General features: G+C 69.8%; 52 protein-coding genes and 1 pseudogene (2 of these 53 only partly in view). 23 read left to right on the forward strand and 30 right to left on the reverse strand.

Going from position 1 to position 54482, the window contains the following annotated elements; translation table 11 throughout:
* Positions 1 to 1353, reverse strand: the 5' portion of a protein-coding gene (locus HHL10_RS02655) for a phosphoenolpyruvate carboxykinase (GTP) (protein ID WP_169158759.1). It extends 516 nt beyond the left edge of the window; 1353 of the gene's 1869 nt are visible here — the first part of the coding sequence; it begins with the start codon at positions 1351 to 1353; its stop codon lies beyond the left edge, outside the window.
* 319 nt (positions 1354 to 1672) lie between these two features.
* Between HHL10_RS02655 and HHL10_RS02660 the strand changes: the two genes are divergently transcribed.
* Positions 1673 to 2206 (forward strand): MOSC domain-containing protein, encoded by a 534-nt coding sequence (locus tag HHL10_RS02660; RefSeq protein WP_169158760.1) that lies wholly within the window; start codon positions 1673 to 1675, stop codon positions 2204 to 2206.
* A gap of 6 nt (positions 2207 to 2212) precedes the next feature.
* On the opposite strand, the gene HHL10_RS02665 is transcribed toward HHL10_RS02660, so the two are convergent.
* Positions 2213 to 3319, reverse strand: a complete 1107-nt coding sequence (locus HHL10_RS02665; RefSeq protein ID WP_375138928.1) for an AbrB family protein — start codon at positions 3317 to 3319, stop codon at positions 2213 to 2215.
* Between the two features lie 151 nt (positions 3320 to 3470).
* Between HHL10_RS02665 and HHL10_RS02670 the strand changes: the two genes are divergently transcribed.
* The 3 genes from HHL10_RS02670 (at position 3471) to HHL10_RS02680 (ending at position 7219) form a co-directional block, all read left to right on the forward strand.
* Positions 3471 to 4322: a 23S rRNA (adenine(2030)-N(6))-methyltransferase RlmJ gene (locus tag HHL10_RS02670; protein ID WP_169158761.1), complete on the forward strand. Its 852-nt coding sequence runs from the start codon at positions 3471 to 3473 to the stop codon at positions 4320 to 4322.
* 67 nt (positions 4323 to 4389) lie between these two features.
* A complete protein-coding gene (locus HHL10_RS02675; protein ID WP_169158762.1) occupies positions 4390 to 6303 on the forward strand; it encodes a PhoX family protein in 1914 nt (637 codons plus the stop codon).
* A 238-nt stretch (positions 6304 to 6541) separates the two neighbouring features.
* A complete protein-coding gene (locus tag HHL10_RS02680; protein WP_235970990.1) occupies positions 6542 to 7219 on the forward strand; it encodes a CAAX prenyl protease-related protein in 678 nt (225 codons plus the stop codon).
* A gap of 122 nt (positions 7220 to 7341) precedes the next feature.
* On the opposite strand, the gene tgt is transcribed toward HHL10_RS02680, so the two are convergent.
* The 3 genes from tgt to queA all read right to left on the reverse strand — a co-directional run bounded on the left by tgt (position 7342) and on the right by queA (position 10251).
* Positions 7342 to 8469 (reverse strand): tRNA guanosine(34) transglycosylase Tgt, encoded by a 1128-nt coding sequence (tgt, locus tag HHL10_RS02685; protein ID WP_169158763.1) that lies wholly within the window; start codon positions 8467 to 8469, stop codon positions 7342 to 7344.
* Between the two features lie 142 nt (positions 8470 to 8611).
* Complete coding sequence (locus tag HHL10_RS02690; RefSeq protein WP_169158764.1) at positions 8612 to 8998, reverse strand: c-type cytochrome; 387 nt, start codon at positions 8996 to 8998, stop codon at positions 8612 to 8614.
* Between the two features lie 206 nt (positions 8999 to 9204).
* Entirely contained in the window at positions 9205 to 10251 is a 1047-nt protein-coding gene (gene queA, locus HHL10_RS02695) for a tRNA preQ1(34) S-adenosylmethionine ribosyltransferase-isomerase QueA (protein ID WP_169158765.1), read from the reverse strand.
* A gap of 57 nt (positions 10252 to 10308) precedes the next feature.
* Between queA and recG the strand changes: the two genes are divergently transcribed.
* Entirely contained in the window at positions 10309 to 12387 is a 2079-nt protein-coding gene (gene recG / locus HHL10_RS02700; RefSeq protein WP_169158766.1) for an ATP-dependent DNA helicase RecG, read from the forward strand.
* A 35-nt stretch (positions 12388 to 12422) separates the two neighbouring features.
* Here the strand turns inward: recG and panC are convergent, their stop codons facing one another.
* A complete protein-coding gene (gene panC / locus HHL10_RS02705; RefSeq protein ID WP_169158767.1) occupies positions 12423 to 13250 on the reverse strand; it encodes a pantoate--beta-alanine ligase in 828 nt (275 codons plus the stop codon).
* A gap of 31 nt (positions 13251 to 13281) precedes the next feature.
* On the reverse strand, positions 13282 to 14085 hold the full coding sequence (gene panB, locus HHL10_RS02710) for a 3-methyl-2-oxobutanoate hydroxymethyltransferase (RefSeq protein WP_169158768.1): 804 nt from the start codon (positions 14083 to 14085) through the stop codon (positions 13282 to 13284).
* Between the two features lie 65 nt (positions 14086 to 14150).
* Between panB and HHL10_RS02715 the strand changes: the two genes are divergently transcribed.
* The 4 genes from HHL10_RS02715 (at position 14151) to HHL10_RS02730 (ending at position 18333) form a co-directional block, all read left to right on the forward strand.
* Positions 14151 to 15074, forward strand: a complete 924-nt coding sequence (locus HHL10_RS02715) for a LysR substrate-binding domain-containing protein (RefSeq protein WP_169158769.1) — start codon at positions 14151 to 14153, stop codon at positions 15072 to 15074.
* Positions 15075 to 15343: 269 nt separating this feature from the next.
* Positions 15344 to 15838, forward strand: a complete 495-nt coding sequence (locus HHL10_RS02720) for a Dps family protein (protein WP_169158770.1) — start codon at positions 15344 to 15346, stop codon at positions 15836 to 15838.
* Between the two features lie 169 nt (positions 15839 to 16007).
* Positions 16008 to 17624, forward strand: coding sequence for a peptide chain release factor 3 (locus HHL10_RS02725; RefSeq protein ID WP_169158771.1), 1617 nt, complete (start codon positions 16008 to 16010; stop codon positions 17622 to 17624).
* A 127-nt stretch (positions 17625 to 17751) separates the two neighbouring features.
* Positions 17752 to 18333 (forward strand): PEP-CTERM sorting domain-containing protein, encoded by a 582-nt coding sequence (locus HHL10_RS02730; protein ID WP_169158772.1) that lies wholly within the window; start codon positions 17752 to 17754, stop codon positions 18331 to 18333.
* Positions 18334 to 18344: 11 nt separating this feature from the next.
* Here HHL10_RS02730 and HHL10_RS02735 read toward each other — a convergent pair whose 3' ends face one another.
* Positions 18345 to 18782 (reverse strand): tellurite resistance TerB family protein, encoded by a 438-nt coding sequence (locus tag HHL10_RS02735; RefSeq protein WP_169158773.1) that lies wholly within the window; start codon positions 18780 to 18782, stop codon positions 18345 to 18347.
* A 144-nt stretch (positions 18783 to 18926) separates the two neighbouring features.
* Between HHL10_RS02735 and ubiA the strand changes: the two genes are divergently transcribed.
* Positions 18927 to 19838 (forward strand): 4-hydroxybenzoate octaprenyltransferase, encoded by a 912-nt coding sequence (gene ubiA, locus HHL10_RS02740; protein ID WP_169158774.1) that lies wholly within the window; start codon positions 18927 to 18929, stop codon positions 19836 to 19838.
* Between the two features lie 213 nt (positions 19839 to 20051).
* Here ubiA and HHL10_RS30375 read toward each other — a convergent pair.
* Together HHL10_RS30375 and proC are read right to left on the reverse strand one after the other, a co-directional pair.
* Positions 20052 to 20321, reverse strand: a pseudogene (locus HHL10_RS30375) (chorismate--pyruvate lyase family protein); the annotation flags it as partial.
* Positions 20318 to 21130, reverse strand: a complete 813-nt coding sequence (proC, locus tag HHL10_RS02745; protein WP_169158775.1) for a pyrroline-5-carboxylate reductase — start codon at positions 21128 to 21130, stop codon at positions 20318 to 20320. The gene proC and the pseudogene HHL10_RS30375, both read right to left, overlap by 4 nt.
* A gap of 171 nt (positions 21131 to 21301) precedes the next feature.
* On the opposite strand from proC, the gene HHL10_RS02750 reads away from it, so the two are divergent.
* Both HHL10_RS02750 and HHL10_RS02755 read left to right on the forward strand, forming a co-directional pair.
* On the forward strand, positions 21302 to 22576 hold the full coding sequence (locus HHL10_RS02750) for a Glu/Leu/Phe/Val family dehydrogenase (protein WP_169158776.1): 1275 nt from the start codon (positions 21302 to 21304) through the stop codon (positions 22574 to 22576).
* 188 nt (positions 22577 to 22764) lie between these two features.
* The gene (locus HHL10_RS02755) at positions 22765 to 23649 is read left to right on the forward strand and encodes a Bug family tripartite tricarboxylate transporter substrate binding protein (protein ID WP_235970993.1); all 885 of its coding nucleotides are present in this window, start codon (positions 22765 to 22767) and stop codon (positions 23647 to 23649) included.
* 117 nt (positions 23650 to 23766) lie between these two features.
* Here HHL10_RS02755 and HHL10_RS02760 read toward each other — a convergent pair whose 3' ends face one another.
* Positions 23767 to 24471: a YggS family pyridoxal phosphate-dependent enzyme gene (locus tag HHL10_RS02760; RefSeq protein ID WP_169158778.1), complete on the reverse strand. Its 705-nt coding sequence runs from the start codon at positions 24469 to 24471 to the stop codon at positions 23767 to 23769.
* 17 nt (positions 24472 to 24488) lie between these two features.
* Here HHL10_RS02760 and HHL10_RS02765 point away from each other — a divergent pair, with 17 nt between their 5' ends.
* Together HHL10_RS02765 and HHL10_RS02770 are read left to right on the forward strand one after the other, a co-directional pair.
* Positions 24489 to 25529 carry a type IV pilus twitching motility protein PilT gene (locus HHL10_RS02765; protein ID WP_169158779.1) on the forward strand — a complete coding sequence of 347 codons (1041 nt, stop codon included), beginning with the start codon at positions 24489 to 24491 and terminating at the stop codon, positions 25527 to 25529.
* A gap of 124 nt (positions 25530 to 25653) precedes the next feature.
* The gene (locus HHL10_RS02770) at positions 25654 to 26535 is read left to right on the forward strand and encodes an NAD(P)-dependent oxidoreductase (protein ID WP_259373208.1); all 882 of its coding nucleotides are present in this window, start codon (positions 25654 to 25656) and stop codon (positions 26533 to 26535) included.
* 155 nt (positions 26536 to 26690) lie between these two features.
* Here HHL10_RS02770 and HHL10_RS02775 read toward each other — a convergent pair whose 3' ends face one another.
* The 3 genes from HHL10_RS02775 to HHL10_RS02785 all read right to left on the reverse strand — a co-directional run bounded on the left by HHL10_RS02775 (position 26691) and on the right by HHL10_RS02785 (position 28375).
* Positions 26691 to 27323 carry a BON domain-containing protein gene (locus tag HHL10_RS02775; protein WP_169158781.1) on the reverse strand — a complete coding sequence of 211 codons (633 nt, stop codon included), beginning with the start codon at positions 27321 to 27323 and terminating at the stop codon, positions 26691 to 26693.
* A 2-nt stretch (positions 27324 to 27325) separates the two neighbouring features.
* Entirely contained in the window at positions 27326 to 27904 is a 579-nt protein-coding gene (locus HHL10_RS02780) for an SIS domain-containing protein (protein ID WP_169158782.1), read from the reverse strand.
* 93 nt (positions 27905 to 27997) lie between these two features.
* Positions 27998 to 28375, reverse strand: a complete 378-nt coding sequence (locus HHL10_RS02785) for a YraN family protein (RefSeq protein ID WP_169158783.1) — start codon at positions 28373 to 28375, stop codon at positions 27998 to 28000.
* Between HHL10_RS02785 and rsmI the strand changes: the two genes are divergently transcribed.
* Positions 28368 to 29282 (forward strand): 16S rRNA (cytidine(1402)-2'-O)-methyltransferase, encoded by a 915-nt coding sequence (gene rsmI, locus HHL10_RS02790; protein ID WP_169158784.1) that lies wholly within the window; start codon positions 28368 to 28370, stop codon positions 29280 to 29282. The genes HHL10_RS02785 and rsmI overlap by 8 nt on opposite strands.
* 63 nt (positions 29283 to 29345) lie before the next feature.
* Here the strand turns inward: rsmI and HHL10_RS02795 are convergent, their stop codons facing one another.
* A complete protein-coding gene (locus HHL10_RS02795) occupies positions 29346 to 29948 on the reverse strand; it encodes a hypothetical protein (RefSeq protein ID WP_169158785.1) in 603 nt (200 codons plus the stop codon).
* 131 nt (positions 29949 to 30079) lie between these two features.
* Here HHL10_RS02795 and tldD point away from each other — a divergent pair, with 131 nt between their 5' ends.
* Complete coding sequence (tldD, locus tag HHL10_RS02800) at positions 30080 to 31543, forward strand: metalloprotease TldD (protein WP_169158786.1); 1464 nt, start codon at positions 30080 to 30082, stop codon at positions 31541 to 31543.
* Between the two features lie 343 nt (positions 31544 to 31886).
* Positions 31887 to 33014 (forward strand): 3-deoxy-7-phosphoheptulonate synthase, encoded by a 1128-nt coding sequence (locus HHL10_RS02805; RefSeq protein WP_169158787.1) that lies wholly within the window; start codon positions 31887 to 31889, stop codon positions 33012 to 33014.
* An 81-nt stretch (positions 33015 to 33095) separates the two neighbouring features.
* Here HHL10_RS02805 and HHL10_RS02810 read toward each other — a convergent pair whose 3' ends face one another.
* On the reverse strand, positions 33096 to 33665 hold the full coding sequence (locus tag HHL10_RS02810) for a cob(I)yrinic acid a,c-diamide adenosyltransferase (RefSeq protein ID WP_169158788.1): 570 nt from the start codon (positions 33663 to 33665) through the stop codon (positions 33096 to 33098).
* A 113-nt stretch (positions 33666 to 33778) separates the two neighbouring features.
* Between HHL10_RS02810 and HHL10_RS02815 the strand changes: the two genes are divergently transcribed.
* Positions 33779 to 34174: a VOC family protein gene (locus HHL10_RS02815; protein WP_169158789.1), complete on the forward strand. Its 396-nt coding sequence runs from the start codon at positions 33779 to 33781 to the stop codon at positions 34172 to 34174.
* A 78-nt stretch (positions 34175 to 34252) separates the two neighbouring features.
* Here HHL10_RS02815 and HHL10_RS30150 read toward each other — a convergent pair whose 3' ends face one another.
* From HHL10_RS30150 to HHL10_RS02835, 4 genes are all read right to left on the reverse strand, one after another.
* Positions 34253 to 34477 carry a hypothetical protein gene (locus tag HHL10_RS30150; protein WP_205832869.1) on the reverse strand — a complete coding sequence of 75 codons (225 nt, stop codon included), beginning with the start codon at positions 34475 to 34477 and terminating at the stop codon, positions 34253 to 34255.
* Between the two features lie 383 nt (positions 34478 to 34860).
* Positions 34861 to 36429 (reverse strand): SpoVR family protein, encoded by a 1569-nt coding sequence (locus tag HHL10_RS02825; RefSeq protein WP_169158791.1) that lies wholly within the window; start codon positions 36427 to 36429, stop codon positions 34861 to 34863.
* Entirely contained in the window at positions 36426 to 37715 is a 1290-nt protein-coding gene (locus HHL10_RS02830) for a YeaH/YhbH family protein (protein ID WP_169158792.1), read from the reverse strand. The genes HHL10_RS02825 and HHL10_RS02830 overlap by 4 nt, the downstream gene beginning before the upstream one ends.
* A 34-nt stretch (positions 37716 to 37749) precedes the next feature.
* A complete protein-coding gene (locus HHL10_RS02835; RefSeq protein ID WP_169158793.1) occupies positions 37750 to 39672 on the reverse strand; it encodes a PrkA family serine protein kinase in 1923 nt (640 codons plus the stop codon).
* A gap of 499 nt (positions 39673 to 40171) precedes the next feature.
* Here HHL10_RS02835 and otsB point away from each other — a divergent pair, with 499 nt between their 5' ends.
* Together otsB and otsA are read left to right on the forward strand one after the other, a co-directional pair.
* A complete protein-coding gene (gene otsB / locus HHL10_RS02840) occupies positions 40172 to 40930 on the forward strand; it encodes a trehalose-phosphatase (protein WP_169158794.1) in 759 nt (252 codons plus the stop codon).
* A 361-nt stretch (positions 40931 to 41291) separates the two neighbouring features.
* Entirely contained in the window at positions 41292 to 42665 is a 1374-nt protein-coding gene (gene otsA, locus HHL10_RS02845) for an alpha,alpha-trehalose-phosphate synthase (UDP-forming) (RefSeq protein WP_169158795.1), read from the forward strand.
* Positions 42666 to 42750: 85 nt separating this feature from the next.
* Here the strand turns inward: otsA and HHL10_RS02850 are convergent, their stop codons facing one another.
* Positions 42751 to 43635: a ParB/RepB/Spo0J family partition protein gene (locus HHL10_RS02850; protein ID WP_169158796.1), complete on the reverse strand. Its 885-nt coding sequence runs from the start codon at positions 43633 to 43635 to the stop codon at positions 42751 to 42753.
* Positions 43629 to 44201, reverse strand: a complete 573-nt coding sequence (locus HHL10_RS02855; protein ID WP_169158797.1) for an RBBP9/YdeN family alpha/beta hydrolase — start codon at positions 44199 to 44201, stop codon at positions 43629 to 43631. Before HHL10_RS02855 ends, HHL10_RS02850 begins: the two co-directional genes overlap by 7 nt.
* A gap of 47 nt (positions 44202 to 44248) precedes the next feature.
* Here HHL10_RS02855 and argC point away from each other — a divergent pair, with 47 nt between their 5' ends.
* Positions 44249 to 45190 (forward strand): N-acetyl-gamma-glutamyl-phosphate reductase, encoded by a 942-nt coding sequence (gene argC, locus HHL10_RS02860; protein ID WP_169158798.1) that lies wholly within the window; start codon positions 44249 to 44251, stop codon positions 45188 to 45190.
* A 75-nt stretch (positions 45191 to 45265) separates the two neighbouring features.
* Here the strand turns inward: argC and HHL10_RS02865 are convergent, their stop codons facing one another.
* From HHL10_RS02865 to HHL10_RS02890, 6 genes are all read right to left on the reverse strand, one after another.
* A complete protein-coding gene (locus HHL10_RS02865; protein WP_169158799.1) occupies positions 45266 to 46036 on the reverse strand; it encodes a ParA family protein in 771 nt (256 codons plus the stop codon).
* Positions 46037 to 46068: 32 nt separating this feature from the next.
* A complete protein-coding gene (locus HHL10_RS02870) occupies positions 46069 to 46677 on the reverse strand; it encodes a LysE family translocator (protein WP_169158800.1) in 609 nt (202 codons plus the stop codon).
* Between the two features lie 63 nt (positions 46678 to 46740).
* Positions 46741 to 47364: a 16S rRNA (guanine(527)-N(7))-methyltransferase RsmG gene (gene rsmG, locus HHL10_RS02875; protein WP_235970995.1), complete on the reverse strand. Its 624-nt coding sequence runs from the start codon at positions 47362 to 47364 to the stop codon at positions 46741 to 46743.
* 31 nt (positions 47365 to 47395) lie between these two features.
* Entirely contained in the window at positions 47396 to 49384 is a 1989-nt protein-coding gene (gene mnmG, locus HHL10_RS02880) for a tRNA uridine-5-carboxymethylaminomethyl(34) synthesis enzyme MnmG (RefSeq protein ID WP_169158802.1), read from the reverse strand.
* A 54-nt stretch (positions 49385 to 49438) separates the two neighbouring features.
* Positions 49439 to 49645: a DUF2061 domain-containing protein gene (locus HHL10_RS02885; RefSeq protein WP_169158803.1), complete on the reverse strand. Its 207-nt coding sequence runs from the start codon at positions 49643 to 49645 to the stop codon at positions 49439 to 49441.
* Between the two features lie 148 nt (positions 49646 to 49793).
* Complete coding sequence (locus HHL10_RS02890) at positions 49794 to 50681, reverse strand: PDC sensor domain-containing protein (protein ID WP_169158804.1); 888 nt, start codon at positions 50679 to 50681, stop codon at positions 49794 to 49796.
* A 186-nt stretch (positions 50682 to 50867) separates the two neighbouring features.
* Between HHL10_RS02890 and HHL10_RS02895 the strand changes: the two genes are divergently transcribed.
* Entirely contained in the window at positions 50868 to 51125 is a 258-nt protein-coding gene (locus HHL10_RS02895) for a YkgJ family cysteine cluster protein (protein WP_169158805.1), read from the forward strand.
* Positions 51126 to 51203: 78 nt separating this feature from the next.
* Complete coding sequence (gene gstA / locus HHL10_RS02900; RefSeq protein ID WP_169158806.1) at positions 51204 to 51818, forward strand: glutathione transferase GstA; 615 nt, start codon at positions 51204 to 51206, stop codon at positions 51816 to 51818.
* Between the two features lie 36 nt (positions 51819 to 51854).
* Here gstA and HHL10_RS02905 read toward each other — a convergent pair whose 3' ends face one another.
* On the reverse strand, positions 51855 to 53474 hold the full coding sequence (locus HHL10_RS02905; RefSeq protein WP_235970998.1) for an ABC transporter ATP-binding protein: 1620 nt from the start codon (positions 53472 to 53474) through the stop codon (positions 51855 to 51857).
* 5 nt (positions 53475 to 53479) lie between these two features.
* A protein-coding gene (locus HHL10_RS02910) for an ABC transporter permease (protein ID WP_169158808.1) crosses the window boundary here: on the reverse strand, positions 53480 to 54482 show its 3' portion. It continues 176 nt past the right edge of the window; the window shows 1003 of its 1179 coding nt (coding positions 177-1179); the start codon falls outside the window, past its right edge — the gene reads right to left on this strand; it ends in the stop codon at positions 53480 to 53482.

Raw genomic sequence — 54482 nt, forward strand, 5'->3', positions numbered from 1 at the left:
GTACACGCCCTCGACCCAGTCACGCGCCTCGGTCACCAGCGGCACCGTGGTGGAGCGGCGGCCGCCGAAGATGAAGGCGTCGATGACCACGCCCTCGGGATTGTCCCACTCGGGGTCCAGCACCGGGTTGTTGGTGGCGGCCACCGTGAAGCGCGCGTTGGGGTGCGCGGCCTTGCGGCCGGTCTCCTTGGCGATCTGCGGCGTCCAGTCCTGGCCCTGCCAGTCGATCAGGTGCGCCGGGGCCGTGTCGGTCATGCCTTCCCACCACACGTCGCCGTCGTCGGTGAGCGCCACGTTCGTGAAGATCACGTCGCGCTGCAGCGAGGCCATGCAGTTGGGGTTGGTCTTCTCGTTGGTGCCCGGGGCCACGCCGAAGTAGCCGGCCTCGGGGTTGATGGCGCGCAGCTTGCCGTCGGCGCTGGGCTTGATCCAGGCGATGTCGTCGCCGATGGTGGTGACCTTCCAGCCCTCGAAGCCCTGCGGCGGCACCAGCATCGCGAAGTTGGTCTTGCCGCAGGCGCTGGGGAAGGCGGCGGCCACGTGGTGCTTCTTGCCCTCGGGGTTGGTCACGCCCAGCACCAGCATGTGCTCGGCCAGCCACCCTTCGTCGCGGCCCATGTTGGAAGCGATGCGCAGCGCGAAGCACTTCTTGCCCAGCAGCGCGTTGCCGCCGTAGCCCGAGCCGTAGGACCAGATCTCGCGTGTGGCGGGGTAGTGGACGATGTACTTGGTCTTGTTGCAGGGCCAGGCCACGTCCGGCTGGCCTTCGGCCAGCGGCGCGCCCACGGTGTGCACGCAGGGCACGAACTCGCCACTCTCGCCCAGCAGCTCCAGCACGCGACGGCCCATGCGGGTCATGATGCGCATGTTCACGGCCACGTACGGGCTGTCGGAGAGCTCCACGCCCAGCTGGCTGATGGGCGAGCCCAGCGGGCCCATCGAGAACGGGACCACGTACAGCGTGCGGCCACGCATGGCGCCGCGGAACAGCGCGTTCTCGCCGGTCTGCAGGATCGCGCGCATCTCGGCAGGCGCCATCCAGTTGTTGGTCGGGCCGGCGCCCTCGGCCGTCTCGGAGCAGATGAAGGTGCGGTCTTCCACGCGCGCCACGTCGCTGGGATCGCTCCAGGCCAGGTAGCTGTTGGGACGCTTGGCCGGGTTGAGGCGCTTCATCGTGCCGCCGTCCACCAGCAGCTGGCACAGCCGGTCGTACTCTTCCTGCGAGCCGTCGCACCAGTACACGTCGCGGGCTTCGGTCAGGGCGGCGATTTCGGCGACCCAGGCGATCAGGCGGCTGTGGCGGACATAGGCGGGAACGTTCAAACGCAAGCCTTCCATGGCGGGTTGGTTCATGAGAACTCCGATCTAAAGAAAAAGAGACGGCATTGGGTCAACCTCGCCCTCGTCGCGAAGCTGGCCGAATACCGTCGGGCTGTGCGCAGCGCCCTGGATCGCAGGGGCGCGGTTTCGCCCGGGTACGGCCTCTGATCCCAGCCGCCGGGCGTGCAGTGTGGCGGCAGTGTAATGGCGTGGTAACTGCCCGGGACCTGGGGTAGCGCAAGGTTGGTGCACGGCGGCAGGCGCTTTGTGAGGCCTTTCACGGGAGGGAAGCGCCCGCGGGCAAGCAACATGCCGTGATGCAATTCCCCACCTTGGTTCTCGTCTATTTCCGATGCAGCTCCTGAGCCTCAACACCCTGATCCTGCTGCCCGACGGCGGCACCGCGCCCCGGCGCCAGCCCGCCGCGCAAGCCCATGCCGTCGAGCGCTTCGGCCTCGAAGGCGAGCCGCCCGCGGCCACGCCCGCACGTGCTCTCTACGCTTATCCCATCGAACACTACCCGCTGTGGCAGACGCTGCGCGCCCAGGCCCGCGCCGGGGAATGGGGCGAGGCCCTGCCCTACGGTGCCCTGGGCGAGGCCCTGACGCTGCAGGGCCTGGTGGAAGCCGACGCCTGCGTGGGCGACGTGCTGGTGTTCGAGGGCGGCTGCGAGCTGGCGGTGAGCGAGCCGCATGTGCCCGGCCCCGAGCTGGACGCCGCGCTGGGCTTCAAGCACGCCAGGCAGATGATGTTGCAGTCGGCGATGTGCGGCTTTCACCTGGGCGTGCGCCTGGGCGGCACGCTGCGCAGCGGCGAGCGTTTTACCTTGCGGCCCGGCCCGCGCGACGTGAACATCGCCGAGCTGTTCCGCGCCCGGCGCGGCTGACCCGGCTCAGGGCCCGGACAGCGGCACCGCCTGCAGGGCCTGCCGCCGCCGCGCCTCCCAGCGGTACAGCGGCCCCATCAGCACCAGCACCGCGACGTAGCGCACGACGTGGAAGGCCGTCACCAGCGGCACGCCCAGCTGCAGCACCTGCGCCGTGATGCACATCTCCGCCATGCCACCGGGCGAGTTGCCCAGCAGCACCGCCGCCGGCGCCAGGTCGGCCGCCCGCGCCAGCAGCCAGGAAAAGCCCAGCGAGGCGGCGATCATCCCCACCGTGCCCAGCGCCACCGTGCCCAGCCAGCGCGGCGCGGCGCGCAGGAACTCCGGCGTGAAGCGCGTACCCAGCGACACGCCGATCAGCAGCTGCCCGGCGTTGGTCATCTCGTGCGGCAGCACCGCCTCGGGCAGCACGCCGGAGCCGGTCAGCAACAGGCTCACCACCAGCGCGCCCAGCACCCAGGGATTGGGCGTGCCCAGGCGCCGCGCCAGCAGCGCGCCGGCCAGCGTCAGCCCGCACAGCAGCGCCAGCAGGTGCGGCGGCAGCAGCATCTCGCCGGCGCGTCCTTGCAAAGGATGAAAGCCCGCCGCCTGCAGGCCCCAGGGCAGCGCCACCACCACGATCAGCACGCGCAGCGAATGCGCCGCGGCGACGCGGTCCACCCGCCCGCCATGGCGCTCGGCCAGCACCGCCATCTCCGAGGCGCCGCCGATGGCCCCGGCGAAGAAGGCGGTGGCGTGGTCCGGCGCGCCGCCAGCGCGCCCCAGCAGCCGGGAGAACAGCCAGCCCAGCAGCAGCGCCCACAGCACGCCGGCCAGCAGCGCCGGTGCCAGGCCCGGCAGCGTGCGCAGCACCGCCGGCGTGAAATGCAGGCCCAGCGCGGTGCCGATCACCCACTGCCCGGCGTGGCGCAGCAGCGGCGAAACGCCCAGCCGCGCCCCGGCCGAGCAGGCCAGCGCCGTGGCCAGCAGCGGGCCCAGCGTCCAGGCCAGCGGCACGCGCAGCCGCTGGCACAGCAGCGCCGCCGCGGCGGCCAGCGCCAGCGTCAGCAGCCCGCGCCCAATCGCGCCCGCGTGTGCAGCCCGCGCCGCGGCCTTGCCTTCCATCACCCTCATGCTTGTCTTCGTGGCCGACCCGGGCCCGCTCAAGGCGGAACCCGCATCGCTGCGTGTACTGAATGGGAAAAGGTTCGCAGCCTAAGGGATTCGCCCTGCCGCCGCCGTCCCTGCCGGCCGAAGCCCCAGGAGGCAGCGGCTACAGTGCCGCATGCTTGCCTATCGACACGCCTTTCACGCCGGCAACCACGCCGATGTCCTCAAGCACCTGGTCCTCGCGCAGGTGCTGCGCTACATGAACGAGAAGGACAAGCCCTACACCCTGATCGACACCCACGCCGGCGCCGGCGGCTACTCGCTGCAGGGCCGCTACGCCCACAAGAAGGACGAGTTCGAGACCGGCATCAAGCCGCTGTGGGGCGAGTCCGGGCTGCCTGAGCCGCTGGCCGACTACGTGCAGCTGGTGCGCGACTTCAACGACGGCGGCAAGCTCGCCCAGTACCCGGGCTCGCCCGCCATCGCTCAGCGCATCCTGCGCGACACCGACCGGCTGCGCCTCTACGAGCTGCACCCCACCGACTACCGCATCCTGGAGTCCTTCCTGAGCAGCCGGCCGCACACGCAGGTGGACATGAGCGACGGCTTCAATGCCATTGCCCGCGACCTGCCTCCGCCCTCGCGCCGCGGCGTGCTGCTGATCGATCCCTCCTACGAGCTCAAGACCGACTACGGCAAGGTGGTGCACGCCGTGCGCGACGCGCTGCAGCGTTTCGCGCAGTGCGTGATCCTGGTCTGGTACCCGCAGATCCAGCTGGTGGAGGCGGCGCAGCTGCCCAAGCGCCTGACCGCCGCCGCGGCCGCCGCGCCCAAGGGCTGGCTCAATGCCACGCTGAGCGTGGCCGAGGCCGGCCCCGACGGCTTCGGCATGACCGGCAGCGGCATGTTCGTGATCAACCCGCCCTGGACCCTGCACGACGCCCTGGCGCAGAGCCTGCCGGTGCTGGTGGACAAGCTCGGCCAGTACGACGGCGCCCGCTTCAGCATCGAGCAGCAGGCGGCCTGAGCCCATTCGTTCCCTCGCGCTGCCGGCCCTCGCCGGCGGCGTCGCGTTTCCAGACCTGAGAGCGCCGATGCGTCATCCGCTGCAAGACAGCAACCCCTCCTCCAACGCCTCGATCCACCAGCTCGACGCCTCCCGGCGCGTGCTGCTGCAGGGCGGCCTGGGCACGGCGCTGGCCGCGCTGTTCGGACCGTTGGCCGGCTGTGCCGCGCCGGCCGGCAACGGCGTCTCCGGCACCAGCACGCTGCTGGGCTTCCAGGGCCTGCCGCCCAGCGAGGCCGACACCGTCACCGTGCCGCCGGGCTACCGCGCGCAGGTGCTCACCGCCTGGGGTGAGCCGGTGGGCATCGCCGGCGCGCCGATGCCGCCCTGGCGCGAGGACGCCTCCAACAGCGCCGAGGAGCAGGCGCTGCAATACGGCATGCACCACGACGGCATGCAGTTCCTGCCGCTGCAGGACGACGGCCGCCGCGGCCTGCTGGTCATCAACCACGAGTACACCGACGACGGGCTGCTGCACCCCGACGGCGGCGACCCCTGGAGCGCCGAGAAGGTGCGCAAGGACCAGGCGGCGCATGGCCTTTCGGTCTCGGAGGTGGAGCTGCACGAGGGCCAGTGGCGCCTGGTGCGCCCCAGCCGCTACGCGCGCCGCATCACCGCCACCACGCCCTGCGCGCTGCAGGGCCCGGCCGCCGGCCATGCGCTGCTGCGCACCGCCGCCGATCCCGACGGCCGGCGCGTGCTGGGCACCTTCGCCAACTGCGCCATGGGCCGCACGCCCTGGGGCACGGTGCTCAGCGGCGAGGAGAACTTCGCCTTCTATTTCAACGCCGGCCCGCGCCCCGACGCGCACCAGAAGCGCTGGGAGCTTCCCAACGGCAGCTTCAACCGCTGGGAGGCGCACGACGCGCGCTTCGATGCGGTGAAGCATCCCCACGAGCCGAACCGCTTCGGCTGGATCGTCGAGCTCGACCCGATGGACCCGGGCAGTGCGCCTGTGAAACGCACCGCGCTGGGCCGCGCCGCGCACGAGGGCGCCTGGGTGGCGCTCACCCGCGACGGCCGCGCGGTGGTGTATTCGGGCGAGGACGCGCGTTTCGAATACCTCTACAAGTTCGTCAGCCGCGATCGCGTCAAGCCGGCCGCCGACGGGCTCACGGCCGCGCAGGCCAACCGCGAGCTGCTGGACCACGGCACGCTCTACGTCGCGCGCTTCGACGCCGAGGGGCGCGGGCGCTGGCTGCCGCTGGTACACGGCCAGGGGCCGCTGACGGCGGCCAACGGCTTCGCCGACCAGGGCGAGGTGCTGATCAAGACGCGCCAAGCCAGCGATCTGCTGGGCGCCACCAAGCTGGACCGGCCGGAGTGGCTGGCCATCCATCCCGCCAGCGGCGAGGTGTTCTGCAGCCTGACCAACAACAGCCGCCGCGGCCAGGGAGGCCAGCCCGGCGTCGATGCCGCCAACCCGCGCGCGGCCAACGCCATGGGCCAGATCCTGCGCTGGCGCGAGGACGGCGACTTCCACGCCGAAACCTTCACTTGGCGCCACCTGCTGCTGGCCGGCGACCCGGCCAATGCCCGCGCCGAGGCGCGCGGCGATGTGAAGGGCGACGCCTTCGGCTGCCCGGACGGGCTGTGTTTCGACCCGCGCGGCGTGCTGTGGGTCCAGACCGACGTGGCCGCCGGCCACCTGCACCGGGGCGAGTTCGCGCGGCTGGGCAACAACCAGATGCTGGCCTGCGACGTGACCACGGGCGAGGTGCGGCGTTTTCTCACCGGCCCGGTGAACTGCGAGATCACCGGCGCCACCTTTACCCCTGACGGGCGCACCCTGTTCGTCAACGTCCAGCACCCGGGCGAGCCGGCCAGCGACCGCAGCGACCCGAAGAACATCAACCGCTTCTCGCGCTGGCCTTTCGGCGGCCGGCCGCGCTCGGCCACGGTGGTGGTGCAGAAGCTGGATGGCGGGGTGATCGGGAGCTGAAGCGCCACGCCCCTACTTCGTCATTCCCGCACAGGCGCGCTGCTGTCCGGGAAAAGTGGCCGGGCCACTGCCATGGCGCGTACTGGAAACGCAGACCGAAGAAAGAGCGCCGTCATGCCCGCCTTCGCGTGCATGACGACATTTCTTCCACGGCCTGCCCCGTCGCTCGTCGGCCCTGAGCTTTCCCCGGACAGCACGCCGACTTGCCCCCTGAGCCCGGCCCCGATACTCCCCCGCCATGAACACCGTCGCCTGGATGCCCCGCCGCGCCTCGCTCGTGCGCTGCGCGCCTTTCGCGCTCTTCATGGTCCTGCTGGCGCTGCGCGGGGCCGCCAACGACGCCGGCTGGAGCGGCGCGCCCTGGATCTACGCCCTGAACCTGCTGCTGGTCGGCGGCCTGCTCTGGACTTGGCGGCGGGAGTACGCCGAGCTGCGCAGCGCGCCGCCGCTGCGCGAGGCGCTGCTGTCGGTGGGCGTGGGGCTGCTGGTGTTCGTGTTGTGGGTGCAGCTCGACGCGCCCTGGATGCAGATCGGCGAGCCCACCGCCGCCTTCGTGCCGCTGGACGACGCGGGCCGGCCGGACTGGGCGCTGATCGCCGTGCGCTGGACGGGCGCGGCGCTGCTGGTGCCGGTGATGGAAGAGCTGTTCTGGCGCGGCTTCCTGATGCGCTGGCTGGAGCGCCCGGCCTTCGAGGGCGTCGATCCGCGCCGCGTCGGGCTGCGGGCGGTGCTCATCTCCACGCTGCTGTTCATGCTCGCCCACACCCTGTGGCTGGCCGCCATCGTCGCCGGCCTGGCCTACGCGCTGCTGTACCTGCGCACCGGACGGCTGTGGAACGCCGTCATCGCCCACGCCGTCACCAACGGCGCGCTGGGTATCTGGGTGGTGGCCACGGGCAACTGGCAGTTCTGGTGAGCGGGGACTGCGGGCAGATTGCCAACAGGGAGTAAACGGCCCGCACACAAATCAGCACTGAGCGTGCTGGCCGTTGACCCCTGGTGGACAGGGTTGCGCCTGCCCTCCGCAGCCCTGGCGGCTCAGACGCCGCGCGCCCGGTCCGCGGCGAACTGCACGCGGAACTGCTCGAAAGTGCCGGCGTCCAGCGCCTCGCGGATCTCGCGCATCAGGTTCAGGTAGTAGTGCAGGTTGTGGATGCTGGTGAGCATCGGGCCCAGCATCTCGCCGCAGCGGTCGAGGTGGTGCAGGTAGGCGCGGCTGAAATGCCGGCAGGTGTGGCAGCTGCAGGTCTCGTCCAGCGGGCGCTGGTCGGCGCGGTGCCGGGCGTTGCGGATCTTGAGGTCGCCGAAGCGGGTGAACAGGTGGCCGTTGCGCGCGTTGCGGGTGGGCATCACGCAATCGAACATGTCCACGCCGTTGGCCACGCCGTCCACCAGGTCCTCGGGCGTGCCCACACCCATCAGGTAGCGCGGCTTGTGAGCCGGCAGCCGGTGCGGGGTGTGGGCCACGATGCGCTGCATCTCGGCCTTGGGCTCGCCCACGCTCACGCCGCCGACGGCGTAGCCGGGCAGGTCCAGCTCCAGCAGCGAGGCCAGCGAGGCTTCGCGCAGGTGCTCGAACATGCCGCCCTGCACGATGCCGAACAGCGCGTTGGGGTTCTCCAGGCGCTGGAACTCGGCCAGGCAGCGCCGCGCCCAGCGCAGGCTCAGCTCCATCGAGGAGCGGGCCTCGGCCTCGGTCGTGAGGTGGCCCTTGGTCTCGTAAGGGGTGCACTCGTCGAACTGCATGACGATGTCCGAGTTCAGCACCGTCTGGATCTGCATGCTGACCTCGGGCGTGAGGAACAGCTTGTCGCCATTGACCGGCGAGGCGAACTTGACGCCCTCCTCACTGATCTTGCGCATCTCGCCCAGGCTCCAGACCTGGAAGCCGCCACTGTCGGTGAGGATGGGCTTGTTCCAGCCCTCGAAGCGGTGCAGCCCGCCGAAGGCGTGCAGCACGTCCAGGCCCGGGCGCATCCACAGATGGAAGGTGTTGCCCAGGATGATCTGGGCGCCCATCTCCTCCAGCGAGGCGGGCAGCACGCCCTTGACGGTGCCGTAGGTGCCCACCGGCATGAAGATCGGCGTCTCCACCACGCCATGGTTGAGCGTGAGGCGGCCGCGGCGCGCGCGGCCGTCGGTCTTGAGCAGTTCGAATTTCAACATGCGGGAATTGTCCCGCAGCGCCGCGATCCGGCCGGCACGCGGGGCCGTTGCGGCGGCGCCAGCCGTGGCCCAGTGCACGGCTCGGCTGCGGGCCCGGGCGGCGCGTCCTGGCCGGACGATCAGGCCGCCAGGGCCGTGCGGATCACTTCTTGGTATCGAGGGCCAGAATCCACTTCACCAACTGCTTGGCGTCGGCTTCCTTGATGGCGACGTGGTTGGGCGGCATGGCCAAGCCCGAGACCTTGCCTTTCCAGTGACTCTCGTACGGGTTGGAGCCCTGCAGCACGGTGCGGGTCAGCTGCTCGTCGGCGCCCTTGACGCCCTTGTACTTGGCCGACACGTCCTTCCAGGCCGGGCCGACGGGCGCCAAGCCGTCCGGACCCTGCGCGCCGGGCTCGATGTGGTGGCAGGTCATGCAGCCGCTCTTGCTGGCGAGTTGCAGCATCGCGTCGTCCTTCTTGTCGGCGGCCAGGGCGGCGCTGGAAACCACGGCCATCGCGACCCACACACACAGCGCTTGCTTGCTCATGGAAAACCCCTCTTGCGTTGATGAATGACCTCACGGTAGCGGTCACAGAGGGGCGGACTTTGACAATCCTCAATACCCACGGCGCTTTTGCCAGGGTGGAGCAGGTGGAGCGCCGCTGGAGCAACGGGGCTGCTCCAGCGCGCAGCAGCATGCAAGAAGCGGGCGCAGCGCACTGACGTCAGCGCGCCGCGGCCGGGCAGCGCGGCTCAGCGCCGGCGCTGCAGCAGCATGGCGTCGCCGTAGCTGAAGAAGCGGTAGCGCGCTTCCACCGCGTGGCGGTACAGCGCGCGCACATGCTCGTAGCCGCTGAAGGCGCTCACCAGCATCATCAGCGTGCTCTTGGGCAGGTGGAAGTTGGTGACCAGCAGGTCCACCACGCGGAAGTCGAAGCCCGGGGTGATGAAGATGTCCGTGTCGCGCGCCCCGGCTTCGAGCCGGCCGCCGCGCGCGGCGGACTCCAGCGCGCGCAGCGTGGTGGTGCCGGCGGAGACGATGCGCCCGCCCGCGGCGCGCGTCTCCTGGATGGCCTGGACCGTTTGCTCGCTGACCTCGAACCACTCGCTGTGCATGCGGTGCTCGGCCAGGTTCTCGCTGCGCACCGGCTGGAAGGTGCCCGCGCCCACGTGCAGCGTGACGTTGGCGCTGCGCACGCCGCGGGCCTTGAGCGCCGCGAGCACGGCGTCGTCGAAGTGCAGCGAGGCCGTGGGCGCCGCCACCGCGCCGGGACGCGCGGCGAACACCGTCTGGTAGCGCTGCGCGTCCTCGGCCTGGTCGGCGTGGGTGATGTAGGGCGGCAGCGGCACGTGGCCGTGGCGCTCCAGCAGGGTCAGCGGGTCGTCGGGGAAGCGCAGGTGGAACAGCGAGCCGTCCACGCCGCTGCGGCCCAGCACCTCGGCATCGAAGCCCTGCGCGAGGTCGTCGCCGAAGCGGATGCTGCCGCCGGGCTTGGGCGACTTGCTGGCGCGCAGGTGCGCCAGCACTTCGTTGCCGGGCAGCAGCCGCTCGATCAGCGCCTCGACGGCGCCGCCGGTGGGCTTCTCGCCATAGAGGCGCGCCTTGATCACGCGCGTGTCGTTGAAGACGAGCAGGTCGCCGGGCTGCAGCAGGCTGGGCAGCTCGCGGAACACGCGGTCCGCCGGGAAAGTGCCGCGGCCGTCAAGCAGGCGCGAGGCGCTGCGCTCCGTGGCCGGCTGCTGGGCGATGAGCTCCGGCGGGAGGTGGAAGTCGAAATCGCTGAGGGTGTAGGTGGTCATGGGCGCAGGCTGTACCGGCCTGGAAGAGGTCCGTGCATCAGAAGGCAGAATTGTTCCATGCCAGTCACTGCCGAGTCCGTACCTTTGCCGCAACGCCCTGCGCCGTCTGGGCGTACGGCCAGCCCGGCGGGCAAGGCCATGTTGAAGCTGGGCCTGGTGCGCGACATCGACCTGGCGCTGCACCTGCCCCTGCGCTACGAGGACGAAACCCGCATCACCCCCATCGCCCGCACCCGCGAGGGCGACCACGTGCAGGTCGAGGGCGTGGTGCAGCGTGCCCAGGTGGAGCTGCAGCCGCGCCGGCAGCTGGTGGTGCGGCTGCACGACGGCAGCGGCGAGCTGACGCTGCGCTTCATTCACTTCTATGCCGCGCAGCAGAAGATCCTGGCGCCCGGCGCGCGCGTGCGCGTGCGCGGCGAGGTGCGCGGCGGCTTCTTCGGGCGCGAGATGGTGCATCCGGTGTTCCGCCCCGTGGAGCCGGGCACGCCGCTGGCGACCTCGCTCACGCCCGTCTACCCCGCCAGCGCGCAGCTGCCGCAGGCCTACCTGCGCAAGGCCGTGGTGTCGGCGCTGGGGCGCGCGCCGCTCAACGAGCTGCTGCCGCCGCAGGTGCTTCCCGCCAGCCTGCCCACGCTGCGCCAGGCGCTGGACTTCCTACATCACCCGCCGCCGGACGTGAGCATGGCCACGCTGGAGGACCACAGCCACCCGGCCTGGCAGCGCCTGAAATTCGAGGAGCTGCTGGCGCAGCAGCTCAGCCAGCTGCAGGCGCAGCGCGAGCGCGCCAAGCTGCGCGCGCCGGCGCTGCCGGCGCGCGAGGGCGGCCTGCGCCAGCAGCTGCTGGGCCAGCTCCCTTTCGGGCTGACCAACGCGCAGGAACGCGTGGTGGCCGAGATCGCCGCCGACCTGGCCCTGTCGCAGCCCATGCACCGGCTGCTGCAGGGCGACGTGGGCTCGGGCAAGACCGTGGTGGCGGCGCTGGCCGCGGCCGTGGCCATGGACGCGGGCTGGCAGTGCGCGCTGATGGCGCCGACCGAGATCCTGGCCGAGCAGCATTTCCGCAAGCTGGTGCAGTGGCTGGAGCCGCTGGGCGTGGGCATCGCCTGGCTCACCGGCAGCCGCAAGGGCAAGGCGCGCCAGCAGATGGTGGAGCGCGTGGCCAGCGGCGAGGCACAGCTCATCGTCGGCACCCATGCCGTGATCCAGCAGGACGTGCATTTCGCCCGGCTGGGCCTGGCCATCGTGGACGAGCAGCACCGCTTCGGCGTGGCGCAGCGCCTGGAGCTGCGCAAGAAGCTGGCGCACGAGGCGCTGGAGCCCCACCTGCTGATGATGAGCGCCACCCCCATCCCGCGCACGCTGGCGATGACCTACTACGCGGACCTGGACGTCAGCACCATCGACGAGCTGCCGCCGGGGCGCTCGCCCATCGTCACCAAGGTGTTCGCCGACGGGCGGCGCGAGGAGGTCATCGCCCGCATCGCCGACGAGGTCGCCAACGGCCGGCAGGCCTACTGGGTGCTGCCGCTGATCGAGGAAAGCGAGACGCTGGACCTGCGCAACGCCACCGAAGCCCATGCCGAGCTCCAGGCCGCGCTGCCGGGGGTGAAGGTGGGCCTGCTGCACGGCCGAATGCCCGCGGCGGAGAAGGCGGCGGTGATGGCCGAGTTCTCGGCCGGCCACATGGGGCTGCTGGTGGCGACCACGGTGATCGAGGTCGGCGTGGACGTGCCCAATGCCAGCCTGATGGTGATCGAGCACGCCGAGCGCTTCGGCCTGTCGCAGCTGCACCAGCTGCGCGGGCGCGTGGGCCGCGGCGCGGTGGCGAGCGTGTGCGTGCTGCTCTACACCGGGCCGCTGTCGCAGACCGGCAAGTCGCGCCTGCGCGCCATGGCCGAGACCACCGACGGCTTTGAAATTGCCCGACGCGATCTGGAAATCCGCGGCCCCGGCGAGTTCATGGGCGCGCGCCAGAGCGGCGACGCGCTGTTGCGCTTTGCCGACCTGCTGCAGGACACCGCCCTGCTGGAACGCGCCCGGCGCGTGGCGCCCAAGCTGCTCGACAGCTACCCCGAGGCCGCGCAGGCGCATGTGGCGCGGTGGCTGGGAAGCAAGGCGGAGTTTTTGAAGGCGTGAGGAAAGGCGCGCGGGTGCGACCCGCGCCGTCCCACTCAGATTTCGACGTTGTCGATCAACCGCGTCTTGCCCAGCTTGGCCGCGGCCAGCACCACCATCGGCTCGTCCAGGCTCTGCGGCTCCTGCAAATCAGCCTGGCGGCGGATGACGACGTAGTCGGGCTGCCAGCCGCGGCGCTGCAGCGCGGCCAGGGCCTCGCGCTCCAGGGTGTGGGCGTCGCTGCCGCTGTCGCGCACGGCGCGCGCCACCGAGTCCAGCAGCCGGTGCAGCTCCACCGCCTCGGCGCGCTCGGCCAGGCTCAGGTAGCCGTTACGCGAGGACAGCGCCAGGCCGTCGTCGGCGCGGCAGGTCTCGCCCGCCACGATCTCCACCGGCAGCGCCAGCTGCCGCACCATGGCCTTGATGACGAGCTGCTGCTGGTAGTCCTTCTTGCCGAAGTAGGCCACCGCCGGCTGCACGATGTTGAAGAGCTTGAGCACCACCGTGCACACGCCGGTGAAGAAGCCGGGGCGGAAGTGGCCTTCCAGGATGTCGGCCAGCGCGGCCGGCGGCTGCACCTTGTAGGCCTGCGGCTCCGGGTACAGCTCGGCCTCGTCGGGCGCGAACACGAAGTCGCAGCCCTGGGCTTCCAGCAGCGCGCAGTCGGCTTCGAGCGTGCGCGGGTAGCGGTCGAAATCCTCGTGGGGCCCGAACTGCAGCCGGTTGACGAAGATGCTGGCCACCACCGGGCGGCCGGAGGCCTTGGCCTGGCGCACCAGCGCCAGGTGGCCCTCGTGCAGGTTGCCCATGGTCGGCACGAAGGCCGGGCGAGGCCCTTGCGCCAGGGCGGCGCGCAGGTCGGCGATGCGGTGCAGCACTTGCATGGCGGCTTTTCTCCCCTCGGTGGTTGTTTCTTTAACGGCTGTGCAGCTGGTCGTCGGGAAAGCGCCCGGCCTTGACCTCGCTGACGTAGCTGCGCACGGCCGCCTCGATGCTCGGCGCCCCTTCCATGAAGTTGCGCACGAAGCGCGGCTTGCGGCCGGGCGTGATGTCGAGCATGTCGTGCAGCACCAGCACCTGGCCGCTGCAGCCCGCGCCGGCGCCGATGCCGATGGTCGGGATCGGCAGCTCGGCCGTGATCTCGCGCGCCAGCGCCGCGGGCACCAGCTCCAGCACGATCATCGCGGCACCGGCCTGCGCCAGCTCCTGGGCGTGGCGCTTGAGCGTGGCGGCGGCTTCATGGTCGCGGCCCTGCACGCGCCAGCCGCCCAGGGCATGCACCGACTGCGGCGTCAGGCCCAGGTGGCCGCACACCGGGATACCGCGCTCCACCAGCGCGCGCACCAGCGGCGAAGTCCAGCCGCCGCCTTCGAGCTTGATCATGTGCGCGCCGGCCTGCATCAGCGCCACGGCGCTGCGCACGCCCTGCTCCAGGCTCTCGTGGTAGCTGCCGAAGGGCAGGTCCGCCACGATCCAGGCGCTGCGGTTGCCGCGTGCCACGCAGCGCGTGTGGTAGGCCATCTCCTCCAGCGTGGTGGGCAGCGTGCTGTCGTGCCCTTGCAGCACCATGCCCAGCGAGTCGCCGATGAGCAGCATCTCCACGCCGGCGTTGTCGAGCACCTGCGCGAAGACGGCGTCGTAGCAGGTGAGCATCGTGAGCTTCTCGCCGGTGGCGTGCAGCTCGCGCAGTCGGTGCAGGGTCAGGGGCTTGCGGTCCATGGTCGAAACTCCGTGCCGGCAGCCGCGCCGGCGCACAGGGGCCGGGATTTGAGCACAATCCCGGGATGACCCTGACCGAACTGCGATACATCGTGGCCGTGGCCCGGGAGAAACATTTCGGACGCGCGGCCGAGGCCTGTTTCGTGTCACAACCGACCCTTTCGGTGGCCATCAAGAAGCTGGAGGAAGAGCTCGACGTCAAGCTCTTCGAGCGCGGCAGCAACGAGGTCAGCGTCACGCCGCTGGGCGAGGACATCGTCCGCCAGGCCCAGTCCGTGATCGAGCAGGCCGCCGCCATCAAGGAGATCGCCCGCCGCGGCAAGGACCCGCTCAACGGGCCGCTGCGCCTGGGCATCATCTACACCATCGGCCCCTACCTGCTGCCCGAGCTGGTGCGCCACGCCATCGCCATGACGCCGCAGATGCCGCTGATGCTGCAGGAGAACTTCACGGCCAAGCTGCTGGAGATGCTGCGCACCGGCGAGCTCGACTGCGCCATCATGGCCGAGCCCTTCCCCGACACCGGCCTGGCCCTGGCGCCGCTGTACGACGAGCCCTTCATCGTCGCCGTGCCCAAGGCGCATGCGCTGGCGCAGCGCGAGGCCATCAGCGCCGAGGAGCTCAAGCAGGAGACCATGCTGCTGCTGGGCACCGGCCACTGCTTCCGCGACCACGTGCTGGAGGTGTGCCCGGAGTTCGCGCGCTTCTCCAGCGCTACCGAGGGCATCCGCAAGAGCTTCGAGGGCAGCTCGCTGGAGACCATCAAGCACATGGTGGCCTCGGGCATGGGCATCACCGTGGTGCCCAAGCTGTCGGTGCCGCGCGAACCGCAGCCGCTGGTGAAGTACATCCCCTTCGAGCCGCCCGCGCCCTCGCGCCGCGTGGTGCTGGCCTGGCGCCGCACCTTCACCCGCTACGAGGCCATCGCCGCGCTGCGCAACGCGGTCTATGCCTGCGAGCTCGAAGGCGTGGAGCGGCTCAGCGGTTGAGCCGGAAAAGGCTATCGCCAGCTTTGGGCTATTCAAATAGCCTGTTTGATAGCCCGCATCCATTCTTCTGTTCATCCCGGCGCCGCCGCGAGCACACAGCAAAGGACGATGTGATGGGCGTGCCGACGGCCGGTGCGCGCAGCCCGCGGGTTGGCACAGGCACTGCCCTTGCTGGCGCGCGGCTGCTAAGCCGCAAGCCGCCGGGGCAGCCCGCCACCCCGCCTTGGCTACATTGGTGGTTGTCCCCTCAACCTGAACAGGAGAAACGCATGGCCCAGACCCCTGCCAAGACCCCGATCAACATCGGCATCAGCGAGGAGCACCGTGCCGCCATCGCCGGCGGCCTCAACAAGCTGCTGGCCGACACCTTCACGCTCTATCTGAAGACGCATAACTTCCACTGGAACGTCACCGGCCCGATGTTCAACACGCTGCACATCATGTTCATGGAGCAGTACACGGAGCTGTGGAACGCGGTGGACCCGATCGCCGAGCGCATCCGCGCGCTGGGCCACACGGCGCAGGGCTCCTACGCGCAGTTCGGCCAGAACGCCACGGTGGGCGACGCCCCGGGCCAGCCGCCCAAGGCGCTGGAGATGGTGCGCCTGCTGGTGGAAGGCCACGAGGCCGTGGCCCGCACCGCGCGCGAGCTGTTCCCGGTGGTGGAAGAGGCCGGCGACGAACCCACCGCCGACCTGCTGACCCAGCGCCTGACGGTGCACGAGCAGACGGCCTGGATGCTGCGCTCGCTGCTGGAGGAATAAGCCTCTCCACGCCGCGCCGGGCCCGTGCGGCAGCACTGCACGAGGCCGGCGGCGCGGCAATGCCCGCCCCGGCGGCGGGCCAGGCGAGGGCCGCGATAATCGAGGGTTTTCCTTTTCACGCGCGGTCGGGTTTTGCGGCCGCAAACCGCTTTTTTTCCGCACGCCCCGCATGTCCGCCGACCTCCTCTCCCAGGTGCGCCGCCGCCGCACCTTCGCCATCATTTCCCACCCTGACGCGGGCAAGACCACGCTGACCGAGAAGCTGCTGCTGTTCTCGGGCGCGATCCAGATCGCCGGCTCGGTCAAGGCGCGCAAGGCCAGCCGCCACGCCACCTCGGACTGGATGGAGATCGAGAAGCAGCGCGGCATCTCGGTGGCGTCGTCCGTCATGCAGATGGAATACCGCGACTGCGTGATCAACCTGCTCGACACCCCGGGCCACCAGGATTTCTCGGAAGACACCTACCGCGTGCTCACCGCCGTGGACGCGGCGCTGATGGTCATCGACGCCGCCAATGGTGTTGAACCCCAGACGCGCCGCCTGCTGCAGGTCTGCCGCGCCCGCAACACGCCCATCCTCACCTTCGTCAACAAGATGGACCGCGAGGTGCAGGAGCCGCTGGCGCTGATGGACGAGATCGAGCGCGAGCTGGGCATGGGCGTGGTGCCCTTCACCTGGCCGGTGGGCATGGCCAAGCACTTCGGCGGCGTGCTGGACCTGCGCCGCGACCAGATGCGCGTGTTCTCGCCCGGCGAGGACCGGCACCACGACGACGACGAGATCATCGACGGCGTGCACAACCCGGTGCTGGCGGAGCGCTTCGGCATGTCCTACGAGCAGGCCGCCGGCGAGATCGAGTTGGTGCGGGAAGCCGCCCCCGCCTTCGACGAGGAGGAATTCCTCACCGGCCACCAGACGCCGATGTTCTTCGGCTCAGCCATCAACAACTTCGGCGTCAAGGAAGTGCTGGATGCCCTCGTCGAGCTGGCGCCGGCGCCGGGTTCGCGCCACGCCATCCAGCGCGAGGTGAAGCCCGAGGAGCCCAAGTTCAGCGGCGTGGTCTTCAAGATCCAGGCCAACATGGACCCGGCGCATCGCGACCGCATCGCCTTCCTGCGCGTGGCCAGCGGCCACTTCGAGCGCGGCATGCGGCTGAAGGTGGTGCGCTCCGGCAAGGAGTTGCGTCCGAACTCGGTGGTGAGCTTTCTCTCGCAGCGCCGCGAGTTGCTCGATGAAGCCTTTGCCGGCGACATCATCGGCATCCCCAACCACGGCGTGCTGCAGCTGGGCGACACCATCACCGAGGGCGAGGCGCTGCAGTACACCGGCTTGCCCTTTTTCGCGCCGGAAATGTTCCGCGCGGTGGAGGTGGCCGATCCGCTCAAGACCAAGCAGCTGCGCGCGGGCCTGACGCAGCTGGGCGAGGAAGGCGCGATCCAGGTGTTCCGCCCAGCGGCCGGCTCGGTGCTGCTGCTGGGCGCGGTGGGCCAGCTGCAGTTCGAGGTGGTGGCGCACCGCCTGGAGCACGAGTACGGCGTGCGCGCGCGCATCCAGCCCGTGCGCTACAACGTGGCGCGCTGGGTGACCTGCGACGACGCCAAGGAGCTGCAGCGCTTCATCGACCACAACGCGCACCGCGTGGCCTTCGACGCCGTGGACGCGCCCTGCGTGCTGCTGGAGTACGCCGGCGAGCTGCGCGCCATGCAGGACAACTGGCCCAAGATCAAGTTCCACGCCCTGCGCGAACACGCCGGGCTGATGTTCCAGCAGCGGATCGAGGCTTGAGCGCCGCAAGCGGCCCAGGTCACTGAGCGACAAGCCGCCTGCTGCCCAGGCGCGCGATTTGCCCCTGATTCCGCCCGCATCGCCGGCCCTCGCCGGCGATGGGCCAACGGAGTCAGAGGAGCGTGACATGAGCAGCTTGAAGGCCGCGGTCGCGGCGTTGAGTCTGGTGGCCAGTTCACTGGCCGGCGCAGCGATCATTGATCACGGGACCTACACGACCGACACCCGGCTCAGGCTGGACTATCTGGATGTCGGCCTGCTGCACGGCACCTACGCCAACTTCTCGTCGGGCGTGGTCTTCGGCGGCCGCACCTGGATGCTGGCCACCCCTGGCCAGATCGCCCACACCTGGTCCGACGCGACCGGGCTCTCGCTGATCCGGGCCGATATCCTGTCCGGCGACAACGACATGACGCGCGCCGCCGTGGCCACGCTGTTCCGGCTGTTCGACGGCGTGACGGGCGACGTCGGTCAGGCTGGCGAACGGGTCATCGGCAATTACGCGGTGGATGGCTACTACCAGTTCATCCGCGGCGGCAGCCTTGCCACGCACACCGTGTTCGACGACTCCCACTTCGTCACCGACACGGAGGGCTCGCACAGCGCCTGGCTGGTCAGCCAGGCGCCCGCCGTGCCCGAGCCGAGTGTGCTGGTGCTCGCGACGCTCGGCGTGCTGGGTGTGGGAGTGGCTTGCAGGACGCGGCGCTGACGCCCTCGGCGTCAGCTCGCTCGACCTGCCCCATCTTCCCGAACCGCCTGGCTCACGTCCGCACGGGTGAGCCCCCAGCGCAGCAGCAGGTGGTCGAAAAGCACGCGCTCGCTGTCCTGCACACGACCGTCGGCGGTGATCACGGCGGCGCCCAGCCGTGCCACCAGGCGCCGCCTGGCCGGGTCGCGCACGGTTTGCAGCTCGGCCTCGATCAGCGCCCGCTCCGACAGCGTCAGCCACGGCCGCTGCTGCAGCCGCTCGCCCAGCTCCTCGCACAGCTCGCTGGCCACGCGCATGAACTCGGTGCGCTCGATGCCGATACGCCCGAAGGCATCCAGCTCGTCGAGCATCGCCAGCTCACGCGGATCGAGCTTGGTGTCGGCCACGATCAGCAGCGCGATCAGGCGCGCCATGGCTTCGGGCGTATCAGTGTCGCGGTCGGTGGACATGGAAGACCTCCTGGCTTGAATGGGAAAAGGCGCGGCCCGGGCCGCCCCGGCTCCTTGGCAAGGGCCGGGCCTTGGGCGCGCACCCGGCGTGGAGCAACGCCCAGGCGCCGGAGTTCCGCAGGCCGCGCGCGAAAATCCGCCGCCATGAGCACGCAAGCCGTATCTCCCCCGTCGCGCCTGGCGCTGTACCTCGACCTGATCCGCTGGAACCGCCCCGCCGGCTGGCTGCTGCTGCTGTGGCCCACGCTGTCGGCGCTGTGGATGGCGGCCGACGGCTTCCCCGGCTGGCACCTGCTGGCGGTGTTCACGCTGGGCACCATCCTCATGCGCAGCGCCGGCTGCTGCGTCAACGACGTGGCCGACCAGGACTTCGACCGGCATGTGAAACGCACCGCGCAGCGCCCGGTGACGCGCGGCGCCATCGGCACGCGCGAGGCGCTGCTGGTGGGCGCGGCGCTGTCATTGCTGGCCTTCTTCCTGGTGCTCACCACCAACGGGCCGACCATCACGCTGTCCTTCGCCGCGCTGGCCATCGCCATCGCCTACCCCTACGCGAAGCGGCTGGTGTCCATGCCGCAGGCGGTGCTGGGCGTGGCCTTCAGCTTCGGCATCCCCATGGCCTTCTCGGCCGTGCAGGGCGGCGCCAGCTGGGGCCCGGCCGCGGTGGCCGACGCCGTGCCGCTGCATGCCTGGGGGCTGCTGCTGTCGAACCTGTTCTGGGTGCTGGCCTACGACACCGAGTACGCGATGGTGGATCGCGATGACGACATCCGCATCGGCATCAAGACCTCGGCCCTGACGCTGGGCCGCTTCGACGTCATCGGCGTGACCAGCTTCTACCTGCTGCACCTGGCCAGCTGGGCCTGGATCGGCCTGCAGCTGGGCCTGGGCGGCTGGTTCCTGGCCGGCATCGCCGTGGCCTCAGCGCAGGTGCTCTGGCACTGGACGCTGATCCGGCACCGCACCCGCGAAGGCTGCTTCAAGGCTTTCAGGTTGAACCACTGGCTGGGCTTTGCGGTGTTCGCCGGGACGGTGCTGGACCTGGCGCTGCGCTAAGGCCGGCGCAAAGGCCTCGTACACCCTCAATTTCGCCCCGCGCCGCTCGAACACGGAGCTGCGCCCCTGCACCACCCCGGCCGGCCAGGGCGCGCCGGTGGCGGCCAGCCAGTCGCGCGCGACGCGCCGGCCGCCCGGGCCGCCGCACCAGCGCTGCGCGTGCAGCGGCGAGCGCGCCACGCGCGGGTCGTCGAACAGCAGCTGCCCCAGCGGGCGCGTGCCCAGCCCGGCCAGCGCGCGCCAGGGTCCGCACAGCGATCGAGCCGGCGCCACGCTGCGCGCCCACACCAGCGGCACGCCGTCCACCAGCAGGACCACCTCCCGCACCAGGTGCCGGCCGGCGCCCAGCTCGCGGCGCTCCTCGCGCAGCAACGGCGCCACGCGCTGGCGCAGCGTGCGCACCTCGAAGCTGGACCCGAGCGCCCTAAGCCGCGCCGTCAGCGAGCCCGGCGCCCGCTGCCAGCGCCGCAGCGCCAGGCTCACGCCTTGCCGAACTCGTCGCCCAGCTCGCGCGCGCGGGCCTGGGCCGCGTGCAGCGCGCGCACGAAGGCGTCGCGCACGCCGTCGGCTTCCAGCGAGCTGATGGCGGCATGCGTGGTGCCGCCCTTGGAGGTGACGCGCTCGCGCAGCACGGCCGGACTGTCCTCGGACTGCTGCGCCAGCGCCGCCGCGCCGGCCACGGTGGCCAGCGCCAGCTCGCGGCCCTGCTCGGTGCTCAGGCCCATGCGCTCGGCCGCGGCGATCATGGCCTCCACCACGTAGAACACGTAGGCCGGGCCGGAGCCGGAGATCGCCGTGACGGCGTCCAGGTCTGCCTCCTGGGCCACCCACACCCGGCGGCCCGTGGGCGCCAGCAGTGCATCGACCTCGGCCTTCTGCGCCTCGGTGACTTCAGGACGGGCGTACAGGCCCGAGATGCCCTGGCCGATCAGCGCCGGCGTGTTGGGCATGGCGCGCACCACGGCTTGGCTGCCGGTGGCGCGCGCGATGGCGTCGGTGCGGATGCCCGCCATCACGCTGAGCTGCAGCGCGCCGTTGACGCGCCCGGCGCAGGGCACGGCGGCCTCGTTGAAAAGCTGCGGCTTCACGGCCCAGACCACGATCTGCGCCTGCGACAGCGCCGGCGCCGCCGCGGGCAGCGCCACCACGCCGAAGGTCTGCAGCAGCTTCACGCGCTGCGCCTCCACGGGCTCCACCACCAGGATCGAAGAGACCGGGCGGCCGGATTGCAGCAGCCCGCCGATGAGGGCGCCGGCCATGTTGCCGCCGCCGATGAATGCAACTGTGCTCATCCGGAAAGTGTAGGCGCCGCGCCCAGGGGTGCCGGCCGGCACGCGCCCTGCCCGCAGCCCGCGCACGCCTTGGCCGCCGCGCCACCCCGCCCGCGGCCCGCGGGCCTACAGTGGGCCTGGACGGTGTGAAAAGCCGCCATCGACAACCAATGCCGACGAGGAGAGCAGTCCATGACATCGAACCTGTCCTTCGTGCATCCCAGCCCCGACAGCCCCTGGCAGACGTACCTGTCGCAGGTGGACCGCGTCACGCCCTACCTGGGCCACCTGGCGCGCTGGGTCGAGACGCTCAAGCGCCCCAAGCGTGCGCTGATCGTGGACATCCCCATCGAGCTCGACGACGGCACGGTGGCGCACTACGAGGGCTTCCGCGTGCAGCACAACCTCAGCCGCGGCCCCGGCAAGGGCGGCGTGCGCTACCACCCGGCCGTGACGCTGGAGGAGGTGATGGCGCTGGCGGCGTGGATGTCGATCAAGAACGCCGCCGTCAACCTGCCCTACGGCGGCGCCAAGGGCGGCGTGCGCGTCGAGCCCAAGCAGCTCTCGCTCAAGGAGCTGGAGCGGCTGACGCGGCGCTACACCAGCGAGATCGGGCTGATCATCGGCCCGCAGCAGGACATCCCGGCCCCGGACGTCAACACCAACGCCCAGGTCATGGCCTGGATGATGGACACCTACTCCATGAACACCGGCGCCACCTCCACCGGCGTCGTCACCGGCAAGCCCATCCACCTCGGCGGCTCGCTCGGCCGGGTGAAGGCCACCGGGCGCGGCGTGTTCGTCACCGGGCGCGAGGCGGCGCGGCGCATCAATCTGCCGCTGGACGGCGCGCGCGTGGCGGTGCAGGGCTTCGGCAACGTGGGCTCGTCGGCGGCCGAGCTGTTCGTGCAGGCCGGCGCCCAGCTGGTGGCGATCCAGGACCACACCGGGACGATCTTCAACGGCGGCGGCATCGAGCTGGCGGACCTGATGCCCATGGTGCAGCGTCAGGGCTCCATCGGCGGCTTCACGGGGGCGGAAGTGATCCCGGACGAGGACTTCTGGGACGTGGACTGCGACATCCTCATCCCCGCCGCGCTGGAGGGGCAGATCACGCCGGCACGCGCGCAGCGCCTGAAGGCCAAGCTGGTGCTCGAAGGCGCCAACGGCCCCACGCTGCCCGAGGCCGACGACATCCTGGCCGAGCGCGGCGTGCTGGTGGTGCCCGACGTGATCTGCAACGCCGGCGGCGTGACGGTGAGCTACTTCGAGTGGGTGCAGGACTTCTCCAGCTTCTTCTGGACCGAGGACGAGATCAACGTGCGGCTGGAGAAGATCATGATCGGCGCGCTGCGCCGCATCTGGGACACCGCCGACCAGCACCGCATCAGCCTGCGCACCGCCACCTTCGCCGTGGCCTGCGAGCGCATCCTCACGGCGCGCGAGGAGCGGGGGCTGTATCCCTGAGCGCTGCCGCGGCCGGGCTACAGGCCCTTCGACGGGCTCAGCCCGAACAGGGGGTGTCGGCCCGGCTTAGCATCGCCCGCTTCCCCTGTCCGACCCCTTCCATGCACCGCCGAACCCTGCTGGCCGCCGCGGCCCTCGCCCTCCCTGCTGCCTCCGTCCTCGCCCAGCCCACTTGGCCGCAGCGCCCCATGCGCCTGATCGTCCCGGCCCCGCCAGGCAGCTCGCTGGACCTCATCGCCCGGCTGCTGGGCGACAAGCTGAAAGACCGCTGGGGCCAGAGCGTGGTGGTGGAGAACAAGCCCGGTGCCGGCGGGCTGCTGGGCATGGACGTCGCGGCCAAGGCGCCGCCCGACGGCCATGTGCTGGCACTGGGCTTCAACGGCCCCATCGCCTTCGCGCCCTTCATGTACGCCAGGCTGCCCTATGACCCGGCACGCGACCTGGTGCCGGTGGTCATGACCACCTCGCAGCCCAACGTGCTGGCGGTCCACGCCGCGCTGCCGGTGAAGACGGTGCGCGAGTTCGTGGCCTGGGCCCGGGAGCGCGGCGGGCGCATGAACTACGCCTCGCTGGGCAAGGGCAGCAGCTCGCACCTGAGCATGGAGCTGCTGCTGGCCGAGGCCGGCATCCAGGGCACGCACGTGCCCTTCAACGGCTCGCCGCCCAGCGCGATGTCCGTGGCCCAGGGCGAGACCGACGCCACCATGATGGTCGCCCCCGCACTGCTGCCGCACGTGCGCGCCGGCCGCGTGCGGCTGCTGGCGGTGACGAGCCGCCAGCGCCTGGACGGCCTGCACGACGTGCCGACCATGGCCGAGACCGGCTACCCCGCCATCGAGGCGCTGGCCTGGAACGGCTTCTTCACCGCCGCGGGCACGCCGGCGGGCGTGATCCAGCGTCTCAATGCCGACGTCAACGCCGTGCTGCAGGACGCCGCCGTGCGCGCCGCCCTGGCGCAGCAGGGCCTCACGCCGGTGGGCGGCAGCGCCGAGGCCTTCCGCGCCCAGGTGGCGGCGGACACGCAGCGCTGGGGCGCGCTGATCCGGCGCATCGGGCTGAAGCTGGAGTCCTGAACCGCGGCATCGGCCACCACGGGGCCGGATTGGCCAGCATGACTGGATAAAGCTCGCACACATTGGCGGATTGTTCGGTGACTCTGAACAATCCACGCCCGCGCTCTGCAGCAGGTTTCAGGCGGAAGCCGGCCTGGGTCGCCCGCCAAAGATGGCCGTGCCGATACGCACGATGGTGGCGCCCTCGGCCACGGCCGCTTCCAGGTCGGCGCTCATGCCCATGGACAGCGTGTCCAGCGCCAGCCCCTGCTGCTGGAGCTCACGCAGCAGTGCATGCAGCACGCGGTGCGGCGCGCGCTGGCTCTCGAAGTCCGCCGCCGGCTCGGGAATGGACATCAGCCCGCGCAACCGCAGCTTCGGCAGCCGCGCCACCTGGGACGCCAGCGCCGCCACCTCTTCGGGCGCGACGCCGCTCTTGCTGGCCTCGCCGCTGACGTTGACCTGCAGGCACAGCTGCAGCGGCGGCAGGTGGTCTGGGCGCTGCGCCGACAGCCGCTCGGCGATCTTGAACCGGTCCACCGAGTGCACCCAGTCGAAGCTCTCGGCCACCACGCGCGTCTTGTTGCTCTGCAGCGGGCCGATGAGGTGCCACTCCAAGTCGGAGCGCAGGTCGGCCAGCGCGGCGATCTTGTCCAGCGCCTCCTGCACGTAGTTCTCGCCGAAGGCGCGCTGCCCGGCGGCCTGCGCCTCGCGCACCGCGTCGGCGCCAAAGGTCTTGCTGACCGCCAGCAGCGTCACGTCCTGCCCCGGGCGGCCGGCCGCGGCGCAGGCGGCGGCGATGCGCTCGCGGGTGTGTTGTAAGTTCTGCACAATACCTGTCATGAGGGGGAGCGTAGCCGATGGACATCGCAGCGCTGCTGGACCTGGCCGTGCGCCACCAGGCTTCCGATCTGCACCTGTGCCCCGGGCTGCCGCCGCTGCTGCGCGTGCACGGCGAGCTGCGGCGCCAGGGGGCCGAAGCGTTGTCCCACGCGCAGGTGTCGGCGCTGCTCACCGGGCTCATGGACGAGGCGCAGCGCCGCACTTACGCCGAGGCGCTGGAATGCGACTTCGCGGTCGAGGCCCAAGGGCTGCGCCTGCGCGTCAACGCCTTCCACCAGCGCTTGGGCGCAGCGGCGGTGCTGCGGCTGATCCCGCAGCGCATCCCCACGCTGCAGGAGCTGCAGGCGCCGCCGGTGCTGGCCGAGCTGGCGTTGCGCCCGCGCGGGCTGGTGCTGGTCACCGGCCCCACCGGCTCGGGCAAGAGCACCACGCTGGCCGCCCTGCTGAACCACCGCAACGAGCACACCCAGGGCCACCTGCTGACGGTGGAGGACCCGATCGAGTTCGTGCACGACAGCCTGGGCTGCCTGGTGACGCAGCGCGAGCTGGGCACGCACACGCGCAGCTTCGCCGCCGCCCTGCGCGCGGCGCTGCGCGAGGACCCGGACCTCATCCTGGTGGGCGAGCTGCGCGACCTGGACACCATCCGCCTGGCGCTGACCGCCGCTGAGACCGGGCACCTGGTGCTGGCCACGCTGCACAGCGCCGGCGCGGCGCAGGCGGTGGACCGGCTCGTCGACGTGTTCCCGGCCGGCGAGAAGGAGTTCATCCGCGCCCTGCTGGCCGAGTCGCTGCAGGCCGTGGTGGCGCAGACGCTGTGCCGGCGCCGGGACGGCCCAGGCCGCACCGCCGCCTACGAGCTCATGCTGGGCACGCCGGCGATCCGGCACCTCATCCGCGAGCACAAGGTGGCGCAGATGGCCTCGGTGCTGCAGACGGGCCAGCAGCAGGGCATGCAGACGCTGGACCAGCACCTCAGCGCGCTGGTGCGCCGAGGCGTGATCGACCCGGCCGAGGCGCGCGCCCACGCTCAGCAGCCCGAAAGCTTCACGGCCTGAGCTGGCGGGCTGCCCTGCCGCGCTCCGGTCCCGCGCGGCGCCGGAGCGGTTTTGCTTCTGGGCCATGATCCGCGGTTCACGGCGGCGGCATGGGCCGCCGCGGCAACTTTTGCGGGAGATGACTTTGAGCGAACAAGCAGCAAGCGCACGCGTGGCCTTCCTGGGCCTGGGCGTGATGGGCTACCCCATGGCCGGCCACCTGGCGCGCGCCGGGCACCAGGTGAGCGTCTACAACCGCACCGCCGCCAAGGCGCAGGCCTGGGCGGCCGAGCACGGCGGCCGCGCCGCCGCCACGCCGCGCGAGGCGGCGCAGGACGCGGACTTCGTCTTCGCCTGCGTGGGCAACGACGACGACCTGCGCAGCGTGGTGCTGGGTGCCGACGGCGCGCTGGCGGGCATGCGCGGCGGCGCGGTGTTCGTGGACCACACCACCGCCTCGGCCGAGGTGGCACGCGAGCTCTACGCCGCGGCGCGCGCCACGGGCAAGCAGTTCATCGACGCGCCGGTTTCCGGCGGCCAGGCCGGCGCCGTCAACGGCGTGCTCACCGTGATGTGCGGCGGCGACGAGGAGCCCTTCGAGGCCATGAAGCCGGTGGCGCTGGCCTACTCGCGCGCCGTCACCCGCGTGGGCGAGGCCGGCGCCGGGCAACTGGCGAAGATGGTCAACCAGGTCTGCATCGCCGGGCTGCTGCAGGGCCTGTCCGAGGCCATCGCCTTCGGCCAGCGCGCCGGGCTGGACATGAAGCAGGTGCTGGACGTGATCAGCAAGGGCGCGGCGCAGAGCTGGCAGATGGAGAACCGCGGCCACACCATGGCCGACGACAAGTTCGACTTCGGCTTCGCCGTGGACTGGATGCGCAAGGACCTGGGGCTGGTGCTGGAGGAAGCCCGCCGCAACGGTGCGCGGCTGCCCGTGACGGCCCTGGTGGACCAGTTCTACGCCGACGTCCAGGCCCAGGGCGGCGGGCGCTGGGACACGTCGAGCCTGATCACGCGGCTGAAGTGACTCCGCTTGCTGCTGATGAGCAGCAGAACAATCTCGTCACACCCGCACAGGCGGGTGTCCACCAACACCGGGCGGCATCCCGGCCGGCGTGGATGCCCGCCTGCGCGGGCATGACGAGCTTCTTTAAGTGTGCCGCGTGAGTTCAGGCCCGCGCCTCACTTCGCCGTCTGCAGATTCGCCAGCTCGGACTCGGTGAGGATCTCGAACACGCGCACCACCTTTTCCACGCCGCCGATGTTGCGGGCCAGCTCGGTGGCGCGCGCGGCCTCGCGCTCGGTGACGCGGCCCATCAGGTACACCGTGCCGCGCTCGGTGACGACCTTGAAGGCGCTGGCCTGCAGGTCCTTGGCGTCCACGAAGGTGGCCTTGACCTTGCTGGTGACGATCGTGTCGCTGGAGCGCGAGGTCAGCGAGCTGTTGCCCAGCACGCCCAGCTCGTTGACGACGGCGCGCAGGTTCTCGATGCCACTGACGGCGCTCTCCACCGCCTGGCGGTCGGCCTCGGCGGGCACCTCGCCGGTGATGAGCAGGGCGCGGTTGTAGCTGGTGAAGTTGAGGTGGCCACGGTCGCCCAGCACCTCGCGCACGCGGTTGCCGGCCTTGACCTCGATGGCCTGGTCCTCGATCTGCGTGCCCGAGGTGCGGCGGTCGTTGAAGACCAGCGCGCCACCCACGGCGGCACCGCCCACCACCAGCGGCGCGCAGCCGCTGAACCAGGCCGCCGCGCCCAGCACGGCCACCAGCCGCGCGGCGCGCCGGCCACGCTCGATCCAAGTACGGGAAGGCATGCTCATTCGTCCTGTTCGCCCATGAGTTGGAGGTCCACCGCGTCGCAGATGGCGTGCAGCGCGAGCAGGTGCAGCTCCAGAATTCGCGCCGCGCGCTCGTGCGGCACGGGGATGTGCACATCGGTCTCGGCCAGCTGCAGCGCCTGCGCCCCGGCGAGGCGGCCGGTGAGGGCCAGCACCGTCATGTCGCGCCCGTGTGCGGCCTGCACCGCCGCCACCAGGGCCGGCGTGGCGCTGGCGCCCAGCGCGATGAGCACGTCGCCCGGCGCGCCCAGCGCCTGCAGCTGCCGTGCCTGCGCGGGCTCGTCGCCGGGCGGCAGGCTCAGCAGCCCGGCGTCGCCCAGCGCCAGCGCGGCCAGCCCGGGGCGGTCGCGCTCGAAGCGGCCCACGAACTGCGCCGCGAAGGCCTGCGCCAGCCCCAGCCACGGGCCCTGCCCCACCAGCAGCACCTTGCCGCCGCCGGTGATGCTGCCCACCACGACCTGCGCCGCGTCGGCAATAGGCCGCGCCAGGGTCTCGGCCACCTGGTAGAGCAGGTCGGCGCTCTCGAAGAAATGTTGTTGGATGCGCTGCTCAAGCATGGGCGGGGATGATAGCGACGCGCTGTGAAGGCCCCGCGCAGGGGGCAAGGGGCCGGTACGGAGCAACGTGTTCAGGCGTGCGACGAAGGAGCTTCAGTCCATCGCAAAGGCGCCGCGCAGCCACGACACCTGCTCGCCGTCGATGGCCACCACGTCGAAGCGGCACGGCGGCAGCACCGGCCAGCGCAGCAGGAAATGCTCGGCGGCGCGGCGCAGCCGCCGCTGCTTGGCCGCGCCGATGCTGGCCGCGGCGCCGCCATAGGCGCCGCTGCGCCGCGCGCGCACCTCCACGAACACCAACGTGCCGTCGCGCTCGCGCAGGATGAGATCGATCTCGCCGCCCGCGCTGCCGCGCCCCTGCCCCCACCGATAATTGCGGCTCACCAGCCGCAGGCCGTGGCGCTCCAAGTGCGCCAATGCCAGCGCCTCGGCTGCCTCTCCCCGTTTCCTGGTGCTGTCCGCCTTGAACATCGCTTCCTTGCTCCAGCAGGCGGCGGCCGCTGCCGCCGGTGCGCAGCAGTATCCCGCCGCTGCCCTCTACGTGGTCGCCACGCCCATCGGCAACCTGGCCGACCTGACGCTGCGCGCCATCCAGGTGCTCGTCCAGGCCGACGCCGTGGCCTGCGAGGACACGCGCGTGAGCGCCGCGCTGCTGCGCCACCTCGGCCTGGACAAGCCGCTGCTGGCCGTGCACGAGCACAACGAGGCCAGCGCCGCCCAGGGCGTGCTGGCGCGGCTGGCGCAGGGCCAGCGCGTGGCCTATGTCAGCGACGCCGGCACGCCGGCCATCTCCGACCCCGGCGCGGTGCTGGTGGCGGCGGTGCGCGCGGCCGGGCACCGCGTCATGCCTATTCCCGGGGCCAGCAGCGCGGTGACGGCGCTCAGCGCCGCGGGCGACACCCGCACCAGCGGTTTCAATTTCGTCGGCTTCCTGCCTTCCAAGGGCGCCGAGCGCAAGGCGGCGCTGCAGGCGCTGGCAGCGCAGCCGCAGGCGCAGGTGCTGTTCGAGGCGCCGCACCGGGTGCAGACCCTGGCCGCCGAGCTGGCGCAGGTGGTGCCGCAGCGGTTGCTGAGCTGCTGCCGCGAGCTGACCAAGCAGTTCGAGAGCATCCACACCCTGCCGGCGGCCGAGTTTCCGGCCTGGCTGGCCGAGGACGCGCAGCGCCTGCGCGGCGAGTTCGTGCTGGTGCTGCATGCCGCCCCGCCCGCGGCGGTGGAGGCGGACGAGGACGCGATGCCCCCCGAGGCCGAGCGCGCGCTGCGCACGCTGCTGGCGGAGCTGCCGCTGAAGCAGGCAGTGTCGCTGGCGGCCACGCTCAGCGGCGCGCCGCGCAACGCGCTGTACCAGCGCGCGCTGGCGCTCAAGGCCGAGGGCTGACGCCGGGTCGGAAGCGGCCCGGTGCCGGCCGGGCGTGGTGCTCATCGAGCGCCGGCCTCGGCCTCAATGGGCGCGCTGCCCGTCGTGCTTCTGGTGCCGGATGTCGGCGCTGGCGTGCTCTTGCAGGCGATTGAGCCGTTCGCGCTCGGCGCCGCTGACATGCCCGTCGGCTCGGGCGCGCGCTTCGGCGGCCTGGATGCGCGACTGCTCCCGCTCCAGCCGCGCGGCTTCGCGGGCGTCGATCTGGCCGCTGGCGATGCCCTGGCGGATGCGCTTGTCCTGCGCGGCTTGGCGCCGGTCCACCAGCACGCCCGAGCGCGGCGGCGCGGCGGGCGCCATCGCGGTGCTGGCGGTGTGCGCGTCGTGCTTCTGCTGCCAGATGTCTGCGCTGGCGTGGTCCTGCATGCGGTTGAGGCGCTCGCGCTCGGCGCCGTTGAGGCGGCCATCGGCCCGGGCCGCCGCCTCGGCAGCGTCGATGCGGCCTTGCTGGCGCTCCAGCCGGTAGGCCTCGCGGGCGCTGATCTCGCCGCTGGCAACGCCCTGGCGGATGCGCTGCTCCTGCCGCGCCTCGCGCTGGTCAACGCCCGGCGTGGCCGGCTGCGCGACGGCGGCCGCACCGGCCAGTGCCAAGAAGGCCGCGATCAGGGCATTGTGAAACTGCTTCATGCTGTGGTCCGTGGCGTGGGAACATCCCCCACGGCTTTTCAACGGCGCCCGGACCGAAGCGCTGACGCGGCAGGTGTCGCGGTCGGTAAGCAAGCGGAGCCGGACGTAACCAAGGCGTTGCCAAGAAACTCATGATCTCCCGCGAACCCACCATCGAGCGTCTGGCCCTGGCGCAATCGCTGCTGCTGGACCCCTACAACCTGAGCGAGGCGACGCTGTCGCAGGCGCTGCGCCTGATCAGCGAGCACCGCATCGACGACGCGGACCTGTACTTCCAGACCACGCGCCACGAGGGCTGGAGCCTGGAGGAAGGGATCGTCAAGAGCGGCAGCTTCAGCATCGACCAGGGCGTGGGCGTGCGCGCGGTGGCCGGCGAGAAGACGGCCTTCGCCTACTCCGACGACATCTCCGAGGCCGCGCTGCTGGACGCCGCCCGTACCGTGCGCACCATTGCCGCCAGCGGCCAGAGCCGGCGCGTGAAGGTGCCCGCCAGCGGCACCGCGGCGGCCAGCCGCGCCCTGTACGCGCCCACCGACCCGATCGGCACGCTCGACAGCGCGCAGAAGGTGGCGCTGCTGGAGAAGGTGGAGCAGCGCGCCCGCGCGCGCGACCCGCGCATCGTGCAGGTCATGGCCGGCCTGGCGGCCGAGCATGACGTGGTGATGGTGGCGCGCGCCGACGGCACCCGCGCCGCGGACGTGCGCCCGCTGGTGCGGCTCAGCGTCACCGTGATCGCCGAGTCCAACGGCCGGCGCGAGGTCGGCACCGGCGGCGGTGGCGGGCGCTTCGGGCTGGGCTACTTCCAGGACGACGTGATCGACCGCTACGTGGACCAAGCCGTCAATGCCGCGCTCACCAACCTGGAAGCGCGTCCGGCCCCCGCAGGCGAGATGACCGTGGTGCTGGGCCCTGGCTGGCCCGGCATCCTGCTGCACGAGGCCATCGGCCACGGCCTGGAAGGCGACTTCAACCGCAAGGGCTCCAGCGCCTTCGCCGGGCGCGTCGGCCAGCGCGTGGCGGCCAAGGGCGTGACGGTGCTCGACGACGGCACGCTGCCCGACCGCCGCGGCTCGCTCAACGTGGACGACGAGGGCTGTGCCACGCAGCGCACCGTGCTGATCGAGGACGGCATCCTGCGCGGCTACATCCAGGACGCGCTCAACGCCCGGCTCATGAAGGTCAAGTCCACGGGCAACGGCCGGCGCGAGAGCTACGCGCACCTGCCCATGCCGCGCATGACCAACACCTACATGCTCGCCGGCGACAAGAGCAGGGACGAGATCGTCGCCTCCATCAAGAAGGGCCTGTACGCCACGAACTTCGGTGGCGGCCAGGTGGACATCACCAGCGGCAAGTTCGTGTTCTCGGCCAGCGAGGCCTACTGGGTCGAGAACGGCAAGATCCTCTACCCGGTCAAGGGCGCCACGCTCATCGGCAACGGCCCGGATGCGCTCACGCGCGTGAGCATGATCGGCAACGACCTGCAGCTCGACAGCGGCGTGGGCACCTGCGGCAAGGAAGGCCAGAGCGTGCCGGTGGGCGTGGGCCAGCCCACGCTGCGCATCGACGGCCTCACGGTCGGCGGCACCGCCTGACCCGACGCCGGACGTCGGACATCTCTGGGCGGCCCGGCCATGGACGCTGTTCCCGCAGTGTCCGGCCGGGGCGCCAGCCCTGAACCCGGGCAAATGAACCATCCAGTACGTACCCGAAATGCGTTGACGGATTCAGGGGGTGCCCCCCATGATTTGGGACTTATGCGTACTGCACGATTTTTCTTCGGCTTTTACTGGTTCTCGCACCGCCCCGGCGGAGGAGAGGCCCGCGCATAAGCCGACAGCAGCGCAGCAGATCCTCAGAACCGCCGGGAGACCCCCGGCGGTTTTTTTTCGTCCCCTCGTCCTTCCTTCCCACCCGTTTGCCCAGGAGCCCTGTGCCATGACCGATCACCAGAAGTCGCCCCCCGCCGTCGTCGAAGGCTGGCAGGCCCCGCCGGACCGCACCAGCCAGACCGACGACGCCCGCATTGAGGACATCACGCCCTTGCCTCCGCCCGAACACCTCATCCGCTTCTTCCCGATCCGCGGTACGCCCGTGGAAGCCCTGGTGACGCAGACGCGTCAGCGCATCATCCGCATCCAGCACGGCCAGGATGACCGGCTGCTGGTGATCATGGGCCCCTGCTCCATCCACGACCCGCAGGCCGCGCTGGACTACGCGCGCCGCCTGCTGGAGCAGCGCAAGCGCTACGCCGACACGCTGGAAATCGTGATGCGCGTGTACTTCGAGAAGCCGCGCACCACGGTAGGCTGGAAGGGGCTGATCAACGACCCGTACCTGGACGAGAGCTACCGCATCGACGAGGGCCTGCGCATCGCGCGGCAGCTGCTGGTGGAGATCAACCGCCTGGGCCTGCCCGCGGCCAGCGAGTTCCTGGACGTGATCTCGCCGCAGTACATCGGCGACCTGATTTCCTGGGGGGCCATCGGCGCACGCACCACCGAGAGCCAGGTGCACCGCGAGCTGGCCTCGGGCATCTCGGCACCCATCGGCTTCAAGAACGGTACCGACGGCAACATCAAGATCGCCATTGACGCCATCCAGGCCGCCTCGCGCCCGCACCACTTCCTGTCGGTGCACAAGAACGGCCAGGTCGCCACGGTGCAGACCAAGGGCAACCCGGACTGCCACGTCATCCTGCGCGGTGGCAAGACGCCCAACTACGACGCCGACCACGTGGCCAAGGCCTGCCAGGAGCTGCAGGCCGCCGGGCTGGACGCCTCGCTGATGGTGGACTTCAGCCACGCCAACAGCAGCAAGCAGCACCAGCGCCAGGTCGACGTGGCCCGCGACGTGGCCGGGCAGATCCGCAACGGCGGCCGCTCCATCTTCGGCGTGATGGTGGAAAGCCACCTGCAGCCCGGCGCCCAGAAGTTCACAGCCGGCAAGGACGACCCGAGCCGGCTGGCCTACGGCCAGAGCATCACCGACGCCTGCATCGGCTGGGACGACTCGGTGGGCGTGCTGGATGTGCTCAGCGAGGCGGTGAAGGCGCGCCGCGGCTGAGCGGCGCTTGACTCAGGCCCTTCGGCGCGCTCGGGAGAGCTGGTTCGAAGGGCCTGCCGGTCCGGGCAGTAAGGCGGCGGCTCAGCCGCGCTGCAGCCGCTCGCTGTGCCAGTACACGTCGTCGCCGCCCAGGCCGTCGAGGTTGGCACGGTTGAGCACGCGCGCCAGCACGAACAGCAGGTCGGACAGCCGGTTGAGGTACTGGCGCGGCTCGGGCCGCACGGTTTCGTGCGCGCCCAGCGTCACCACCGCGCGCTCGGCGCGGCGCGCCACGGTGCGCGCCACATGCGCCAGCGCCGCGCTGCGGCTGCCGCCGGGCAGGATGAACTCCTGCAGCCGCGGCAGCCGAGCGTTGTACTCGGCCAGCGCCTCGTCAAGCCTGAGCACGGCGTCGGCCTTGAGCAGCTCGTAGCCGGGAATGGAGAGTTCGCCGCCGAGGTTGAAGAGTTCGTGCTGGATTGTCACCAGCAGCTCGCGCACCTCGTCGGGCAGCGGCTCGCACAGCAGCACGCCGAGGTGTGAGTTGAGCTCGTCCACTTCGCCCATGGCGTGGATGCGCAGATGGTCCTTGGGCACGCGGCTGCCGTCGCCCAGGCCCGTGCTGCCGTCGTCGCCCGTGCGGGTTGCGATTTGCGTAAGTCGGTTGGCCATCGGGAAATGCTAGCAGCCGCCGGCATGCGCCCTGCCCGGCTTACAGTGGCGCGCCGCGGCGGGCGCTGTCCCGCCGCTCAGTGAGAGAGAACGCAAGACCCGAGGAGGGCCTGATGGCCAAGATCATCCACAGCATGATCCGCGTGCTGGACCTGCAGAAATCGATGGACTTCTACGCCGACGTGCTCGGCCTGCGCGAGTCGCACCGGCTCGACTTCCCCGATTTCACGCTGGTGTACCTGCGCAACGACGAGAACGACTTCGAGCTGGAGCTCACGCTCAACAAGGGGCGCGAGGAGCCCTACACCCATGGCACGGGCTACGGCCACATTGCCGTGGCGGTGGCCGACGTGGCGGCCGAGCATGCGCGGCTGGTGGCCGCGGGCCGCGAGCCCGCGCCGGTCAAGGAGTTCAAGCGCGGTGACGAGCTGCTGGCGCGCTTCTTCTTCATCCAGGACCCCGACGGCTACAAGATCGAGGTGCTGGAGCGCCACGGCCACTACCAGTGAGCCCGGGCGTGCCGGCGCCGGCCAGCTGAGCCGGCCTCTTTCCCGGGGCAGCCTTGCCCCGGGTACGCAGCTTGCCCTTTAGCCGAAGAGTGTGATGAGCGCCTGGTACACGCCCAGCAGCGCCGCGCCGAAGCCGACGTTGAGCGCCAGGTGCGGCAGGCCGCGGCCGACGTGGATGCCGAGGCGCACGCACACGCAGCCCCAGAAAATGACCAACAGCGTGGCACCGGCGTTGACGGCATCGAAGACGCCGCCCGAGGCGTGCAGGGCGGCCACATAGAGCAGCCACAACCCGGAGGCCATGACGGCGGATGCAGTGACTTCGTTGAAGGAAGGTTTGCGGAGTTGAATGCCCAGGATTTTCATGCGGGTACAGCGACGGATGGTCCCGCCACGAACCGGCGGGAAGATGCAGCAGGCAATGGCACAGCCGCAACGCGCCGCGCCTGCAGGCATGGCGACATCGCGTATGTAAGGAATTGACGCAATTCCCGAGAACCGGGCTGCGACGGCTCCACCAACCACCATTGTTCGGGCTAACCCACGCCAAGTGAAGCGCGGGGGCTTTAACTTGCCCGCTTCTGCCGTGAATTTCCGTGCATCGGCACGGTTTACCGTGCGATCCGAAGCGCTGTACCGGCCGGGGTCGGGGCTGCGAGCCCAGGCCGCCCCCGGCGATCAAGACTTCAGCGGGCTTCGGGCGGCGCCGGCACGGACCAGCGCTTGCGCACCTCGCCGCGGCCATCGACGCTTTCCAGGTGCACGCCGAAGCCCCACAGGCGCGCCACGTGCCTGAGCACCTCCTGGGCCGAGTCGGCCAACGGGCGGTCCTGGTGCTGGACGTGGCGCAGCGTCAGTGAACGGTCACCGCGCAGGTTGACGTTCCAGACCTGGATGTTGGGCTCGCGCGTGCCCAGGTCGTACTGGCGCGACAGTGCCTCGCGCACCCGGCGGTAGCCCTGCTCGTCGTGGATGGCACTGACCTCGATCTCGCTGTCCTTCTCGTCATCGACGATGGCAAAGAGCCGGAAATCGCGCATGAGCTTGGGCGAGAGGTACTGGCCGATGAAGCTCTCGTCCTTGAAGTTGCGCATCGCCTCGTCCAGCGTGGGCAGCCAGGGCGCGCCGGCGATCTCGGGGAACCATTGACGGTCCTCGGGCGTGGGGGCCTCGCAGATGCGCTTGAGGTCGGTGTACATCGCGAAGCCCAGCGCGTACGGGTTGAGCCCGCTGTAGGCCTTGTGCCCCACGGGCGGCTGGTAGATGACGTTGGTGTGCGACTTGAGCCACTCCATCATCACGCCGTCGGTGAGGTAGCCATCGTCGTACATCTGGTTGAGCAGCCGGTGGTGCCAGAAGGTAGCCCAGCCCTCGTTCATCACTTGCGTCTGGCGCTGCGGATAGAAGTACTGCGCGACCTTGCGCACGATGCGCACGATCTCGCGCTGCCACGGCTCCAGCAGCGGCGCATGCTTCTCGACGAAGTACAGCAGGTTCTCCTGGGGCTCCTCGGGGAAGCGGCGCTGCGCCTCGGCCGTGCCCTTGGGATCATCGTGGCGCCGCGGCAGCGTGCGCCAAAGGTCGTTGACCTGCTGTTGCGCGTAGTTCTCGCGGTCCTTGCGCTCGGCCAGCTCCTGCGCCAGCGTGCGCTTGCTGGGACGGCGGTAACGGTCCACGCCATGGTTGGACAGCGCGTGGCAGGAGTCGAGGAACGCCTCCACCGTGTCCAGGCCGTGGCGCTCCTCGCATTCGGCGACGTAGTTCTTGGCGTAGACCAGGTAGTCGATGATCGACGACGCGTCGGTCCACATCCGGAACAGGTAGTTGCCCTTGAAGAAGCTGTTGTGGCCGTAGGCGGCATGCGCGATCACCAGCGCCTGCATCGCCATCGTGTTCTCCTCCATCAGGTAGCTGATGCAGGGGTTGGAGTTGATGACGATCTCGTAGGCCAGGCCCATGAAGCCGCGGCGGTAGTTCTTCTCGGTGGCGATGAACTCCTTGCCGTAGCTCCAGTGCCGGTAGTTCACCGGCATGCCCACGGAGGCGTAGGCGTCCATCATCTGCTCGGCAGTGATGATCTCGAGCTGGTTGGGATAGGTGTCGAGCCCGAAGCGCTCCGCCGTGGCGCGGATCACGTCGTGGTACTGCTGGATGAGCTCGAAGGTCCAGTCGCTGGGGCCGGGCAGCGGTTCGCGCGGACGCTGGGCCAGCGTCTTGGGCTCGCGCAGCGGATTCTTGATGACGACGGCATTCATGCGGCCACCGCTCCTTCCTTCTTGAAGAGGTCGCGGAACACGGGATAGATCTGCGAGGCCTCGGTGGCCTTGCGCATGGCGAAGTGGCGGTGCGCGGCCAGCAGCTGGGTGTACTCCTCCCACAGGTTCTGTTCTTCCTCGGCCACCTGCACGTAGGCGTAGTAGCGGCACATGGGCAGGATCTTGTCGGCCAGCAGCTCGCGGCAGCGGCCGCTGTCGTGGTGCCAGTTGTCGCCGTCGCTGGCCTGCGCGCCGTAGATGTTCCAGTCGCCGCCGGCATAGCGCTGGCGCACGATCTCCTCCATCAGCACCAGCGCGCTGGAGACCACCGTGCCGCCGGTCTCGGTGGCGTGGAAGAAGTTCTGCTCATCCACCTCCTGCGCCTGCGTGTGGTGGCGGATGAAGACCAGCTCGATCTTCTCGTAGTGCTTGGTCAGGAACAGGTAGAGCAGGATGAAGAAGCGCTTGGCCAGGTCCTTGCGCGCCTCGTCCATCGAACCCGAGACGTCCATCAGGCAGAACATCACCGCCTTCGAGGACGGGACCGGCACGCGCACCCGGTTGCGGAAGCGCAGGTCGATCGGGTCGAGATAGGGAATGCGCGCCAGCCGCGAGCGCAGCGCCTGGATCTGCTCCTCCAGTTCCGCCATCTCGCGCTCGGCCAGCGCCGGCGTGGGATGTGGATGCTCCTGCAACTTCTGCAGCCGCTCCTCCAGCTCGCGCAGCTCGCGCCGCGAGTCCGCGCCCAGCGCGATGCGCCGCCCCAGCGCGCCGCGCATGGAGCGCAGCACGTGCAGGTTGTTGGGCGTGCCGTCGGCGGTGAAGCCCGCGCGCTGGCTCTTCCATTCCGGCACCTCGGCGATCTGGGTGCGTATCAGGTGCGGCAGCGCCAGGTCCTCGAAGAAGACCTGCATGAACTCCTCCTTGGAGAGGGTGAAGACGAAATCGTCCTCGCCCTCGCCGGAGTCGCTGGCCTGGCCGCTGCCGCTGCCGCCCGCACCACCGCCCTTGGGGCGTTGGATGCGGTCGCCGCGCACGTATTCCTGGTTGCCCGGGTGCACGATCTCGCGCACCCCGCCCTGGCCGTGGTGGAACACCGGCTCGGAGATGTCCTTCTTCGGGATCGAGATCTCCTCGCCGCGCTCGATGTCGCGGATGCCGCGGCCGTCCACCGCGCGCTTGACCGCTTCGCGGATCTGCTCGCGGTAACGGCGCAGGAAACGCTCGCGGTTGCCGATGGACTTGTTCTTGCCCGCGAGCCTGCGATCGATGATCTGTTGAAGCATGGCGTCTCCGGTCGGTGCGTGATGGCTCACGGGCTCAGCTGCTCTTGCGCACGCGCAGATACCACTCGCACAGCAGCCGCACCTGCTTGGTGGTGTAGCCCTTCTGCACCATGCGCGTGACGAAGTCCTCGTGCTTCTTGGCCTCGTCGGCGCTGGCCTTGGCGTTGAAGCTGATGACCGGCAACAACTCCTCGGTGTTGCTGAACATCTTCTTCTCGATCACGGTGCGCAGCTTCTCGTAGCTGGTCCACACCGGGTTCTTGCCCTGGTTGTTGGCGCGCGCGCGCAGCACGAAGTTGACGATCTCGTTGCGGAAGTCCTTCGGATTGGCGATGCCCGCGGGCTTCTCGATCTTCTCCAGCTCCGCATTGAGCGAGGCGCGATCGAACACCTCGCCGGTGTCGGTGTCGCGATACTCGTGGTCCTGTATCCAGTAGTCGGCGTAGGTGACGTAGCGGTCGAAGATGTTCTGGCCGTACTCGCTGTAGCTTTCCAGGTACGCAGTCTGGATCTCCTTGCCGATGAACTCCGCGTAGCGCGGCGCCAGCTGCTCCTTGATGAAGCCGATGTACTTCTGCTCCAGCTCGGGCGGGAACTGTTCGCGCTCGATCTGCTGCTCCAGCACGTACATCAGGTGCACCGGGTTGGCCGCCACTTCGGTGGAGTCGAAGTTGAAGACCTTGGAGATGATCTTGAAGGCGAAGCGCGTGCTGATGCCGCTCATGCCCTCGTCCACCCCGGCGTAGTCGCGGTACTCCTGGTAGCTCTTGGCGCGCGGGTCGGTGTCCTTGAGGTTCTCGCCGTCGTAGACCTGCATCTTGCTGAACAGGCTGGAGTTCTCGGGCTCCTTGAGCCGCGTCAGCACCGCGAACTGGCTCATCATCTTGAGCGTGCCCGGCGCGCAGGTGGCCTGCGCCAGCGAGGAGTTGCGGATGAGCTTCTCGTAGATCTTGACCTCCTCGCTCACGCGCAGGCAGTACGGCACCTTGACGATGTAGATGCGGTCCAGGAAGGCCTCGTTGTTCTTGTTGTTGCGGAAGGCCTTCCACTCGCTCTCGTTGGAGTGCGCCAGCACCACGCCGTCGAAGGGAATCGCGCCGAAGCCCTCGGTGCCCTTGAAGTTGGCCTCCTGCGTGGCCGTGAGCAGCGGGTGCAGCACCTTGATGGGCGCCTTGAACATCTCCACGAACTCCAGCAGCCCCTGGTTGGCCAGGCACAGGCCGCCGGAGTAGCTGTAGGCGTCCGGATCGTCCTGGGCGTAGGTTTCGAGCTTGCGGATGTCCACCTTGCCCACCAGCGAGCTGATGTCCTGGTTGTTCTCGTCACCGGGCTCGGTCTTGGCGATGCCGATCTGCTTGAGGATCGACGGATAGCGCTTGACGACGCGGAACTTGCGGATGTCGCCGCCGAACTCCTCCAGCCGCTTGACGGCCCAGGGCGAGAGGACGCGGTTGAGGTAGCGGCGCGGGATGCCGTACTCCTTCTCCAGGATCGGGCCGTCCTCCACCGCGTCGAACAGGCCCAGCGGGCTCTCGTTCACCGGCGAGCCCTTGATCGCGTAGAAGGGCACCTCCTGCATGAGCTGCTTGAGCCGCTCGGCGATGGAGCTCTTGCCCCCGCCCACCGGACCCAGCAGATAGAGGATTTGCTTCTTTTCCTCCAGGCCCTGCGCGGCATGGCGGAAGTAGGACACGACCTGCTCGATCGAGTCCTCCATGCCGTAGAACTCGGCAAAGGCCGGGTAGATCTTGATGACCTTGTTGGCAAAGATGCGTGACAGGCGCGGGTCGTTGCGCGTGTCCACCATCTGCGGCTCCCCGATGGCCTTGAGCATGCGCTCGGCCGCGGTGGCGTAGGCCAGGGGGTTGCGCTTGCACTCGGCGAGGTACTCCTCCAAAGAGAGTTCTTCCTCGCGGGTGCGTTCGTAACGGGCGGCGAAGCTGCTGATCACGTCCATGGGACCTCCTTGAATGGAAGACGCACACAGGCGGTAGCCGGCCGCCAGAGCGTCTGGGAAGTTCTGATGAAGTCCCGGCTGTACGGGCCCGGGCGCCATCAGAGCTTTCCGGTCTTCAGCGTGTGGCTTGCGTGATCGTCCCTCCAAGGGAGCCAAAGTCAGCGCGATTCACCAGGCGGTCTTGCAACAACGCCTGCCCTTTCTCAGCAAGGACCGTGCCCCGCTGGTCCCTCCCTGTTTGGTGCAAGGCCGGCGCACCTGCCATGACCGTTCAACGTGTCTGGCCGGGTGCCGGCTGACGCCCACAGCTTCCCACGATTTTGGTTACAAATAGACCTTTTTCATCCCCATTCGTTCACGTTTCGAGCGTCGGGGGGCTGAGGGCTTTCCCGCAATCGTGTCTTTGGTCCTGGAGCAACGCTAACGGCGAGCCTATAGCCCCAGTGCCGTCGTTGCATTCGATTTCCTCGGCCCGAATGCTCATGGCTACGCTGCGCGCATGCTTGAACCGCCGCTGCCTGGGCCGGGATGCGCCCTTTTTCTGGATTTCGACGGCACGCTGGCCGACATCGCGGCCCATCCCCAGGCCGTGAGGGTGGCCTCCAGCGTGACACCAAGCCTGGCGGCCCTGGCTGCGGCGCTTGGCGGCGCCCTGGCCGTCGTCAGCGGCCGCCCGATCGCCGAAATCGATCACTTTCTCGCGCCGCTGCAACTGCCGGCGGCCGGCGTGCATGGCGCCGAGCGGCGCCGTGCCGACGGCGCTTGGCAACGTCTGGCGGCGCCGGCGCTGGACACCGTGCTTGGTTCGTTGCAGGCCCTGTGCGCCGCGCATCCAGGGCTGCTGCTGGAAGAAAAATCCGGTGCCATCGCCCTGCACTACCGGCAGGCACCGTTGCTGGAGGGCCAGTGCCTGGCGGCCATGACCCAGGCGCTGCAGCAGTTGCCCGACATGGCGTTGATGCGGGGCAAGCAAGTGATTGAGCTCAAGCCCCGCGCCGCCGGCAAGGACGCTGCCGTGCGCGCTTTCCTGGCCGAAACCCCGTTCCAGGGACGCCAACCCTGGTTTTTCGGCGACGACGTGACCGATGAGGCGGCTTTCGAGGCGGTACAAGCCCTGGACGGCGTGGCGGTCAAGGTGGGAGAAGGCATTACCCGGGCCCGACACCGCGTGGCCGATCCGGCGGCCGTACACCGCTGGATGGAGGAGGCGCTGCGGAAACTGGCTGCTGCGGCCGAGACAGCCAAGCCAACACGATGACCAGATTGCAACAGCAGCACGGGAAGGCAATGCCGGCGCTGGCACAACGCTGTGTCGTTGTCGATACGCACTGGCACCGCAGGACGGCGCAGCCGGTGAACGGCTTGTGCCCCAACTTGGGGCACCATGCTTGTGGACGGTGCCTTGTGCCGTCTCCAGCCTGGTGGGGAGACAGGCCCGGCGTCGCGACGGAGTGGACATAAACAGGTGTAAGGCAGGCACGGTCTAGCTATTGCTGCGGCAAGGCATGCGCCCTGCCAGGGAGCGCTTGCAGGCCTGCGTTGCCCGCCTGAGGCGGTGCGGGGCAGGTTCATGAACATGGCGGCACGGTGCCTCGTGCCTCAAAACAGGGTGAATTGACATGCCGCGACTGGTCGTTGTCTCCAACCGCGTGGCCGACCCGCGCAAGACCGCGGCGGGCGGCCTGGCTGTTGCGCTGGGCGAGGCGCTCAACGCCACCGGCGGCTTGTGGTTCGGGTGGAGCGGCAACATCGTCGAACGCAATGAGGCTGGCACGCAGGCCCAGCCTCATATCCAGCGCGCCGGGGACGTCACCCTGGCCACCGTGGACCTGACGCAGGAGGACCACGACGCCTACTACCTGGGCTATTCCAACGGCGTGCTGTGGCCGGTGTTCCACTACCGGCTCGACCTTGCGGACTTCGACGCCGGCTACATCGGCGGTTACCGGCGCGTGAACCGCCTGTTTGCGCAGCAGTTGCTGCCGCTGCTGCGGCCGGACGACCTGATCTGGGTCCATGACTACCATCTGATCCCGCTGGCCGAGGAACTGCGCGCGCTGGGCTGCCGGCAGCGCATCGGCTTCTTCCTGCACATTCCGCTGCCGCCGCCACTGATCATGGCCGCCATCCCGGCGCACGAGTGGCTGATCCGCGCCCTCTTTGCCTACGACCTGGTCGGCCTGCAGAGCCAGACCGACCTCGCCCACTTCGCGCGCTACGTCTACACCGAGGCCCAGGCCGAGCAGGCGGCCGACGACCGCTTCAGCGCCTTCGGCCGCGAACTGCGCGTGCAAGCCATCCCCATCGGCATCGACGTGGACGAGTTCGCCATGCTCACCGAGGGCCGCGAAGCCCAGGAGACGCTGGCCACCATGCGCGAGCAGTACGCCAAGCGCCGCCTGCTGGTGGGCGTGGACCGGCTGGACTATTCCAAGGGCCTGCCGCAGCGTCTGCGTGCCATGCGCAGCCTGCTGCAGCGCTATCCCGGCAACTGCAACAGCGCCACGCTCATCCAGATCGCCTCGCCCTCGCGCGAGACGGTGGGTGCCTACAACGACCTGCGCCGCCAGCTCGAAGGCCTGTGCGGCTCCATCAACGGCAACTACGGCGAGCTCGACTGGATGCCGATCCGCTACATCCACCGCACGGTGGCGCGCAAGCGGCTGCCCGGGCTGTACCGGGCCAGCCGCGTGGCGCTGGTGACACCGCTGCGCGACGGCATGAACCTGGTGGCCAAGGAGTTCATCGCCGCACAGGACCCGGCCGACCCCGGCGTGCTGGTGCTCTCGCGTTTCGCGGGCGCCGCGGAACAGCTGCGCGATGCGCTGCTGGTCAATCCTTATGACAGCGACGGCACCGCCGATGCCATCCAGCATGCGTTGCACATGCCGCTGGAAGAGCGTCAGGCGCGCCACCAGCGGCTGCTGGCCAACATTCGCGAGTACGACGTGCACTGGTGGCAGCGCCGCTTCCTGGAAGCGCTGCAGCAATAACCGCAAGGCTGGGCAGTACGGCAGCTCGCCACACCCAGCGTGACGGTACAGCGTACTGAATGCGTTCAGGTGCCTGGAACCGGTTTCAAGCCTCGCGCACGCCCAGCTTGTCGAGCAGCCCGTTGAGCTCGTCCAGCGAGCCGAAGGCAATGGCGATCTCGCCCTTTTCGCCACGCAGCGTCTTGCGGCGGATACGGATTTCCACGGCGGCGGTGAGCGCATCGGCCAGCAGTTCCTCGATGCGCTGCAGGTCACGTGACTTGTCCGGCGGCGCATGCGGCCCTGGCTTTGGTCGCGCCGGCTCCTGCTGCTGGCGCGCCACCAGCCTTTCAGCCTCGCGCACCGAGAGCTTGCGCGCGACGATCTCGTTGGCATGCAGGATCTGCTGCGCCGGCTCCGCCGACAACAGCGCGCGCGCATGCCCCATGTCCAGGTCGCCCGCCATCAGCATTTGCTGCACCGGAGGGCACAGGTTGAGCAGGCGCAGCAGGTTGCTGGCCGTGCTGCGGGACCGGCCCACGGCCCGCGCGGCCTGCTCGTGCGTGAGATTGAACTCGGTGATGAGGCGCTGCAGGCCCTGCGCCTCTTCGAGCGGGTTGAGGTCTTCGCGCTGGATGTTCTCGATCAGCGCCATCACTGCCGCCGACTCGTCGGGCACCTCGCGCACCAGCACCGGCACCTCTTCCAGCCCGGCGAGCCTGGCGGCACGGCTGCGGCGCTCGCCGGCGATGATTTCGTAACGCCCCTCACCCGCCGGCCGCACCAGGATGGGCTGCATCACGCCTTGGCTCTTGATGCTTTCGGCCAGCTCATAGAGCGAGCCTTCGTCCATGCGGGTGCGTGGCTGATAACGCCCGGGCAGCAGCAGGTCCAGCTTCAGAACCGTTGGCGGCGCCTCGGGGGCCTCCACGCGCGGACCCAGCAGCGCTTCGAGGCCCAGACCCAGCCCCTTGGGTTTCTTCGTCACCATGGCGTGATTGTCGGGGATAGCCCGCCTGCTTCCGCCACCCCGCGCAACAGTTCGAGACCTTGAGGCCAGTCGCCCAGGCCCGAATCGCCGTTGATGTGCCCGGCCGCGCCGATCTCCACGAGCCGTGCCCCCCAGTCGGCAGCCATGGCCGCCGCCCGCGGCACCGTGCAGTAGGGATCGTCCACGCTTGCCACCGCCGTGGCCGCGAAGGGCAGCCGCTGGCGCACGATGGGACGCCAGGAGTAGAGATTGGGCGGCATGTCCTCGCGCTCCACATCGGGCGGCGCCACCAGCAGCGCACCGGCCACGCGCGCGGTGTGCTGCGAATGTGCCGCCCAGGCCGCCACCAACTGGCAGCCCAGGCTGTGCGCCACCAGCAGCAGCGGGCCCTGGCTGCCAAGAATCACCTCTTCCAGCCGGACCATCCAGTCGCCGCGGCGCGGCCACAGCCAATCATCCTGCTGCACGCGTGAGAAGCCGTGGCGCTGCTGCTCCCAGCGGCTTTGCCAGTGTTCGGGGCCGGAGTCCTGCCAGCCAGGCAGGAGCAGCACTTGCAAGTCGTCCATGAGGCTTGGCTTATCCTTTACCGTTTGCTTGAAGTGGAGAGGCGACGATGAAACATACCGTGTTCGTGGACGGGCAGGAGGGCACCACCGGGCTGCGCATCCATGAGTACCTGGCGCAGCGCAACGATATCGAACTGCTGCGCATCGACCCGGACAAGCGCAAGGACCCCGCCGAGCGCGCCCGGATGCTGGATGCGGCCGAAGTGTCCTTCCTGTGCCTGCCCGACGCCGCGTCGCGCGAGGCCGCGTCGCTGGTCCGCAACCCCAATGCCTGCCTGATCGACGCCAGCACCGCGCACCGTACCGCACCGGGCTGGGTCTTTGGCCTGCCGGAATTGGCCAAGGAGCAGCGCGAGCTGATCCGTGGCTCCAAGCGCATCTCCAACCCGGGCTGCCACTCCACCGCCTTCATCCTGCTCGTGCGCCCGCTGATCGATGCCGGCCTCGTGGCGCCCACCCTCCCCCTGTCGGCCACCTCGATCACCGGCTATTCCGGCGGCGGCAAGACCATGATCGCGGACTACGAAGCCGGCGGAAACCCGAAGCTGGCCTCGCCCCGCCCCTATGGCCTGACGCTGGCGCACAAGCACATTCCGGAGATGACCGCGCACACGGGCCTGCAGGTGGCGCCGGTGTTCATGCCGGTGGTCGGCCCCTTCCTGAAAGGCCTGGGCGTGAGCGTGCCGCTGCATTTCTCGCAGCTCGCCGCCGGGACGGATGCCCAGCGCCTGCATGCCGCCTACGCCAGCCGCTACGAGGGAGAGCGCTTCATCAACGTGCTGCCCTTGGGCGACACGGCCAACCTGGACGGCGGCTTCTTCGACGTGCAGGCCTGCAACGACACCAACCGGGTGGACATCGCCGTGTTCGCCAACGACAAGCAGGCCATCGTCATGGCGCGCCTGGACAACCTCGGTAAGGGCGCCAGCGGCGCCGCGGTGCAATCGATGAACATCCATCTGGGCCTGGATGAAGGCTTGGGCCTTTGAGACTGCGCTTGCGCGTTCCGACCAGCCGCCTTCGGGCGGTTTTTTCATGCCGTGGTTGAACTGCTGCGCTATCGCTCAACGCTTGGCGCAGCGTGTCACCAGTTCCTGCGCAAACTCCACATAGGCTTGCGCGCCCTTGGCGGCCGGATCGAACACCACGCCGGGCAAGCCATAGCTCGGGGCCTCCGCCAGCCGCACGTTGCGCGGGATGACGGTGTCGAACACCTTGTCCCCGAAATGCGCCTTGAGCTGCTCGCTCACCTGTTGCTGCAGCGTCATGCGCGGGTCGTACATCACCCGCAGCAGGCCGATGATCTGCAGCCGCGGGTTCAGGCTGGCATGGATCTGCTTGATGGTGTTGACCAGGTCCGTCAGCCCCTCCAGCGCAAAGTACTCGCACTGCATCGGCACCACCACGCCATGGGCGGCACACATGCCGTTGAGGGTCAACAGGCTCAGCGACGGCGGGCAATCGACCAGGATGAAGTCGTACTCGTGCTCGCAGGCGGCCAGGGCCGCGCGCAGCCGGTCCTGGCGCCGCTCCACGCCCACCAACTCGACCTCGGCCCCGGACAGCTCCCGATTCGCGCCCAGCAGGTCGTAGCCGGCCTTGTCGGCACGCACGCGCGCCTCGCTCACCGTCGTCGTCTCCAGCAGCACCTCGTAGACGCTGTGCTCCAGCGTGCGCTTGTCCACGCCGGAACCCATGGTGGCATTGCCCTGCGGGTCCAGGTCCACCACCAGCACCCGCTGGCCGATGCGGGCCAGGCCGGCGGCAAGATTGACGGCGGTGGTGGTCTTGCCCACGCCGCCCTTCTGGTTGGCGATGCAAAAGATCTTGGCCATGGTCGGAGTGTTTGTTGTGATGGAGAAGAGGCTCAGCGCACCAGGCGCAACCCGAAGCCCAGCAGCGCCAGGCCGGCCAGCCGCTGCAAGGCACGGGCCAGACGCCGGTGGGCACGCACATGGGCCGCCACGGCATTGGCACCCGCACACAGCGCCAGGCACCAGACGGCGGTGATCAGCGCGATCAACAGCGCCATGAACGCGAAGGTCCACGCGCCCTGCTGCCGCGCCGGATCGATGAACAAGGGAAAGAAGGCCATGTAGAAAATGATGGCCTTGGGGTTGGACAAGGTGATGAAGAAGCCCTGGCGCAGATAACGGCCGGGGGTGACATGAACCGGCAACGCACCGCCATCACCGCGGGCCAGCAGCATTTTCAGCCCCAACCAGCCCAGGTAGCCGGCGCCCGCGAACTGCAGCCCCTTGAACAGCAGCGGATTGGCTGCCAGCAAGGCCGCCACACCGGCCACGGCCAGCCACAGCAGCAACTGGTCGCCCAGGATCAGGCCCAGGGTCGCTGCCGCACCGCCCTTGAAGCCGCCCTGCCCCGTGCTGCTCAGCAGCATGAAAGTACCCGGCCCGGGCAGGGCCAGGAACAAGACCACGGCCGCGCAGAAGGCGCCGACGTCGATGCCGAGCATGAATCCTCCAGTGGTTCGTGGCCCGCCCGGCCGACCCGAGGCGGAAGCCCAGATTGTCCCGTTTCAGGCCCGCAGCCGCATCCAGACCAAGCAGCGCTCCGCGTCAAGCTCCGGCACCAGCAAAGGTTCCACGTGAAACACGTCCACATCAGCCGGCAGCGCGGCGATCTCATCCTCCGGCCGCTTGCCCTTCATCGCCATCCACACCCCCTGCGGTGCCAGGCATTCGCGCGTCAACGCCACGAAGTCGGCCAGCGTGGCAAAGGCGCGGCTGGTGATGAACTCGTAGCGGCCGGGCAACTGCTCCACGCGTGCATGCTCGGCACGCAGTTGCCGCAGCCCCAGCTCCACCCCGGCCTGCCGGATGAAAGCCGCCTTCTTGCCCACCGTGTCCACGCAGCTCACTTGCAGCTGCGGGCACAGGATGGCGATCAGCACCCCCGGCAGCCCGCCCCCACTGCCCACATCCAGCAGGCGCAGCCCTTCCCGCCCACCCAGCTCGCGCTGCAATGCCGGCAACACCGCCAGGCAATCCGCCAAGTGGTGCGTGAACATCTGCGCCGGGTCGCGCAGCGCCGTCAGGTTGTAGGTCCGGTTCCAGCGCTGCAGCAGTCCCAGGTAGTCCCGCAACTGCTGCAACTGCCGCTCATCGGCTTGCAAGCCGAGCTGCTGCAGCAGGGCCTCCATTCGCCCAGCCTCGGGCACGGCAACCACAGCTTCAGGCGGCCGCATCGTGATCCACCCCGGCAGCGGCCGTCATCTTGAAATCTTTCCAGCTGCCCTTGCGCAGGTGCACCAGCAACAGCGAGATGGCCGCCGGGGTGATACCCGAGATGCGAGACGCCTGCCCCAGCGTCGCCGGCCGATGCTTGGCCAACTTTTGCCGTACCTCGAAGGACAGCGCCGTGATCTCCGCATAATCCAGATCCTCGGGCAGCGGCAGCTTCTCGTACTGCGCCGCGCGCTGCACCTCCTCCTGCTGCTTGTCGATGTAGCCGGCGTACTTGACGCCGATCTCGACCTGCTCGATCACGGCATCGGCCAGTTCCACGCCCCATTCGGCGCGCAGTGTTTCACGTGAAACAGAGGCATCTTCACTGGCCCGGGCCTGCTTCACCAGCGCATCCGCCGCCACCACCTTGTCCCAATCCACCCCGGGCCGGCGCAGCAGGTCGATCAGCGGGTACTCGCGCTCGATGGCCTTTCCAAGCAACGCCTCGGCTTGCTCCGCCGCCAGCCAGCGAGGATGGACCCAGCTTTGGCGCAGGCGCTGTGTTTCACGTGAAACAGCATCGCGCTTGCGGTTGAAAGCCTCCCATCGCTCATCGTCCACCAGCCCCAGGCGCCGTCCGTCCTCGGTCAAGCGCAGATCGGCATTGTCCTCACGCAGTTGCAGCCGGAATTCGGCGCGGCTGGTGAACATACGGTAGGGCTCGCTCACGCCGCGCATGATGAGGTCGTCCACCAGCACACCCAGGTAAGCCTGGTCCCGGCCCGGCAGCCAGGGCGCCTCGCCCTTGGCCTGCAGCGCCGCGTTGAGGCCGGCGAACAGCCCTTGCGCTGCCGCTTCCTCATAGCCCGTGGTGCCGTTGATCTGGCCGGCAAAGAACAAGCCCTTGATGGCCCGCGTTTCGAAACCGGCCGACAGCTCGCGCGGATCGAAGTAGTCGTACTCGATGGCGTAGCCCGGGCGCAGGATGTGTGCGTTCTCCAGCCCCGGCATGGAACGCACAGCGGCGAGCTGGATGTCGAAGGGCAGCGAAGTCGAAATGCCGTTGGGATAGAACTCGTGCGTGGTCAGCCCCTCGGGCTCCAGGAAGATCTGGTGTGAGTCCTTGTCCGCGAAGCGGTTGATCTTGTCCTCGATGCTGGGGCAATAGCGCGGGCCGACGCCTTCAATCACCCCGGTGAACATCGGGCTGCGGTCGAAGCCGCTGCGGATGATCTCGTGCGTGCGTGCGTTGGTGTGCGTGATCCAGCAGGGCAGCTGCTGGGGGTGCTGCGAGGCATGCCCCATGAAGCTGAACACCGGCATCGGGTCCAGGTCACCGGGCTGCTCGGTGAGCCTGGTGAAGTCGATGCTGCGCCCGTCGATGCGCGGCGGCGTGCCGGTCTTGAGCCGGCCTTGCGGCAGCTTGAGTTCCTTGAGCCGCGCCGACAGGCTCACCGCCGGTGGGTCGCCGGCGCGGCCGGCGCTGTAGTTGTGCAGGCCGACATGCACCTTGCCGTCCAGAAAGGTGCCGGCCGTCAGCACCACGGTGCGGGCGCGGAAGCGCAGGCCGATCTGCGTCACGGCACCGACCACGCGGTCGCCCTCCACCATCAGGTCGTCCACCGCCTGCTGGAACAGCCACAGGTTGGGCTGGTTCTCCAGGCGGCGTCGGATGGCGGCCTTGTAGAGGATGCGGTCGGCCTGCGCGCGCGTAGCGCGCACGGCCGGCCCTTTGCTGGCATTGAGGATGCGGAACTGGATGCCGGCCTCGTCGGTGGCGGCGGCCATGGCCCCGCCCAGGGCATCCACCTCCTTGACCAGATGGCCCTTGCCGATCCCGCCGATCGACGGGTTGCAGCTCATCTGGCCGAGCGTTTCGATGTTGTGGGTCAGCAGCAGCGTGCGGCAGCCCATGCGGGCCGCAGCCAGCGCCGCTTCGGTCCCGGCATGGCCACCGCCAACGACGATGACCTCAAATTCCTGGGGGTGCAGCACGGCGCGCGCACCGCCGCTGGCGCGGCGGCGTCCTGAAGTGGCGAACCCGCAATTTTAAGGTTGCGGGGCCACAGCCCCTTGCGCGGGGGCTTCACCGAAGCGCCGCGTCCAGGCGCGGTCGAAAAAGTAGTGCGCCACCATGTTCACCACCGGCTCCACCACCGTCACTGCCCCGGCCACGCTCACGCTGCCCGACAGGGCGTAGCTCACGCCAAAGGCCGTGCACACATGCATCGCACCGAACGCCACCGTCTTGGCCATGTCGTTCTCCGCCAGATGAGAATGATTCCTGACTGCATGGTGCCGGTGCATGGCTGTTCACGCCAATCGATTGGCGCAATGGCGACCATCGACTGTTCCTCAGAGCGCAGTGGCCACGCGGCCGGAGAGCTGCCACGCCGCCTGCGGATCAGGCCGATGCCGGTTGCCGCGCCGAGGCACGGCGCCGCTGCCAGCGCTGCGACAGCGCGATCACGCCGGCCACCAGCGCCAGCAGCGCCGCGCTGCCCAGCGCCGCGCGCCGCCGCACCGCGGCCTGCTCCGCCTGCACGCCGCGCAGCGCACTGGCCTCATCCACGGCGGCCAGCGCCAGCAGCGGCGTGGACCCGGCCCGCTGCCAGCCCAGGATGCGCCGCCCTTCCTCGGACGGCCAGCTCTGGGTCACCACTTCGCCGGCACGCGGTGCGCGCTCGAACAGTGGCGCCACCGGGAACGGCAACGGTTCCACCAGCCCGTCGCTGCGCGCCACGGCCACGCTGTCGGCGCGTGCCAGCAGCAGCAGGTCGCCGCGGGAAGGCTGCAGCCGCCGCAGCAGCCCGGTGAGGTAGCTGGGTGAGAGCGTCAGCAGCACCTGCCCTTGCCCGGGCAGGGGGCGCACGAAGCTCACCGCACCGGCCACCGGCTGCCGTGCCGGCGCCCCGATGGACAGCCCCGGGCCCGGCGCCGGCAGCCCGTCGATCACCACGCGCGCCACGCTGCCATCCACGGACTGCAGCCGGCCCTTGCCATCGAGCACGCCCAACTGCAGCACCGCACCCGGCGGATAGGGCAAAGGCGGCAGCGGCTGGCGCTCCTGCCATTGAGCACCCACCGTCGAGAGCACGAAGTCGGCCGACTGCAGCAGGGTCTCGGCCTGCAGGGCCAGCGTGTCGGCCAGATGCACGGCGCGGGCCGCGGCATTGGCCAACGCGCGCTCGCGCGCCTGCTCCTGCGTGTGCAGCAGTTGGGTCCAGTACGCGCCGCACGCCAGCACGGCGGCAGCGGGCAGGGACCAGGAGAGCAGGCGGGGGGCTTGCATCGGAAGAAGACAGAAAGGCGACCAAAGCCGCGGTGCGCAAGAAGCGGCCGGGAAGCCGCAATAGGGATGCAACGATGCTGCCAGCGCAGCATTGTCCCAAGCTGACAAGCTGCCTCCTGACAGGGCCAAGCTTGGCGCAGCACAATGAGCGGTTGGCCTGCATGGCGGGCACGTTCCCGCTTTTTCATGGACTGTCGCCCCGGCTGCGGTGCCTGCTGCACCGCTCCCTCCATTTCCAGCCCCATTCCCGGCATGCCGCGCGGCAAGCCGGCCGGCGTGCGCTGCGTACAACTGGACGACGACGAGCGCTGCAGGATCTTCGGCCATCCCGAGCGCCCCGCCGTGTGCGGCTCGCTGCAGCCGGACGAGATGATGTGCGGCGACAGCCGCGAGCAGGCCCTGCGCTGGCTGGGCTGGATGGAGCGGCAGACGCAGCCGGACTGAGCCGGCGTCAGGGTCGCCTGCATGCCTGCGCGACAGCGGCTATCGTGAGCGCCCCTTCCCCGCCAGAAAGGATGCCCGATGAAGCTTTACTACAGTCCCGGAGCCTGCTCGTTGAGCCCGCACATCGTGCTGCACGAAGCCGGCCTGCCCTGCGAGCTGGTGCTTGCCAGCACCAAGACCAAGAAGCTGGAGGACGGCACCGACTTCTACGCCATCAATCCCAAGGGCTCCGTACCGGTGCTGGAGCTCGATGACGGCCAGCGCCTCACCGAAGGCCCGGCCGTCGTGCAGTACCTGGCCGACCTGGTGCCCGAGCGTCGGCTCGCCCCGCCGGCCGGCACCCTGGAGCGCTACCGGTTGATGGAGTGGCTGAACTTCATCACCAGCGAGCTGCACAAGAGCTTCAGCGTCTTCTTCACGCCGGGCATGCCCGAGGACGCCAAGACGCTGTTCCGCGACAAGCTGCGCCAGAAGCTGCAGTGGGTGGACGGCCAGCTCGCGGGCAAGTCATTCCTGCTGGGCGAGGACTTCAGCGTGGCCGACGCCTACCTGTTCACCGTGGCGCGCTGGGCCGACGCCACGCAGGTGGACATCGCCGGCCTGGCGAACCTGCAGGCTTTTCGCGAGCGCGTGTCGGCGCGTCCCAGCGCGCAGGCGGCGATGAAGCATGAGGGCTTGATCAAGCAAGCATGAGGAGCGGCGCGGGCGCATCCGCCCGCCGCTTTGCGCTCAGCTCAATCGCGCCGCCGCCAGCAGCTCCTGCGTGTAAGGCTGGCGTGGCGCGCTGAAGAGCTGCTCGGCTTCGCCCTGCTCCACCATCTCGCCCTGGCGCATCACGATCACGCGGTGCGACATGGCGCGCACCACGGCCAGATCGTGGCTGATGAAGACGTAGCTCAGCCCGTAGCGGCGCTGCAGCTGCGCCAGCAGCGCCAGCACCTGCTGCTGCACCGACACGTCCAGCGCCGAGGTCGGCTCGTCCAGCACCAGCAGCTCCGGCTCCAGCACCACCGCGCGCGCGATGGCGATGCGCTGGCGCTGCCCGCCGCTGAACTCGTGCGGATAGCGCTGCAGCACGTCGGCCACGCCGTGGCGCGCGCTCAGGCCCACTTCATCGAGCATCTTCAGCACGCGCTGCTCACGCTCGGCGCGGCCGAGCTGCGGCTGGTGCAGCTGCAGGCCCTCGCCCACGATCTGGCCCACGGTCATGCGCGGGCTCAAGCTGCCGAAGGGGTCCTGGAACACCACCTGCATGCGCCGGCGCATGGCGCGCAGCGCGTCGCGGCCGGCATCGTCGATGCGCTGCTCGCCCAGCCGCACCTGCCCGCCGGCAATGGGCTGCAGCGCCAGCAGTGCCATGCCCAGCGTGGACTTGCCGGAGCCCGACTCGCCCACGATGCCCAGCGTCTCGCCGCGGCGCAGCTGCAGCGTGGCCTGCTTCACCGCCTCGAAAGGCGGTTGCTTGCGAAACCAGCCGCCCTTGCGCTTGAACTGCACGCGGATGTCCTGGCCTTCCAGCAGCACCGGCGCCTCGGCCGGCACCGGCTGCACCACGCGCTGCGGGCGGCTGGCGAGCAGCTTGCGGGTGTAGGCATGCTGCGGGTCGGCGAAAACGGCGGCGGTGTCACCGCTTTCCACCAGGCGCCCGCGCTCCATCACGCCCACGCGGTGCGTGAAGCGGCGCACCAGGTTCAGGTCGTGCGTGATGAACAGCAGCGCCATGCCCATCTCGGCCTGCAGCTCGTCCAGCAGCGCCAGGATCTGCGCCTGGATGGTCACGTCCAGCGCCGTGGTGGGCTCGTCGGCAATCAGCAGTTTCGGCTTGCAGGCCAGCGCCATGGCGATCATGGCGCGCTGCCGCTGCCCGCCCGAGAGCTCATGCGGATACGCATCCACCCGCCGCTGCGGCTCCGGGATGCCGGTGCGCGCCAGCAGCTCGATGGCACGGGCCCGCGCCGCGTTCGGCCGCAGCGCCTCGTGCAGCTCCAGCACTTCGGCGATCTGGTTGCCCACGCTGTAGAGCGGGTTCAGCGCCGTCATCGGCTCCTGGAAGATCATGCCGATGTCGCGCCCGCGCAGGCCGCGCATGCGCCGCTCGCCGGCCTGCACCAAGTCCTCGCCGGCGAAGCGGATGGCCCCACCGGTGTGTGCGCCATCGACCAGCCGCAGCACCGACAGCGCCGTGATCGACTTGCCGGAGCCCGACTCGCCCACCAGCGCGAATTTCTCCCTCGGCCGTACCTGGAAGCTGACGTCGTTGACGACCGTGCTCGTGCCGAAGCGCACCGTCAGGTGCTCGACGCTCAGCAGCGGCTCGGTGGCGGAAGCATCGGGTTTTGTGGTTCGCATGCCGCTCATGACTTGCGCGTGTCGAAGGCGTCGCGCAGCGCGTCGCCGATGAAGGTCAGCAGCAGCATCGTCACCACCAGCAGGGCGAAGGTCGGGACGATGATCCACCAGGCGTCGAGGTTGGCCTTGCCCTGGTTGAGCAGCTCGCCCAGCGAGGGCACCGTGGGCGGCACGCCCAGGCCCAAGAAGTCCAGCGAGGTCAGCGACAGGATCGCCGCGCTCATGCGGAAGGGTAAAAAGGTGATCACCGGCGTGAGCGAGTTGGGCAGCACGTGGCGGAAGATGATCTGCCGGTTGCTCAGGCCCAGCGCCCGCGCCGCCTTGACGTAGTCCAGCGCGCGGTTGCGCAGGAACTCCGCGCGCACGTAGTCCGACAGCCCCATCCAGCCCCACAGCGACAGCAGGATCAGCAGCAGCAGCAGCGAGGGCTCGAAGATGGACGCGAAGATGATCAGCAGGTAAAGCTCCGGCACCGCGCCCCAGACCTCGATGACGCGCTGCAGCGTCAGGTCCAGCTTGCCGCCGAAGTAGCCCTGCAGCGCGCCGGCCAGCACGCCCAGCAGCGTGCCCACGGCGGTGAGCGCCAGCGCGAACCAGATGCTCACGCGAAAGCCGTAGAGCAGCCGCGCCAGCATGTCGCGCCCCTGGCTGTCGGTGCCCAGCCAATTGCGTGCCCCCGGCGGCGCCGGGTCGGGCTCCTTGGAGAAGTAGTCGGTGGAGACGGCGGAGTGCGGATTGAGCGTGGTCAGCCGCCAGTTGCCGGGCTGGTCGAACTGCGCGGCGATGAACGGGTCCTTCCAGTCGGTGGGCGTGGCGAAGTCGCCGCCCAGCGCCGTCTCCGGCGGGTTGCTGAACACGGGGAAGAACCACTGCCCCGCGTAGCGCGCCACCAGCGGGCGGTCGTTGCTCACCAGCTCCGCCAGCGTGGCGAACACCAGCATCGCGATGAACGCCCACAGCGAGACGTAGCCCAGCCGGTTGCGCTTGAAACGGGCCCAGGCGCGCTGG

Source organism: Azohydromonas caseinilytica (genome assembly GCF_012927045.1).
Taxonomy (GTDB): domain Bacteria; phylum Pseudomonadota; class Gammaproteobacteria; order Burkholderiales; family Burkholderiaceae_C; genus Azohydromonas; species Azohydromonas caseinilytica.

What these genes read in the sequence shown, in the direction of transcription:
- HHL10_RS02830 (WP_169158792.1), bottom strand. Translation starts at nt 37,715, where the DNA reads ATGCTTCAACAGATCATCGATCGCAGGCTCGCGGGCAAGAACAAGTCC.
- HHL10_RS02680 (WP_235970990.1), top strand. Translation starts at nt 6,542, where the DNA reads ATGAACACCGTCGCCTGGATGCCCCGCCGCGCCTCGCTCGTGCGCTGC.
- HHL10_RS02850 (WP_169158796.1), bottom strand. Translation starts at nt 43,635, where the DNA reads ATGGTGACGAAGAAACCCAAGGGGCTGGGTCTGGGCCTCGAAGCGCTG.
- HHL10_RS02810 (WP_169158788.1), bottom strand. Translation starts at nt 33,665, where the DNA reads ATGGCCAACCGACTTACGCAAATCGCAACCCGCACGGGCGACGACGGC.
- HHL10_RS02825 (WP_169158791.1), bottom strand. Translation starts at nt 36,429, where the DNA reads ATGAATGCCGTCGTCATCAAGAATCCGCTGCGCGAGCCCAAGACGCTG.
- HHL10_RS02730 (WP_169158772.1), top strand. Translation starts at nt 17,752, where the DNA reads ATGAGCAGCTTGAAGGCCGCGGTCGCGGCGTTGAGTCTGGTGGCCAGT.
- HHL10_RS02690 (WP_169158764.1), bottom strand. Translation starts at nt 8,998, where the DNA reads ATGAGCAAGCAAGCGCTGTGTGTGTGGGTCGCGATGGCCGTGGTTTCC.
- proC (WP_169158775.1), bottom strand. Translation starts at nt 21,130, where the DNA reads ATGAGCACAGTTGCATTCATCGGCGGCGGCAACATGGCCGGCGCCCTC.
- argC (WP_169158798.1), top strand. Translation starts at nt 44,249, where the DNA reads ATGAAACATACCGTGTTCGTGGACGGGCAGGAGGGCACCACCGGGCTG.
- tldD (WP_169158786.1), top strand. Translation starts at nt 30,080, where the DNA reads ATGATCTCCCGCGAACCCACCATCGAGCGTCTGGCCCTGGCGCAATCG.
- HHL10_RS02815 (WP_169158789.1), top strand. Translation starts at nt 33,779, where the DNA reads ATGGCCAAGATCATCCACAGCATGATCCGCGTGCTGGACCTGCAGAAA.
- HHL10_RS30150 (WP_205832869.1), bottom strand. Translation starts at nt 34,477, where the DNA reads ATGGCCTCCGGGTTGTGGCTGCTCTATGTGGCCGCCCTGCACGCCTCG.
- HHL10_RS02720 (WP_169158770.1), top strand. Translation starts at nt 15,344, where the DNA reads ATGGCCCAGACCCCTGCCAAGACCCCGATCAACATCGGCATCAGCGAG.
- queA (WP_169158765.1), bottom strand. Translation starts at nt 10,251, where the DNA reads ATGACCACCTACACCCTCAGCGATTTCGACTTCCACCTCCCGCCGGAG.
- HHL10_RS02775 (WP_169158781.1), bottom strand. Translation starts at nt 27,323, where the DNA reads ATGCCTTCCCGTACTTGGATCGAGCGTGGCCGGCGCGCCGCGCGGCTG.
- rsmG (WP_235970995.1), bottom strand. Translation starts at nt 47,364, where the DNA reads ATGGAGGCCCTGCTGCAGCAGCTCGGCTTGCAAGCCGATGAGCGGCAG.
- panB (WP_169158768.1), bottom strand. Translation starts at nt 14,085, where the DNA reads ATGGACCGCAAGCCCCTGACCCTGCACCGACTGCGCGAGCTGCACGCC.
- panC (WP_169158767.1), bottom strand. Translation starts at nt 13,250, where the DNA reads ATGCAAGTGCTGCACCGCATCGCCGACCTGCGCGCCGCCCTGGCGCAA.
- HHL10_RS02795 (WP_169158785.1), bottom strand. Translation starts at nt 29,948, where the DNA reads ATGAAGCAGTTTCACAATGCCCTGATCGCGGCCTTCTTGGCACTGGCC.
- HHL10_RS02725 (WP_169158771.1), top strand. Translation starts at nt 16,008, where the DNA reads ATGTCCGCCGACCTCCTCTCCCAGGTGCGCCGCCGCCGCACCTTCGCC.
- HHL10_RS02660 (WP_169158760.1), top strand. Translation starts at nt 1,673, where the DNA reads ATGCAGCTCCTGAGCCTCAACACCCTGATCCTGCTGCCCGACGGCGGC.
- HHL10_RS02750 (WP_169158776.1), top strand. Translation starts at nt 21,302, where the DNA reads ATGACATCGAACCTGTCCTTCGTGCATCCCAGCCCCGACAGCCCCTGG.
- HHL10_RS02895 (WP_169158805.1), top strand. Translation starts at nt 50,868, where the DNA reads ATGGACTGTCGCCCCGGCTGCGGTGCCTGCTGCACCGCTCCCTCCATT.
- HHL10_RS02785 (WP_169158783.1), bottom strand. Translation starts at nt 28,375, where the DNA reads ATGTTCAAGGCGGACAGCACCAGGAAACGGGGAGAGGCAGCCGAGGCG.
- HHL10_RS02835 (WP_169158793.1), bottom strand. Translation starts at nt 39,672, where the DNA reads ATGGACGTGATCAGCAGCTTCGCCGCCCGTTACGAACGCACCCGCGAG.
- gstA (WP_169158806.1), top strand. Translation starts at nt 51,204, where the DNA reads ATGAAGCTTTACTACAGTCCCGGAGCCTGCTCGTTGAGCCCGCACATC.
- tgt (WP_169158763.1), bottom strand. Translation starts at nt 8,469, where the DNA reads ATGTTGAAATTCGAACTGCTCAAGACCGACGGCCGCGCGCGCCGCGGC.
- otsB (WP_169158794.1), top strand. Translation starts at nt 40,172, where the DNA reads ATGCTTGAACCGCCGCTGCCTGGGCCGGGATGCGCCCTTTTTCTGGAT.
- HHL10_RS02765 (WP_169158779.1), top strand. Translation starts at nt 24,489, where the DNA reads ATGGACATCGCAGCGCTGCTGGACCTGGCCGTGCGCCACCAGGCTTCC.
- HHL10_RS02865 (WP_169158799.1), bottom strand. Translation starts at nt 46,036, where the DNA reads ATGGCCAAGATCTTTTGCATCGCCAACCAGAAGGGCGGCGTGGGCAAG.
- HHL10_RS02890 (WP_169158804.1), bottom strand. Translation starts at nt 50,681, where the DNA reads ATGCAAGCCCCCCGCCTGCTCTCCTGGTCCCTGCCCGCTGCCGCCGTG.
- HHL10_RS02870 (WP_169158800.1), bottom strand. Translation starts at nt 46,677, where the DNA reads ATGCTCGGCATCGACGTCGGCGCCTTCTGCGCGGCCGTGGTCTTGTTC.
- HHL10_RS02760 (WP_169158778.1), bottom strand. Translation starts at nt 24,471, where the DNA reads ATGACAGGTATTGTGCAGAACTTACAACACACCCGCGAGCGCATCGCC.
- HHL10_RS02665 (WP_375138928.1), bottom strand. Translation starts at nt 3,319, where the DNA reads ATGAGGGTGATGGAAGGCAAGGCCGCGGCGCGGGCTGCACACGCGGGC.
- HHL10_RS02735 (WP_169158773.1), bottom strand. Translation starts at nt 18,782, where the DNA reads ATGTCCACCGACCGCGACACTGATACGCCCGAAGCCATGGCGCGCCTG.
- HHL10_RS02780 (WP_169158782.1), bottom strand. Translation starts at nt 27,904, where the DNA reads ATGCTTGAGCAGCGCATCCAACAACATTTCTTCGAGAGCGCCGACCTG.
- HHL10_RS02855 (WP_169158797.1), bottom strand. Translation starts at nt 44,201, where the DNA reads ATGGACGACTTGCAAGTGCTGCTCCTGCCTGGCTGGCAGGACTCCGGC.
- HHL10_RS02715 (WP_169158769.1), top strand. Translation starts at nt 14,151, where the DNA reads ATGACCCTGACCGAACTGCGATACATCGTGGCCGTGGCCCGGGAGAAA.
- HHL10_RS02670 (WP_169158761.1), top strand. Translation starts at nt 3,471, where the DNA reads ATGCTTGCCTATCGACACGCCTTTCACGCCGGCAACCACGCCGATGTC.
- HHL10_RS02885 (WP_169158803.1), bottom strand. Translation starts at nt 49,645, where the DNA reads ATGGCCAAGACGGTGGCGTTCGGTGCGATGCATGTGTGCACGGCCTTT.
- recG (WP_169158766.1), top strand. Translation starts at nt 10,309, where the DNA reads ATGCCAGTCACTGCCGAGTCCGTACCTTTGCCGCAACGCCCTGCGCCG.
- HHL10_RS02675 (WP_169158762.1), top strand. Translation starts at nt 4,390, where the DNA reads ATGCGTCATCCGCTGCAAGACAGCAACCCCTCCTCCAACGCCTCGATC.
- HHL10_RS02805 (WP_169158787.1), top strand. Translation starts at nt 31,887, where the DNA reads ATGACCGATCACCAGAAGTCGCCCCCCGCCGTCGTCGAAGGCTGGCAG.
- HHL10_RS02905 (WP_235970998.1), bottom strand. Translation starts at nt 53,474, where the DNA reads ATGCGAACCACAAAACCCGATGCTTCCGCCACCGAGCCGCTGCTGAGC.
- otsA (WP_169158795.1), top strand. Translation starts at nt 41,292, where the DNA reads ATGCCGCGACTGGTCGTTGTCTCCAACCGCGTGGCCGACCCGCGCAAG.
- HHL10_RS02755 (WP_235970993.1), top strand. Translation starts at nt 22,765, where the DNA reads ATGCGCCTGATCGTCCCGGCCCCGCCAGGCAGCTCGCTGGACCTCATC.
- ubiA (WP_169158774.1), top strand. Translation starts at nt 18,927, where the DNA reads ATGAGCACGCAAGCCGTATCTCCCCCGTCGCGCCTGGCGCTGTACCTC.